Below are 57,671 nucleotides of genomic sequence, written 5' to 3' on the forward strand. Positions count from 1 at the left end.
GAGAGGTCCTGGAGCAGGTCCTCCTCGAAGACCGTGGCGAGGCGCATGGCTTCCAGCCACTTCTCCCGGCCCTCGTCGGTCAGCTCGACGATGACGCGCACCCGGTTCGATTCGTCGCGCTCCCGGGTGACCAGCCCCTCCGTGACCATGCGGTCGATGCGGTGGGTCATGGCCGCCGGGGTGAGGCCGAGGCGCTTGGCGAGCTCGCTCGGGCCGAGGCGGTACGGGGCGCCGGCGAGGACCAGCGCCTTCAGGACCTCCCACTCGGCGTTGCTGATGCCGAGCGCGGCGGTCTGGCGGCCGTAGGCGACGTTCATCCGCCGGTTGAGGCGGGACAGCGCCGAGACGATCTTCTCGACCTGGGGGTCGAGGTCCTGGAACTCGCGCTGGTAGGCGGCGATCTGTTCTTCGAGTGTCGGCTCGCTGACGCCGGGGGTGTCGCCCATGGCCCGAGTATCGCATGGCGTCGCTTGGTGTCGAAGTCCTTCAAGGTGTAGAGTTCAACTTCGAAATTTAGCTTTGAAGTCTTCGAGCTTGCATTCATGCACGGGGAACGTGTCACGGACGCGGGACCCGCACGGGCAGCCGGTACGGCTTCACGACCAAGGCAGGTGAAAGTGACCAGGGCGATGGGCGCAGCGATGCGCCGGATCCACATGGGCAACGCGCTCAGCGCGTTCGGGCTCGGCTTTACCGTCCCCTTCCTCTACGTCTACGTGGCGCAGGTGCGGGGACTCGGCTCCATGACGGCGGGCGTCGTGCTCGCCGTCTTCGCCGTGGCCGCTCTCGTCGTGCTGCCGTTCGCCGGACGGGCGATCGTCCGGCGCGGTCCCCTGCCGGTCCTGCTCGCCGCCCTGGTCACCGCCGCCCTGGGTGCGCTGAGCCTCGGCCTGGCGAACAGCGCGACGACCGTGGTGCTGTCGGCGGCGGCGCTCGGTGCCGGGCAGGCGGTGATGCAGCCGTCGCTCGCGACGATGATCGTGGACTGCTCCTCGGCGGACACCCGCTCGCGGGCCTTCGCGACACAGTTCTTCCTGCAGAACCTGGGACTCGGTGTCGGTGGGCTCATCGGCGGCCACATCGTCGATCCGGACCGGGCGAGCTCGTTCACGCTGCTGTTCGCGATCGAGGCAGCGATGTTCCTGGTGCTGGTCGTGATCATGGCGACCGTCCGGATGCCGCACGCGCCGCGGATCGACGGGAACGCGCCCCGGTCCAGGGGCGGCAGCTGGAAGGAGCTGCTCGGCAACCGGGCCATGGTGCAGCTCTCCGTGCTGGGCTTCGTGCTGTTCTTCGCCTGCTACGGACAGTTCGAGTCGGGGCTGTCCGCGTACGGCGTCGAGGCGGCCGGGATCTCCACGTCCGCGCTCGGTACGGCGATGGCGGCGAACACGGCGATGATCGTGGTCGCGCAGTTCGCGGTGCTGAAGTTCGTCGAGCGCCGCAAGCGGACCCGGGTGATCGCCGCGGTCGGGCTCATCTGGGCCGTCGCCTGGCTGGCGGCCGGGTACGCGGGCCTCGGGCACGGCAGCCGGACCATGGCCACGGCGGCCTTCGTCTCGACGTACGCGCTCTTCGGGCTCGGTGAGGCGATGCTGTCGCCGACGGTCGCCCCGCTGGTCGCCGATCTGGCGCCGACGGGCATGGCGGGTCAGTACAACTCCGCCTTCGCCCTGGTGAAGCAGCTCGCGCTGGCGATCGGTCCGGCGGTGGGCGGCCCGATGGGGGCCTCGCTGCACGGCCCGTACGTCGTGACGTTCCTGCTCTTCTCGCTCGGCATCACCGTCCTGGCCCTGCGGCTCGGACGGCGGCTCACCCCCGTGCAGGACCAGCCGTCGCTCGCGAGGAGCCGGGTGGTCGCGCAGGGCGGGGCCGCGGCCGAGCCGATGCCCGCGAGCGCCTGACCGGCGGGCGCGCGGGAGAGGTGCGGATCACGGCGGCCGCCGTCACGGAGAGACGTGACGGCGGCCGTTTCGTGTGCGCGGTCGCGGGTCTCAGCGGATGCCGGTCAGCAGGTTGGCGGTGAAGGGGAGGGTCGCGGTGCCGTCGGGGGCGGTGTGGTTGGTGAGGCGGGCGTGGACGACCCGCCCGGCGTTCAGGAGTGCCTCCTCACCCCCAGTGTCGACGATCGCCTGTCCCCAGGATGTGGACGAGAGCTGGCCGGGGGCGTAGGCGTCGAGGGGCGGGAGGGCGATGCCGAAGGTGATCTGCCGGACCGCGACCTCGTGGAAGCCGGCACCGCGCAGGGCGGTGGAGAGCCGCTCGGGGGTACCGGAGAAGGCGCCCTCGTAGTTCACCGCGAGCTCCTTGCCGCCGTACTCCTCGACCGCCTCGTACTGGGCGACGAAGTACGGGATGAGTTCCCTGGCGGCCCACGCGGTGGCGGCGAAGCGTCCGCCGGAGCGGATCACGCGGGCCGCCTCCGCGAAGGCCTCCTCCAGGCCGGGGAAGAACTGGACGCCCTGCTGGCACACGACCGCGTCGAAGGCCGCGTCCTCGTAGGGGAGTCTTTCGGCGGAGGCGACGGTGAACTCGATGTCCGGGTACATGCGGGGCGCGTGCTCCGCGGCCGTGGCGATCATGCCCGCGTTGACGTCCGCCCCCGAGACCCGGCCGGAGGGGCCGACCCGGGCCGCCGCCGCGCGGGCCGCGAAGCCGGTGCCGCAGGCCAGGTCGAGCACCTTGGCGCCGGGACACAGGTCGACCGCGTCCAGGATCGCTCCCACGAAGGGCGTCATGAACGGTGCCGCGTACCGCTCGTAGCGCTCTGGGGCACTTCCTTTGAGCTGAAAGCCCGATTCGTCTGCCATGAGGAGCTCTTAGCACCGGGCGGCCCTCCCGGCCAGGGGACGCGCGGAACGCGTCCGGGCCGGCCCGGAGCGCGGCTTCGGTCCCCGGAGCGCGGACTCACCTTCCGGGGCGCGGACTCACTTTCCGGCGCGCGGGAGCGCGAACTCGCACCACACCGCCTTGCCGCCGCCCGGTGTGCGGCGGGAGCCCCATCCGGAGGCGATCGTGGCCACGATCGCGATGCCGCGGCCCGTCTCGTCGCCGGGTTCCGCGCGGCGGCGGCGCGGGAGGTGGTCGTCGCCGTCGGTGACCTCGATGATCAGACGGCGGTCGGTGCGGCGCAGCCGCAGGCGCATCGGCGGGGTGCCGTGCTGGAGCGAGTTGGCGACGAGTTCGCTGGCGGCCAGGACGCCGAGGTCGTGCAGGTCGCCGGGGAAACGCCAGCTGGCCAGCACGCCGGAGGCGAAGGCACGCGCGCGCGGGGCCGCTTCCATGCCGCCGAGCAGTTCCAGGGCCGCGTTGCGGAAGAGCTCGCCGTCGGAGCCCGTGCGGGAGGGGTGCTGGAGGACCAGGACGGCGACGTCGTCGTCGTGGTCGGCGGTGACGCCGGCCGCGCGCACCAGGCGGTCGCAGATCACCTGCGGACCGCCCGTCGCTCCGGCCAGGGCGCGTTCCAGGGAGGCGATGCCCTCGTCGAGGTCCTCGTCGCGGCGCTCGACGAGGCCGTCCGTGTACAGGACGGCGGTGGAGCCGGGGCCCAGCGGCACCGAGCCGGAGGCGTGCAGCCAGCCGCCGGTGCCGAGCGGCGGTCCGGTCGGTTCGTCGGCCCGGTGGATGGTGCCGTTCTCGTCGCGGACCAGGATGGGCAGGTGGCCGGCGGAGGCGTAGACGAGCCGGCCCTCGTTCGGGTCGTGGACGGCGTACACGCAGGTGGCGATCTGGTTGGCGTCGATCTCGGTGGCGAGGCCGTCGAGGAGCTGCAGGACCTCGTGCGGCGGCAGGTCGAGCCGGGCGTACGCGCGCACGGCCGTGCGCAGCTGGCCCATGACGGCGGCCGCGCGGACCCCGCGGCCCATGACGTCGCCGATGACGAGCGCGGTGCGGCCGCCGCCGAGGGTGATGACGTCGTACCAGTCCCCGCCGACCGCCGCTTCCGTGCCGCCGGGCAGGTAGGTGGCGGCGATGCGCAGGTCGTCGGGTTCCTCCAGCTCCTGCGGGAGCAGGGAGCGCTGGAGGGTGACGGCGGTCTCGCGCTGACGGCGTTCGCTGGCGCGCAGCCGCTCGGCGGCCTCGGCGTGGTCGGTGACGTCGGTGGCGAAGACGAGCACTCCGCGGCCGTCGCTCCCCGAGGAGGTGTCGACGGGGGTGCAGGTGAACGTGTACGAGCGGCCCGTCGAGACCTTGCGGGACTTGACGGTACGGGGTCTGGAGCTGCGCAGGACCTGGTCGAGGAGCGGCAGCAGGCCGAGCTCGTCCAGCTCGGGCAGCGCCTCGCGCGCGGGTGCGCCGGCGGGGCGGGCGCCGAAGGCCGCCGTGTAGGCGTCGTTGACGTACGAGACGCGGTGCTCGGGACCGTGCACGAGGGCGACGAGGGCGGGGACGCGGTCGAGGACCGCGTGCACCGGGAGTTCGTCGACGGCGAGCCCGGGCGGGGCGTCGTCGGTCAGCTGCTCGACGCGGGCCGCCGGCACGGAGCCTTCCCCTCGCTTGTCCGGGGCGGCCGTGGGTGCGGCCGTGTGCTCGGTCCGCGCTGCGGCGCGGCGCTGCGTTCCGGGGAGCCGGGCGCTCCAGCGCGTGAAGTTCACAGTGGGAAAAGCCTCGTGTTAGAAGGGCGAGCGGTTCACCCGCCCAAAGTCGTGGACCTGTCTGGCAGTCTGACCGACCGGGTCTGCTTCCGTCAGACGCCGTCCCTGCCGGTGGAGTTCCGCTGTCCGGTCAGGACGACCCCTTCGGGTCGGTCGGAGGCTTTCCCCCGGCCGCCAGTTCGAACTCCGCACGGGGGTGTTCGAGTGAACCGAGGGACACGATCTCCCGCTTGAAGAGACCCGCCAGGGTCCATTCGGCGAGTACACGGGCCTTGCGGTTGAAGGTCGGCACCCTGCTGAGGTGGTAGACGCGGTGCATGAACCAGGCAGGATAGCCCCTCAGCTTGCGCCCGTAGACGTGTGCGACCCCCTTGTGCAGTCCCAGGGAGGCGACCGAGCCGACGTACCTGTGGGAGTAGGTCTCCAGGGGCTCGCCGCGCAGGGTGTGCGCGATGTTGTCGCCGAGGACCTTCGCCTGGCGCACGGCGTGCTGGGCGTTGGGCGCCGTCTCCTTGCCGGGTTCCGCGGTCACGTCGGGGACGGCGGCGGCGTCTCCGGCGGCCCAGGCGTGCGTGACGCCGTCGACGGTGAGCTGGGGGGTGCACTTGAGGCGGCCGCGCTCGTTCAGGGGGAGGTCGGTCGCGGCGAGGAGGGGGTGCGGTTTCACGCCGGCCGTCCACACGACGGTGCGCGTCGGGAAGCGCGCGCCGTCACTGAGGACGGCGACCCGGTCCGCGCAACTGTTGAGGCGGGTCTCCAGGCGCACCTCGATGTTGCGCCGGCGCAGCTGGCTGACCGTGTACCGGCCCATCTCCTCGCCGACCTCGGGGAGGATGCGGTCGGAGGCCTCGACGAGGATCCACTTCATGTCCTCGGGCTTGATGTTGAGGTAGTACCGCGCGGTGTAGCGGGCCATGTCCTCCAGTTCGCCGAGCGCCTCGACGCCGGCGTAACCGCCTCCCACGAAGACGAAGGTGAGGGCCGCGTCCCGGATCGCGGGGTCGCGGGTGGAGGAGGCGATGTCCATCTGCTCGATGACGTGGTTGCGCAGGCCGATGGCCTCTTCGACCGTCTTGAAGCCGATGGCGTACTCGGCAAGCCCGGGGATCGGCAGGGTGCGCGAGACCGAGCCGGGGGCGAGCACGAGTTCGTCGTAGGTGATCTGCTCCGCGCCCGCGCCCTCCTCCTCGGTGGCGAGCGTGGTGAGCGTGGCGGTGCGCTTGGCGTGGTCGACCGACCGGACCTCGCCGATGACGATCCGGCACCGGTCGAGGACCCGGCGCAGCGGAACGACCACGTGACGCGGCGAGATCGAGCCCGCGGCGGCTTCGGGAAGGAACGGCTGGTACGTCATGTACGGGTCGGGCGACACGACCGTGATCTCGACCTCGCCCCGCTTCAGTTCGGGCTTCAACTGCCGCTGGAGGCGCAGGGCGGTGTACATGCCGACGTAGCCGCCGCCGACGATGAGAATGCGCGCACGTTCCTTCACCGTCCCATGACGCACCCCGCTCCGGAGTTTGTCCACAGCCCCGGCAATTTGTGTGACCGGTCGCCGACAACGTGCGGAGTTGGCCGGTTTGTCGGAGTCTAGGGAAAACCCGCTGGTCAAGGTGGGTGAGGGGGGTATTCGGACAGGGCGGAATCGGGACGTACAGGGTCCGTACTCCGATCGGGGGGCGCTCCGTGCGGAACCTGCCCCTTCTGAATTGACCCCCACTCAACTATGTTCGTGTGTCGACGGGGTGTAGGGGGATGCGCTCGGCGAGTCCGTACGGCGGGCCCGCACACCAGCTTGTTCCACACGCTCCGGTCTGTCGATGGCGGGGAGAGTCTCCGGGGGGAGACGTCATTACCGGGGGAACGCTTATGCATATTCAGGACTCTCATTGGTCTTCCGCGTCAGCCGTCGCACCTGGTGGTGCGATCGGCGCGGCGCCGAACGGCAACGGCCGCGGTCCGTCGGACGGATCGCGCACGACGCCGTTGCGCGTGGACGCACAGCGCAATCTGGAACACGTACTGCGCGCGGCGCGCGAGGTCTTCGGCGAGCTGGGGTACGGCGCGCCGATGGAGGACGTCGCCCGGCGGGCGAGGGTCGGTGTCGGCACGGTGTACCGGCGCTTCCCGAGCAAGGACGTCCTGGTGCGCCGGATAGCCGAGGAGGAGACCTCCCGGCTGACCGACCAGGCACGCGCCGCGCTCGGCCAGGAGGACGAGCCGTGGTCGGCGCTCTCGCGCTTCCTGCGGACGTCGGTGGCCTCGGGCGCCGGACGGCTGCTGCCGCCGCAGGTGCTGCGGGTCGGCGTCGCCGAGGACGGTCCCGAACCGGACGAGGCACGGGTGCCGCAGCAGCGGTCCCAGCCCGCGCCCGAGCTGCGGCTCGTCGAGCAGCGGCCCGCCCCCGAGGACGAGCCGGTGATCGCCGAGGTGGACGACGCCGGCGCGGCGGCGCTGCTCGAAGTGGTCGGGCGGCTCGTCGACCGGGCGCGCGCGGCGGGCGAGTTGCGCGCGGACGTCACCGTGGCGGACGTCCTGCTGGTCATCGCGACGGCGGCACCCTCGCTGCCGGACGCGGCCCAGCAGGCGGCGGCCTCGGCCCGGCTCCTCGACATCCTGCTGGAGGGCCTGCGCTCGCGTCCGGCGTGAACCGGACCGGCGGCATCGTCCACGGCGCGGGCGGGTTCCGGCCGCGGAACGGCTCCGGGGCCTGAAGGGGTTCCGGGCACGAAAAAGCTCCCGGTGCGCGGAAGCCGCGCGTACGGGTGCTCGCGGGCACACCGGTGCTCCCGGGCGCGAGTGCGGCACGACTCGCGCCCGGGAGCACCGTTCTCGTACGCCTCCGTCGCCTCAGCCGTCTTCTTCCGCTTCCTTCCGCTTCCTTCTGCTTCTTTCCGCTTCCCTCCGTGCGCACGGCGGCCGTTGAGCGTTCCCTGAACGGGTGACAGTCAGTACTGCAGAGCGGCGAAACCCCTCGGACGAGTGGTTGGTCCGTACGAGGGGGTGCCGCTCGGGCGGCCTGTGACAGTCTGTCCCGGTATTCGGGTCCGAGTGTGCGGGCGGGGGCTTTCCGCGATGAGCGTTGACGGGCGGGACGGGGCACTCGGTGACGACGGCCCCGACGGCGGCACGGGAACCGGCGGCTCGCCGTCGCGGCAGGTGCCGTCGCAGCGTGACCGGTGGGACCGGCGCGAGGGCGGTGTCCTGCCGCCCCCACGGGACCCGGCGCTCCCGGCGGACCCGCCTCCCCCCGACGCCGGTCTGATCGGGCGGATGCGCGCGGGCGACGACACGGCGTACGAGGAGCTGTACCGCCGGCACGCCGAGGCCGTCCGCCGCTACGCACGCACCTGCTGCCGCGACCCGCACACCGCCGACGACCTCACGGCCGAGGTGTTCGCCCGCATGCTCCAGGCCGTACGCGGCGGCAGCGGTCCCGAGCACGCCGTGCGCGCGTACCTGCTCACCACCGTCCGCCGGGTCGCCGCGAACTGGACGAGGACGGCCAGACGGGAACAGCTGGTCGACGACTTCGCGGTGTTCGCCGCTCAGGCCTCCCGCGGTTCCGGGGCCCCCGGCGACGCCCTCGACCTCGGCGCGGACGTACGCGCGATGCACGAGGCCGAGCGGTCCATGGCCATGCGGGCCTTCCGCTCGCTGCCGGAGCGGTGGCAGGCCGTGCTGTGGCACACCGAGGTCGAGGACGAGTCCCCGAGCGAGGTCGCCACGCTCTTCGGCCTCGACGCGAACGGCACCCGTGTGCTCGCCAGCCGCGCCCGCGAGGGGCTGAGGCAGGCCTACCTCCAGGCGCACGTCAGCACCACGCCCGCCCTGGACGAGGAGTGCGCGCGCCACGCCGACCGGCTCGGGGCCTACGCCCGCGGCGGCCTGCGCACCCGTGCCGAACGGGGTCTGCGCAAGCACCTGGAGGAATGCGCCAGGTGCCGCCTGGCCGCGGGCCAGATCGAGGAGGTGGCCGGCGGGATCCCCGCGGTCGTACCGGTCGCGGTCATCGGCTGGTTCGGCGCCGCCGGGTACGCGAAGGCCCTCGCGCTCGTCGCCGGTGGCGCCGGAGCGGGTGCGGCCGGCGCCGCGGCCGTGGCGGGCGGCGGCTCGTCGGGAGCGGGTGCCGGAGGCGGCGCCGCGGTCGCCGAGGGACTCGGCGCTCCGGTCAAGGCCGGTATCGCGGCGGGTGTCGTCACGGTGGCCGCGGCGGCGGTGGCGCTCTCCCTGGTCGGCGACGACAGCCCCGCCCGACGGCCCGGGGCGGCACCGGCCGCCTCACCCGCCGTCGAGGCGCCGGTGCCGTCGCCGGTGCCGACCAGGAGATCCCCCGCGCCCGGGCCACCGGCGGTGCTGCACGGGCCGGCACCCGCCCCGCCCCCCTCGGCGGAGCCGAGGCCCACCCCGAAGCCGGCGCCGAGAGCGACCCCGAGCCCGAGTCCGCACCCCGCGCCGGCCCCGGTCCCGGCCTCGGTCCCGCTGCCGGGACCGACCCCGCCGAAGCCCGAACCGACCCCGACGCCCCTCCCTCCCGCCCCCGTCGTCTACCGGTGGAGCGACCTGGAGTACGACGTCCTCGGCGACCACACCGGGCCGGAGATGCGACTGATCGGGAGCAGCCGGGTGTGGCAGCGCGACGGAATGAACATCGCGGACACCCCGTACGCGCACGGGGTGACCGTGCACAGCCGGTCCTCCGTCACCATCGACCTCAACCGCGACTGCGACGCGTACGACGCGATGGCCGGTGTCGACGATCAGACGCGGGGCCTGGGCGAGCTGCGGTTCTCCGTCTACGCGGACGGGTCCCTGCTGTGGCGGTCACCGCTGGTCGAGGGCGGCGATCCGGCGGTCCCCGTCCATGTGGGCCTCGTCGGCCACCGGACGGTCCGGCTCGTCGTCGAACCCCGGAGCCCGTTCGACCCGGCATCACTGGGCGACTGGGCGGAGTCGAAGTTCCTGTGCCGGTGAACGTCTAGCCGACGGGGTGGGCCTCCAGGGCCTCGGTGAGGTCGCGGAGGGCTTCCTCCTGGGTGTAGCCGGAGCCGCGGGCGCGCTCGGACTCGTAGCGTTCCGGGCCGAGCGCCGCGAGCGCGGCGGCCTCGGTGCGCCGGACGTCGGCGCTCTCCCGCTCGGACCGCAGGTCCCCGCCGCGCCAGCCGGTGCCGGCGGCCGTCAGCCGCGCCGCCACCGGGTGGGCGCCCAGTTCGGTGAACAGACGCGCGGCGCTCTCGGCGAAGGCCGACGCCACCACGTCGGAGCACCGCGCGTCCATCGCGTGCCGCAGTGCGGCGCTCAGCTTCCGCAGAGCCGGCACGGGGCCGGACTCGGCGGCCGTGACCAGGGCGTCGACCCAGTTCAGCCCCGCCGTGAACTGGGGTGGCGGGGTGCCCCTGAGGCCCTCCTCGCGCGACTTCTCGCACAGTTCGCGCGCGAGGGCCACCTCCCCGCCCTCCAGGACCACCTGGGCGCGCAGCAGATGGACGAAGGCCCGGGAGTCCGTCACCCCGTACTGGTCGGCGGCGGTGCTCGCCTCGTCCAGGGTCGCCAGGGCCAGAGAACTCTCGCCGGCGCGGTGGGCGATCTCGGCCAGCCGCGCCATGAGGAACGGCACCTCCGCGTACGCGCCCACCTCGTAGGCGAGCCGCAGCGCCTCCTCGTACTCGCCCTTCGCCTCGTCGTACCTGCTGCGTGCCATGGCCGCCTCACCGGCCGCGCTGCACACCTGGGCCCGCATCCAGCGGTCCCCGACCCGTCGGCTGAGCCCACGCAGTTCCTCCAGGTCCTCGTCCACGCCCGGCATGCCGCCCGGAGCGTCGACGACCATGTGCGTGCGGAACATCAGGGCGACGCCGATCTCCCATTCGCCGCCGTACTCACGGCAGTTGGCGACCACCGCGTGCATCGCGGGCCCCACGTCGTCCGGATCGCCCAGGAAGTGCGCGGCCATCGGCCAGACGATCCCCGGCATGCGCGCCGCGTCCGGACCGCCCCCCTCGAAGGCGCCCCGCACCCGTTCCACGTACTCCCGCAGCCGGTTCTCCCCCCACTCGTCCAGCGGGACGACGTCCACCTTCATGAACAGGTGGAGCATCCGCAGCCGCATCCGCATGGCGTGCAGCGGGTGCCGCTCGTCGTGCTCGGGACGGTCGAGGAAGGCGCCCACCGGATCGACGGCCGCGAGTTCGGAGAGGAGACCGGCGCCGGACGCGGCACCCGCGGCCGCCCCCGCCGTACGGTCGCCCGCCGGTGTGTCGAGCAACGTGCCCAGTCTCAGGACGAGGTCCGTCCATTCGATGCCCTCGTACCGGAAGTTGCGCAGCCACCAGAACCAGCCCATGTCGAGGACGACAGCGCCCGCCTCCTCCTCGTCGTGGGCGGCGAGCGCGCGCCGGAGGGCCGCCCGGACGTTGTCGTGCTCGTTCTCCAGGCGCCGGATCCAGGGGAGTTGGCCGGCCGAGCGCAGCTGCGGCTCGGCCTCCTCGACCAGGGCGCGCACCCACGCGCGGTGGCGCCGCTCGGCGGCGGCGCGCAGCCCCGGGACCTCGGCGGCCCGCTCGGTGGCGTACTCGTGGATGGTCTCCAGCATGCGGTAGCGCATCCCGCCGCCCGTGCCGTCCGGAGTGGCGACGAGGAGGGACTTGTCGACGAGAGCGCCGACGAGGTCGGCCGCAGGGCCGGTGCACACGGCCTCCGCGGCGGCCAGGTCCCAGCCGCCCGCGAACACGGACGCCTCGCGCAGCACGGTCCGCTCCCGTTCGTCGAGCAGGTCCCAGGACCAGTCGACGACGGCGCGCAGGGTCTGCTGGCGGGGCAGCACCGTACGGCTTCCGGAGGTGAGCAGCCGGAAGCGGTCGTCGAGCCGGTCGGCGATCTGCCGCGGGGTGAGCAGCCGCAGCCGGGCCGCGGCCAGTTCGATGGCCAGGGGCAGTCCGTCGAGCCGTCGGCAGATCTCGTCCACGGCGGCGGGGTCGTGGAGCGCGGCGGCGTCGAGGCGTGCCACGGAGGCCCGCTCCATGAAGAGCCGGTGCGCGGAATCGGGCGGGAGCGGCTCGACCGGGCGCACCAACTCGCCCGGTACGCCCAGGGGTTCGCGGCTGGTGGCGAGGATCGTGAGTCCGGGGCAGCGGGTCAGCAGCGTCTCGGCGAGTTCGGCCGCCGCGTCGATCACGTGCTCGCAGTTGTCGAGGATCAGGAGCTGGCCGCGCGGGGCGCAGTACTCGACGAGCAGGGTGACCGGGTCGTCCTGCGCGACCGTCATCTCGTTGGCGATCAGTACGGTCTCGCGCAGACCGAGGGCGCTGACCACCGCGCCCGGGACCGCCTCGGGCCGGTCGAGCGGGGCCAGCTCGGCCAGCCACGCCTGCGGAAGCCCGGCGGCGGCCTCCTCGGCGAGGCGGGTCTTCCCCGAACCTCCCGGTCCGGTCAGCGTGACCAGCCGCGCCCTCCGCACATCCGAACGGATGGCCCCGACCTCGTGTTCCCGGCCGACGAAGGAGTCCAGACGGGGACGGATGTTCCCGGTCCGCCGGGCACGGGAGGGGTCCCCGTCCCGGGGCCCGCCGACCGGCGCCGCGACCGTCCCGGATCCGGACTCCCGCGGGTCCAGCAGCGCGGCGTGCAGGTCCCGCAACTCCGGCCCGGGGTCCGCGCCGAGACCGTCCGACAGCGCGCGGCGGACGTCCTCGTACGCGGCCAGCGCGTCGGCACCGCGACCGGTGTCGCGCAGGGCGCGGATGAGCAGGACGTGCAACGCCTCGTCGTACGGGTGGGCCGCCGTCAGCTCCTTCAGCTCCGGTACGACGTCGAAGGCCCGGCAAAGCCGCAGGTCCGCCTCGATCCGGCTGCGCGTCGCCTCCAGGCGCAGGGCTTCCGGGCGGGTCGCGGCGGTGCGGTCGGGGAGGTCCGCGAGGGCGAGGCCGCGCCACAGGGCGAGGGCTTCGCCGAGCCGGGCGGCGGCGGTACGGGCGTCGCCGCCGTCGAGCGCGGTCCTGCCCTCCGTGACGAGCCGCTCGAAGACGAACAGGTCCACGTCGTCCCTGGTGGCCCGGAGCCGGTAGCCGCCGGGCTCCGAGGTGACGGCGTCCTTCCCGACGGCGCGGCGGAGGCGGCCGACCAGTGCCTGCAGCGCCGCCGGGGCGTCCTGGGGCGGGTCGTCCGCCCACACCTCGTCGATGAGGGTGTCCTGCGAGAGCGTGCGGGCGGGGTGGCGGGCCAGGGCCGTGAGCAGCGCGCGTACCCGGGGGCCGCCCAACGTGACCAGGGCCCCCCGGTCGTCCTCCGCCTGGGCAACCCCCAGAATCCCGTACCGCACGCCCCCATTCTCACCGCCCGCCCGCCGTGGGTCACCGCCTTACCCCGCCCCCGGCACGCCCCAAGCCTTCTTTCGCCCCCTCCGCCCCTACCCTTCCCACCCCTGGGGCTCCGCCCCAGACTCCGCTCCTCAAACACCGGAGGGGCTGAATCTTTCCCCGGCCGGGACCGGAACTTTCGCCGACCGGGGCTGTGACCGGCTGGACCTCGCACCCGCAGTCGGCAGCGCGCGGGAGGGGCCGTGCCGGTACATCGAATGCCCGCAGGCCGGACGGATCAGAACCCACCCGCACTTCGAAACCCCGGGGGGGGGGATCCGTCCGGATGCGGGCGGATGTACCGGCACGGCCCCGACCCACACCCCACCGACGCCGCACCGCACCGCACCGCACCAGCCCGGAACCACGAACGGTTCAGGCCCGCCGGGCCCCCGCCCCCAACGCCCTCCCCTGCGGAACGATCCCCGCGGGAACGGCCCGCTGGCGCGCCGGCGTCCCCGTCCAGCAGGTCCCGCGCCGGGCCAGCAACCGCCGCAGCCACAGCTCGAGCGAGACGAGATCGGCCAGCCCGTCGAGGGGCAGCGGCGCCCCCTCCGCTGCCGAGCGCAGCGCCTTGCGGACGACGCGCGCCTCGACCAGCCCCGCCTGCGCGAGCAACGGCGTGTCGAACAGGGAGACCAGGGAATCGGCCGCCACCCGCACCCCGGTCCGGGCCGCCGCCGTGGAGGACGCGTGGGACGGAGCCCCCCACCCGGAGGGCAGATCGGCCACCCCGGCCCCCTCCAGCACCGTCCGCAGGATCGCCGCCCGCGCCCCCGGCTGCACCCGCAGCGCCTCCGGGAGCTCACGGCACGCCCGGACGACCTGGTTGTCCAGGAACGGCGCGTGCAGCCGCTGGAAGCGGATCTCGGCGGCCTGCTCCAGGACGCGGACGTCGGCCGCGTGGCGGGCCAGCGCGGCACGTGCGCGGAAGTCCCCCGGCCGCTGTCCGGGCCCGACGTTCGGCCGCCCGCCGCCCCCTTGCAGCCGAACCGATACTTCAGCCAGCGCCTCCCCCGTCAGCCAGCGCGCGGCCGGCCCGGGTCTCGCCCAGCTGAGCGCGGCGAGCGACGCTCCCACCGCGCCCCCGGGGTCCTCGAACCTCCGGTGCAGCAACTGCTCGGCGAGGACGTCGACTCCGGTGCGGTACGGCGTACGGGCGAGCTTGCGCGCCGCGCCGTACACGCGCGCGGGGACCATCACCGAGCCGTCGGCCTTCGTCAACGCGGCGACGGGACGCACCAGATGGCGCCGCTTGCGGTCCATGAGCAGGTCGGCGAGCCGGGCCGGGTGGGCGTCCAGCACCTGGCGCGCGCCGTAGCCCATGAAGTGGTCCGCGCTGCCGGAGGCGAGCCGCGCGCGGTGGCGTGCCGCCGTCACCAGGGACGGCCCCGGCTCGTCGGTCAGCGGCCCCTCCAGGTCGGCGTACGGAAGCACCTCTTCGCCCCCGGCGACGACCACGTGGTGCAGCCGGGGGTTCGCGGCCAGCGTCCCGGCCCGCTCCACCTCGGCCTCGTGCCCCCGGACCGCGAGGTCGTTGAAGGTCACCGCGAGGAGCCGTTCCCCGGCGCCGGTTCCGTGCCCGAGGACCGTGCCGGGCGCTCCGGGCAGACCTGCGGCGAGCAGCGCGAGGGTCCCCGAGGCGGGCCCTCCGGAGAGGTCGGCCCCGATGCCCGGCACCGGCGTCCCGCGGGCGGCGCGCCGCTCGGCGGGGCCCATGCCGGGCACGGGCCCCGGGTCCACATCGGTGCCCGGCACGTGGCGGGGGGCGGAGAGGCGGGTGCGGACGGCCTCCACGAGGGCGTCCCGTACGGCGTCCACGGCGATCGCGGGATCGGTGGGGGGCGCGGCGACGGCCAGGGAGGCGACGGGCTCGTACCCGGCGATCTCACGCGCTCCGGCCCGCAGGACGAGCGTGTGTCCGGGCGGGATGCGGCGTACGCCCTCGTAGGGGGTGGAGTCGTGCACGGCGGCCGGTACGTCGGGGGCGGCGAGCACCGCGGCCAGGTGGCCGAAGTCGAGGTTGGCCTCGATGAGGTCGGCGAGCGGGAGCGCGGCGGTGGCGTAGGCGGTGCCGCCCGCCCAGGGGGTGTAGAACACGGGCCGGGCGCCGGCGAGGTCGCCGCAGACGGTCACCCGGCGGCCGACCTGGACGACCGCGGTGTAGCTGCCGGACCAGTTGGTGAGGTGGCGGAGCGCTCCGCCGCGCGCGGCGAACAGCCCGACCCGCAGTTCCTCGTCGGAGGCGCCGCAGGTGCCGAGGACGGCGATGCGGTTCTCCGCGTCGGCCTTCACCACGCGCACCTCGTCGGGACGCCAGTCGCCGACGGCCCACAGCGGATCCGGGTCACCCCACAGGAGTTGGGAACCGACGGGGTGCACGGTCTCGCCGTCGTCACCCGTGGCGCCCGCCGAGCCGATCGCGGACGCTCTGGCGACGGTGCTGCTCCACCCCACCAACCATCGCATCGCCGCCTCCACAGGCTGTGGACAACCAGTGCACCGTACGAACTCGGCACCATGCTGCCACGAAGGAGGCGTACGAGAGGGCCCCTGCGGCGGCTTGCACTCCCCCGAGTGCGCCCCCACGCGAACGCCCGCACTGTCGCGCGGGAACGCTCCACCGGCAAATACCTTCCACGCAAAGCCCGTTGGGACCACCGAAGGCCGTCACCCCACGCCGGAGGGAAATCCACTCCGGACCGCCACCCGACCACCGCCGGACGGCCACCGGACCACCGCCGGACGGCCACCCGACCACCGCCGGACGGCCACCGGAGCGCCACCGGACAACCCCCCGGTCCACGGGGCGTTCCTTCCGCACCACCCGCCCCCCGGCAGGTCGACGCGAATGCGCCCCCGATACGCTCCCCCAGGACGCCCTTCGCGCCCTCAACTCGTATGGTGGGAGCCCTGATTGCCCTCACGACGGGCCGTCGATTTTCAGCCAAATCGGTGATGGACGGACAGCTCCGGACACGCTCCGTACAGGCCTTGCGCACCGCTTCGGCAACGCACAGTCCGGGAGGCGGAGTTCGCCCCCCGGACCGGTCCGCCGCCCGCGGGGATGTAGGCGGCGGTGTCCCCCAGCCCACTGGATCCAGTACAGCGGGCCGACCCACGCAGGTTCCATGGAAGCGCTCCCCCCGGTGGCCGGAGAAGAGCGCACGGACGGGCGCACGGCCACACAACGGGAGCACATCGCAACAGTCCGTACAGTCGTACGGACCACAATCCCGCCAACCGGACGTACGCCCCTTAACGCTGGGGATCGGGCGAACTACGCTGGGTTTACGAATGCCGCGTGGTTATGCCAGTGCGGCAGCCGTCTGTGTCGAGGGGTGGCGCATGTCCAGGGAGCAACGCGGGCCGAACGAGAAACTCGGCGCCGTTCTCGCCCTCGCGGGAATCAGCAACGCAGGACTCGCGCGCCGCGTCAACGACCTCGGCGCCCAGCGCGGGTTGACACTTCGCTACGACAAGACGTCGGTGGCGCGCTGGGTGTCGAAGGGCATGGTGCCGCAGGGCGCCGCGCCGCACCTCATCGCGGCCGCCATCGGCCAGAAGCTCGGCCGCCCCGTGCCGCTCCACGAGATCGGCCTGGCGGACGCGGATCCCGCGCCGGAAGTCGGACTCGCCTTCCCCCGTGACGTCGGGCAGGCGGTGCGGTCGGCGACGGACCTGTACCGCCTCGACCTCGCCGGGCGCAGAACGGGCGGCGGCATCTGGCAGTCCCTGGCCGGCTCCTTCGCCGTGAGCGCCTACGCGACGCCCGCCTCGCGCTGGCTGATAACCCCGGCCGACAGTTCGGTGGCGCGCGAGGTGAGTCCGAACGACGGCTCCGGAGCGCCCCTGAAAGTCGGCCACAGCGACGTGCTGAAACTCCGCGAGGCGGCCGAGGACGCCCGGCGCTGGGACTCCAAGTACGGGGGCGGGGACTGGCGTTCGTCCATGGTGCCCGAGTGCCTGCGGGTCGAGGCGGCGCCCCTGCTGCTCGGCTCCTACTCCGACGAGGTCGGCAGGGCCCTGTTCGGCGCGTCGGCGGAACTCACCCGCCTCGCGGGCTGGATGGCCTTCGACACGGGCCAGCAGGAAGCCGCGCAGCGCTACTACATCCAGGCCCTGCGGCTGGCCCGCGCGGCCGCCGACGTGCCCCTCGGGGGCTATGTCCTGGCCTCCATGTCCCTCCAGGCGACCTACCGGGGCTTCGGCGACGAGGGCGTCGACCTCGCCCAGGCCGCCCTCGAGCGCAACCGCGGTCTCGCCACCGCCCGCACCATGAGCTTCTTCCGGCTCGTCGAGGCACGCGCCCACGCACGCGCGAACGACGCCCAGGCGGCCGGCGCGGCGCTGAAGGCGGCCGAGGGCTGGCTGGAGCGGGCCCGCGACGGCGACAACGACCCCTCCTGGCTCGGCTTCTACGGGTACGACCGCTTCGCGGCGGACGCCGCCGAGTGCTACCGCGACCTGAAGGCGCCGCGCCAGGTACGCCGCTTCACCGAGCAGGCGCTGTCCAAGCCGACGGAGGAGTTCGTGCGGTCGCACGGGCTGCGCCTGGTGGTGTCGGCGGTCGCCGAGCTGGAGTCCGGCAATCTGGACGCGGCGTGCGAGCAGGGCGTGCGCGCGGTGGAGGTCGCGGGGCGCATCTCCTCCGCGCGCACCACCGAGTACGTGAAGGACCTGCTGCACCGGCTGGAGCCGTACGGTGACGAGCCGCGCGTGGTGGAGCTGCGGGAGCGGGCCCGTCCGCTGCTGATGGCTCCGGCGTAGCCGGGACGAGGCGCCCGGCGGTCCGGGCGCGGGCAGGACGCCGCGGCCGGACCGCCGGGCGTGAGCAGGGCGCCGCGGCCCCGCGGCGCGAAAAAACGCGGGGCGCCGTCCCCGGGTTTGAGGGCACTGTCAGTGGCGCAGTGCACTATCGAGGCCGGGAGGTGGTGCGGGTGCGGAGCGCCTACGACTGCGATGTGCTGGTGATCGGCGGGGGGATCGTCGGCCTGTCGACGGCGTACGCCATCACGCGGGCGGCGCCGGGCACGCGGGTGACGGTGCTGGAGAAGGAGCAGGGACCCGCCCGGCACCAGACCGGGCGCAACAGCGGGGTGATCCACAGCGGGATCTACTACCGCCCCGGCTCCCTGAAGGCGCGGTACGCGGTCCAGGGTGCCGCGGAGATGGTCAAGTTCTGCGCGGAGTACGGCATCGCCCACGCCGTCACCGGCAAGCTGATCGTCGCGACGGAGAAGTCGGAGCTGCCCCGGCTGCACGGGCTGGTGCAGCGCGGCCGGGAGAACGGCATTCCGGTCACGGAGCTCGGCCCGGCCCAGCTCACCGAGCACGAACCGGAGGTCCGGGGCCTCGCCGCCATCCACGTCGGCACCACGGGCATCTGCGACTACGTGGCGGTGGCCCGCAAGCTCGCGGAGGCCTCCGGGGCGGAAATACGGTACGGGGCGGACGTCGTGCGCGCCGACCGCCGCCCCGGTCTCGGCGTCGCCGTGCGCACGGCCGACGGGAGCGTCGTCCGCGGCCGGGTGCTCGTCAACTGCTCGGGGCTGCACTGCGACGAAACGGCCCGGCTCACGGGGGACGACCCCGGGATGCGGATCGTCCCCTTCCGTGGCGAGTACTACACGCTGGCGCGGCCGGAGCTGGTGCGGGGCCTGGTGTACCCGGTTCCGGACCCCGCGTTCCCGTTCCTCGGCGTCCATCTCACCCGGGGCATCGACGGCGGCGTCCACATCGGCCCCAACGCGGTGCCCGCGCTCGCCCGGGAGGGATACGGATGGGGAGTCGTCCGGCCCCGTGAACTGGGCCGGACGCTGTCCTGGCCGGGTTCCTGGCACATAGCGCGGCGGCACTGGCGCTACGGGGCCGGGGAGCTGCGCCGGTCGGTGTCGAAGGCGGCGTTCACGGAGGCGGTGCGGCGGCTGCTGCCCGCGGTGACCCCGGAGGACCTGGTCCCCGCCGCCGCCGGGGTCCGCGCCCAGGCGGTCCTGCGCGACGGCACCCTGGTCGACGACTTCCTGATCAAGGAGGGCCCGAGGACCGTGCATGTACTGAACGCGCCGTCCCCGGCCGCCACCGCCTCCCTCCCGATCGGCCGGGAGGTCGCCCGCCGGGCACTGGCGTCCTTGGCGGCGACCTGAGCGGCCCACCCGCCCGGCCACCGTCCCCCCGCCGCCACGGCGGCCCGCACCCCGGCCGTGGTGGTCCGTCCGGCGGCCACGGCGGCCCGCCCTCTCGGCCTGGCGGCGGCCTGAGCGCTCCACCCTCCGGATGACGCCGTCCACGACGGTCCCCACCCCGACCGCACTGGTCCACCCGCCAGCCGTGGCAGCCCACCCGCTGACCCCAGCGCCCCGTCGGCCGGGCTCGGGCCCACCCGCCGACCGCCACGGCCCACCCGTCGGCCGTGGCGGCTCGCCAGGCGGCCCCGGCAACAATCCTGTTGTCGGCCCTGGCGGCACTCCCACCCGTCACGGCGCCCCGCCCGCCGTCCTCGGCGGTCCGCCCGGCTCCGGGGGCCGCCCGGCTTCGAGGGGGATGCCCCGGCTCCGGGCCAGGTCCGCTCCGGGCTTGCTGCAGCGCCCGTAAAATCGACCCCACTGTGTCTGATTTCCTCGACTCCACCGAAGAGACCCGGCCCGCCTCCGCCGAGGACGGCTCGCCGCGTCACCACCGCGCCAAGGGCGAGCCCCGCTTCCCCGACGGTCCGCAGGCGGATCCCGCCGGCTCGCACTTCGAGCGGCGGATCCGGAGTTTCCAGCCGCGCCGGAGCCGGGTGACGACCGGACAGGCGGACGCGTTGCAGCGGCTGTGGCCCAAGTGGGGTCTGGACATCGACGGACGGCGGACGCTCGACCTGGCCGAGCTGTTCGGGGCGGACGTCCCCGTCGTGCTGGAGATCGGCTTCGGCATGGGGGAGGCCACCGCGCAGATGGCGGCCGACGACCAGGGGACCGGCATCCTCGCCGTCGACGTGCACACCCCCGGCCAGGGCAACCTGCTCAACCTCGCCGAGCGGAACAGCCTGACCAACATCCGTGTCGCCAACGGCGACGCGATCATCCTGCTCCGCGAGATGCTCCCACCCGACTCCCTGAACGGTCTGCGCGTCTTCTTCCCCGATCCCTGGCCCAAGAAGCGGCACCACAAGCGGCGGCTGATCCAGCCGGAGTTCCTGGACCTCGCCGCGACCCGCCTCGCGCCGGGCGCGCTCGTGCACTGCGCGACGGACTGGGAGCCGTACGCCGAGCAGATGCTCGAAGTGCTGAGCGCGCACCCCGCCTTCGAGAACACCCGGCCGGACGGCGGTTTCGCGCCCCGTCCGGAGTTCCGGCCGCTGACCCGTTTCGAGGGCCAGGGACTGGACAAGGGTCATGTGGTGAACGACCTCCTCTTCCGCCGCGTACAGCATCGAGACCAGCACGCCCCGGGCGACTGACCCGCACACACCCGTCGGCGTCCGCCGGGAATTCCCGGGGACTCCCCTTGCCGTCGCGGGCCACGCCCTCCCTCGTTAGGGTCAATGCCGTGGCCATCCATCCCCCGTATCCGACCCGGCCCGCCGGACCCGCCGGACCCGCGCCGAGACATCCGCACTGGTGGCAGCGCGGATGGGTGCGCTACGGAGCGCTGATCACGCTGCTCGCGATGTCGGGGCTGGTGATCCTCGCCCTCGTCCGCGAACAGACCGGCACCGAGGGCTTCCTGGTCGGCCTCGGGCTGGCCGTGTTCCCCGTGCCGCTGCTCGTGGCCGCCTTCCGGTGGCTGGACCGGGTCGAGCCGGGCCCCTGGCGCAACCTGCTCTTCTCCTTCGCCTGGGGCGCCTGCGCGGCCGCGCTCATAGCGATCGTCGCCAACAGTTTCGCGACCCGCTGGATAGCCATGACGACCGCGGACCCGTCCGGCGCGGACACGCTCGGCGCGACCGTCATAGCGCCCGTCGTCGAGGAATCGGCGAAGGCGGCGGCCGTCCTGCTGGTCTTCCTCTTCCGCAGACGGGACTTCACCGGGATCGTCGACGGTGTCGTCATCGCCGGGGTCACCGCCACCGGCTTCGCCTTCACCGAGAACATCCTCTATCTCGGCAACGCCTTCGGCACCGACCGGCTCAGCGGGGAGAGCGGCCTCGCCTCCGTCACCGCGGCGACCTTCTTCGTCCGCGTGGTGATGTCGCCCTTCGCGCATCCGCTGTTCACCGTGCTGACCGGCATCGGCTTCGGCGTCGCGGCGCTGTCCCCCGAACGCCGGCGCGCCCGCCGGGTGCTGCTCCCCCTCACCGGACTGCTGCTCGCGATGGGCATGCACGCGCTCTGGAACGGCTCGTCCGGCTTCGGCCGGTTCGGGTTCTTCGGTGTGTACGCCGCGTTCATGGTGCCCGCGTTCGGGCTGCTGACCTGGCTCGTCGTCTGGACCCGGCAGCGCGAACTGCGCACCGTCCGTACCGAGCTGCCCGTGTACACCGCCGCCGGATGGCTGGGCGCGGCCGAACCGTGGGTCCTCGGCTCGATGCGGGCGCGGCGGCTCGCCCGCGAGTACGCCGGCCATCACCTCGGCAAAAGCGCGGCGCGCTCGGTGGCGGAGTACGAGGCGTACGCGACCTCGCTGGCGTTCCTGCGCCACCGGGGGCGCAGGGGCCGTGCGGGCGCCGACTTCGTCGTACGGGAGCGCGAGTTGCTGGAGGAGCTGTGGCGCCGCCGGGAGATCGCCCGTCCGGCTCTCGCCTACGCGGCCGGTGCGACGGCACCGCTGCCCGCGCCGCCGCACTGGCCGGTCCACGGGTACGGGTACGTCGTCCCGCCCGCTCGGCCGTACGGCCCGCCGACGCGGGCGTCCGCTCCGGCACCGTATCCGGCGTACAACCCGTACCGCTCCTAGCGGGAAACGGCCCCGGCGCGTGGCGTGCCGGGGGCATCACCGGTGCCGTGTGCCAGGGCCCCGTCTGTCCGACCGTCCGGCCGCTACGCCGACGCCTTCGACAGCCGTGCCCGTTCCTCGTCCGTCAGCACCAGGTCCGCGACCCCCAGCAGGGCCGGGAGCTGCTCCACCGTACGGGCGGAGGCGATCGGCGCGGCGACCGTCGGCTGTGCGGCCAGCCAGGCGAGGGCCACCGTCGGGACGGCGACGCCGCGGTCCCCGGCGACCTCGTCGAGGGCGGCGAGGACCCGCTGCCCGCGTTCCGTGCCGAGGTGCTTGGCCGCGCCCGCCGCCCGGGGCGAGTCGACCGTCGTGCCGGGGCGGTACTTGCCGGTGAGGAAACCGGAGGCGAGCGCGTAGTACGGGACGGCCGCCAGACCGGCCCGGGAGGCGACCTCCAGCAGGGCGCCCTCGTAGGTGTCGCGCGAGACGAGGTTGTAGTGCGGCTGGAGCGCGACGTACCGGGCGAGGCCCTCGCGGTCGGAGAACTCCAGGGACTCCCGCAGCCGCTCCGGGGAGATGTTGGAGGCGGCGATGTGCCGCACCTTGCCGGCCCTCACCAGTTCGTCGAGGGCTCCGACGATCTCCTCGACCGGCACGTCCGGCTTGTCGAAGTGCGTGTAGTAGAGGTCGATGTGATCGGTGCCCAGGCGGCGCAGCGACGCGTCCGCCGCGGCCTTGATGTTGGCGGCTGACAGCCCCGGGTACGCGGGGTGCTGGCTGACCTTGGTGGCGACCACGATGTCCTCGCGGTTGCCACGGGTCTTGAGCCACTTGCCGATGACGGTCTCGGACTCGCCGCCCTCGTTGCCCTCGACCCACGCCGAGTAGGAGTCGGCCGTGTCGAGGAAGTTGCCGCCGGCGGCGGCGTAGGCGTCGAGCACGGCGAAGGACCGGGTCTCGTCCGCGGTCCAGCCGAAGACGTTGCCGCCGAGGGAGAGCGGGAAGACCTCGAGGTCGGACGAACCGAGCTTGCGAAGAGAAGTCATGTACGACCCCAACGCCCGTGCCGGACGGATGCATTCCGCACTCGTCCCGGACGGGCCGGTGCGTGGGGCCTCTCGTGCGCGCCCGACCGGTGGTCCTGACGTCGGAGGGGGGTGACGTCAGGACCGCCGGAGACCGGGGAGGACACGGGCACGGGACACGTCAGGAGCCGTGGGCGTCCTCGTCGGAACGGTACGGGTCGACGAACCGCACGGGTCGAGGAGCCGCACGGATCAGGGGTTGATGCCCTTGCTCTGGAGCCACGCCATCGGGTCGATGCCGGTGGCGGCGCCGCCGGGGTGCACTTCGAGGTGCAGGTGCGGCCCGGTGACGTTGCCCGTCGCGCCCACGCGTCCGATGACATCACCCGTGGCGACCTTCTGGCCGACGGTGACGCTGATGGACGACTGGTGGCAGTACCAGAGCTCCGTACCGTCGTCGAGGGTGAGGACCGTGCGGTAGCCGTACGCGCCGGCCCAGCCGGCCTCGGTGACGGTGCCGCTGTGGATCGCCTTGAGGAGCGTGCCGGTGGGCGCCGCGAAGTCGAGTCCGGTGTGGTAGCCGGAGGACCACATGGAGCCGGCCTCGCCGAAGGTCGAGGTCAGGGTGTACGAGGAGGTCGGCAGCGAGTAGCTCTTGGCGAGCTCGGCGAGGCGCTCCTCCTCGGCCTTCTCCTTGGCCGCCTCCTCCGCCTTCTCCTTCGCGGCGGCGGCCTTGGCCTCGGCCTCGTCCTGCTGCTTGGCGGCGAGCTCGACGGCCTTCTTCGCGGCGGCGGTCTGGGCCGCCCGCTGCGTGGCGGTGTCGGCCTGGTTCTGCTGCGACTGGGCCTGCTGCATGATGCGGTCGCGCAGCGCCTCACCGGCGTCGGCGGTGCCGTGGGCCGCGTCGGAGCCGGTCAGACCGGCGGTGGTGAGCGGAGTCGTGGAACCCTTGGGAGCGGTGCTGGTGGATCCGCTGTCCGATATCAGGGCCTTGGCCGACGCGGCGACCGACGACAGGTCGGGCAGCGAGATCGAGACGGGCGCCTTGCCCGGAGCGGCGCTGGCGATGCCGCCCCCTCCGACGGCGGCTATGACGCCGACGCCGAGAACCGTGGAGCTGCGGGCGAGTCCTCCGCCGCGCTGCTTGCCCGTGCGGTGCCGGCCGCGGACGGGAGCGACGGAATCCGCGGTGGGGTTCCACTCCTCCCAGGGGCCCTCGTCCTTGCCGTAGCCGAAGGTCTGCGGTTCGTCCGGCGTGAACGAGGCTGGCTGAGCGGGCCGGTTGGACGCCACCTGGGCGCACTCCTTTCCTTCCTTGCCGCCTACCGGGTTAGCTGACGGGTTCGGAGCAGGAAGGTCTCCTACGGGCGTACTGCCACCGTGTCCCCACGGCGGATTACGCTCGATTCACCCCACGAGATGGGTCCCCGGTTCCCTTGCGGGATTCGGCACGTGCGCACGGAGCCGCCTCTTGTGACGGTTGTGACGACCGCGCTGCGTTACCGAACGTTAATAGACCCGGGTACCGAATTCCAAGCTGTTCGGACTGATCATTAACGGCTTTCGGCCAGGACTTTGGGGTCATGAGCGATGAAAAACGGGCGAGTTGGCCTTTCACATGGACGGGATTTTGCCTGACGGCAAGTCAGCATCCGTACGGAGGGGCGTCATCCGACCACCACTCGTGACCGGGACCGGAAAGGCCAGGTCACGAAGCTCCCGCACGGATCGCGGGCCGGGGGAACACCGCCTGCCCGCCGGAGGAAATCACGGGCGGACCGAAGAACCCCAACCGGAACAAGCCGGAACAAGCAGCGATGAGCCGGAACAAGCCGGGAGAAGCGCGGGAGAACCGACGGGGACAAACACCTGGGGCCGGAACTCGTGAATCCGAGTTCCGGCCCCAGGCCTTCAGTAGCGGGGACAGGATTTGAACCTGCGACCTCTGGGTTATGAGCCCAGCGAGCTACCGAGCTGCTCCACCCCGCGTCGTTGACACCAGTGTACGCCATCCGCGGGACCCGGAGCACACCCGTTTAAACGCGCCCCTCGGGCGGGCGCGCGGACACCCGGTCCTACCGGGCCGGAAGGTGCAGGTTGGGGGCCTCGGCGCGGTCCGCGTACTCGGGGAGGACGACGACCTCGGCGCCCGCGGCGGCGAGGAGCCCGCTCCCGTCGGCGTCCGTGACGAAGGTGTCGGGCTCGCGCCAGGCGGTGACGACCCGCCGCACACCGGCGTCAAGGATGAGCCGGGCGCACGGCGCGGGCCGGGAGGCGCGGCGGGCGCACGGTTCCAGGCTGCTGTAGACGGTGGCGGCGGCCAGCCGCGGATCGGCCGGGTCGATCTTGGCGAGGGCGGCCTCCTCGGCGTGCACGACCGGGTCGCCGCCCTCGCGGGAGTGCCCCCGGGCCAGCTCGGTGCCGTCGGCCGCGACCACCACCGCGCCCACGCTGAACGCGGTCTTCGAGGGCGGGCACAGCTCCGCCAGCTCGCAGGCGAGCTCCAGCCACCGCCGGTCCGCGGCGGAGGCGAGCGGGCCGGTGCCGGGCGCGGTGGGGACGTACCGGATGAGCACGACGTCGCCGACGGGCCGGGTCTCCACCAGCCGCATCCGCCCCGGAGGGTAGTTCCCGGTCCCGAACAGCCGCGGCGCGTCCGACTGTCCGACGAAGAGGGGGGCGACGGCGAGCTGCAGTTCGTCGGCGAGCTGCTCGCGCACGAGCTGGGTGTGGACCTTGCCGCCCCCCTCGACCATGAGGCGGCGCACGCCCCGTACGTCGTGAAGGTGTTCCAGCAGCACGCGCCAGTCGAGTCCGGGTCCCGTCGGCACGACGTCGACGCCGGCGATGCCGCCCAGCAGGGCGGACGCCCGCCGCGCGCCCTCGTCCGTCGTGTAGAGGACCTTCTCGCCGCCCGTGTGCCAGAACTGCGCCTTCGGATCGAGCTCGCCGGAGCCGCTGACCGCGACCTTCAGGGGGTACTCGGGGCGGCCGTCGGCGACACGGGCCGCACGCCGCTCGGCGGAGTTGACCAGGAGCCGCGGGTTGTCCGTGCGCAGGGTGCCGGCGCCCACCAGGATCGCGTCGCTGGACGCCCGCACCTCGTCGACCCGGTCGAAGTCGGCCGGGCCCGAGAGCAGCAGCCGCTCGGGGCCGGTGTCGTCCAGGAAGCCGTCGAGGGAGACGGCGGCGGACAGCAGGACGTAGGGACGGGGCATCGGAACGCATCCTCCGGTCGCACGCGCACAGGAATCCGGGCGCAGTGGTTCAAGTTTTAAACAATACCTAGACTGGTCTCATGACGACCCGCTGGCTCTCCGCCGACGAACAGCGCGCCTGGCGCTCGTACATCTCCGCGAGCTCCCTTCTTGCGGACGCCATCGACCGCCGACTGCAGGCGGAGGCGGGGATGCCCCACCTTTACTACTCCATCCTGTCCCGGTTGTCCGAGGCTCCGGACCGGCGACTGCGGATGACCGACCTCGCCGAGGCGCTGAAGATCACCCGCAGCCGGCTGACGTACGCGGTGGCGCGGCTGGAGAAGGACGGCACGGTGCGCCGCGAGGGCTGCCCCACCGACAGGCGCGGGCACATGGCCGTCCTCACCGACGAGGGCATGACCCTCCTGGAGCGGGTGGCGCCCGCGCACGTCGAGACGGTACGGACGGCGGTCTTCGACCATCTGACCCCGGAGCAGGTGGGGCAGCTCGAGGAGATCTGCGGGACCATCACCCGGGCCATCCAGAACGGAGACCCCGGGACTCCCGGGGAGGATCTGCCCTGGCGGCGGCGCTCCTGCTCCTCGTGAGGCGCCGGAAGAGGGTGTGAACCCCGTTGCTTGAAGTTTTAAGCAGATGTAGGGTCTCGTTCCGAGGCTGTGCTTCAAATCTGAAGCACAGCCCGTACGAACCCGCCGGACGGAGAGACACCATGCGCGACCACCCCACCGCCACCGTGCGCACCCGCGTCCGCGTACCCCTGCGCTTCGGCGACGGCTACTCCGTCGACGCCGAGCTCGTGACCTTCCGCGGACTCGACGACGGCGAGGAGCACCTGGCCGTCGTCCTCGGCGAGATCGGCGCGAACCCGCTGGTGCGCCTGCACTCCGAGTGCCTGACCGGCGACGTGTTCGGCTCGGCCCGCTGCGACTGCGGACCCCAGCTGCGCGAGGCGGTGGAACGGATCGCGGACCACGGCGGCGTCCTGCTGTACCTGCGCCAGGAGGGCCGGGGCATCGGCCTCTACAACAAGCTCGACGCGTACGCCCTCCAGGACCAGGGCCTGGACACCTACGCGGCCAACGCGGCCCTCGGCCTGCCCGAGGACGACCGCGACTACACGGCGGCCGCCCAGATGCTCCGGGCCCTCGGCATCGACTCCCTGGACCTGCTCTCCAACAACCCGGACAAGGCCGAGCAGCTCCGCGAACTCGGCCTCACGGTCTCCCGCCGCGTGCCGACGGGCGTCTTCACCACCGACCACAACGTCCGCTACCTGCGCGCCAAGGTCCTCCAGACCCAGCACACCCTGCCGCTGCCGGAACTCACGGAGCGGGCGGGGCTCTCCGCGGGCTGACACCCCCAGGAACGAAGCGAGCCCCCGGTTCGGATCACTCCGAACCGGGGGCTCTTCCGTAGACCCTGTGGGACTCGAACCCACAACCAATGGATTAAAAGTCCACTGCTCTGCCAATTGAGCTAAGGGTCCCCGAACCGGAAAACACCGGCACGGCACACCGGAGCGCGCCGATGCATCCCCGAGCATAGCGGGACGCGGCCGGGACTCCGATCGGGTATCGGTGACCCGGCCGCGCCGAAGGCCCGCAAGGTCAGGGATCGACCGGTTCGGGTGCACCCTTGCGGGCGGCTTCCCGGGCGATCGTGCGCTGGTGCTCCGGGTTGAGGAACCAGTGCCGGGCCGAGGCCAGCCACCAGGCCGCGGCGAAACCGAGGACGACGAGGACGGCGACCGGGGCGTAGTTGAACGTCTCCCAGGTGACGGGGGAGACCTGGGGCAGCATGAACAGGACCGTGATGACGGCCACCCAGACGACCGCGACCACTCCCACGGGGCGGGACCAGCGGCCCAGGTGCCAGGGCCCGCGCTCGAAGTCGTCGCCCTTGCGCACCCGCAGCAGGGTCGGGATGACGTAGGCGACGTAGAGGCCGATCACCGCGATCGACGTCACGGCCGCGTAGGCCGCGTAGTTGATCAGGTACGGCAGGCCGAGCACGAGGGCGCCCAGCGCGGCCAGCCACACGGCCGCCACGGGGGTCCGCGTGCGCGGGTGCACCGTGTGCCACACCGAGGAGAACGGCAGCGCGCCGTCGCGTGAAAAGGCGTAGATCATGCGGCTGTTGGCGGTCACGGACGCCATGCCGCAGAACAGCTGGGCGCCGATCACCACGAGCAGCAGGAGCTTCCCGGCCGTCGCGCCGAGCGCGTCCAGCAGGATCTGCGCCGGGGGCGCGCCCGTCGCCGAGCCCAGCTCCCCGTCGTAGGACTGGATGGCGAAGGTGAAGCCGAGGAGCAGGACGAAGCCGGCGATCCACGAGGTCCAGATGGAGCGCACGATGCCCTTCGGCCCGGCCGTGGAGGCGTCGTGGGTCTCCTCCGTCATGTGGGCGGAGGCGTCGTACCCGGTGAACGTGTACTGGGCCATGAGGAGTCCGACGAGGACGACGTAGACCCCGCTGCCCCAGCCGGTGTTGTTGACGAACTCCGTGAACACGAAGTCCGCCGACTGGTGGTGGTCCGGCGCGAAGGTCAGCGCGCCGACGATGACGGCGACGCCGACGACGTGCCACCACACGCTGATGCTGTTGAGGAGGGCGACGATCCGCACCCCGAAGGTGTTGAGGAGTCCGTGCAGGATCAGGATCGCGCCGAACAGGAGGATCGTGCGGCCCGGCGTCACCCCGAAGTCGAACTGGAGGTTCAGGTAGGCGCCGAGGAACAGCGCCGCGCCGAAGTCGATGCCGGCGGTCACCGCGACCTGGCCGAGGACGTTGAACCAGCCCGTGAACCACGCCCAGGCCGCCGCGCTGCGTTCCGGGGCGAGCCGGTGCGCCCAGAAGTACAGCCCGGCGGACGTCGGATAGGCCGAACAGATCTCGGCCATCGCGAGCCCGACGAACAGCGTCATCAGCCCGACCGCGACCCAGCCCCAGGTGATGACGGCGGGACCGCCCGTGTTCATGCCGAACTGATAGAGCGTCAGGCAGCCCGACAGGACCGAGATGATCGTGAAGGAGACCGCGTAGTTGGAGAACGCCGACATGCGGCGGGCGAGAACCTGCGTGTAGCCGAGCTGGGCGAGCCGCTCTTCGTCCGACAGCCCAGTCACTCTGGCGTCATCTGTCATGCCCCCAGCGATTCCCTCGCCGGGGGCATGACATGCGCTGGAAAGGGCCCGCACTGGCCGGAAAAAGCCCATGCGTCCCCGCCGCCCGCTCCCGGTCTACGGCCGCTCCGGGCGCCGGGCACCGCGTACGGCCCCTTTCCGTGGCCCTGTCGGCAGGTCAGCGGGCCGATCCCGGCGCCGCGGAGGGGCCGGGCGACACGAAGGGCCCGTACGACCGAAGTCGTACGGGCCCTCGACGTTTCACGTCAGACCGTGTCAGCCGTTGCGCTTCCAGCGCGGCTTCTCGTCGCGGCGGAACGAACCGGCGCCCGTGGCGCGGTGGTCGTCGCGGCGGCCGGTCGGGCGGTCGTGGCCGGAGCGGAAGCCGCCGCCGGCGGGACGGTCGCCCTGACGGTCACGGTTGAAGGGACGGTCGCTGCCCCGGTGGCCGCCACGCTCGTCACGGCGCTCGAAGGAACGGCCACCGCGGTCGTCGCGGTTGAAGCCGCCACGGTTGTCGTCACGGCGCTCGAAGGAACGGCCGCCACGGTCGTCGCGGTTGAAGCCGCCACGGTTGTCGTCACGACGGAAGCCACCACGGTTGTCGTCACGACGCTCGAAGGAACGGCCGCCACGGTCGTCGCGGTTGAAGCCGCCACGGTTGTCGTCACGACGGAAGCCACCACGGTTGTCGTCACGACGCTCGAAGGAACGGCCGCCACGGTCGTCGCGGTTGAAGCCGCCACGGTTGTCGTCACGACGGAAGCCACCACGGTCGTTGTCACGACGCTCGAACGAACGGCCGCCACGGTCGTCGCGGTTGAAACCACCACGGTCACCGTCACGACGGAAACCACCACGGTCGTTGTCACGACGCTCGTAGTTGCCCCGCTCGTCGCGGCGCTGACGCGGCTCGTACGCGGGACGCTCGTCCGCCTCGACGACGGCCGGGGCGGCCGGGGCCTCGACGACGGCCTGCTCGGCGGCGGCCTCGGCGGCGGCCGCGACGGCCACCTCCGGGTCCTCGCCCCGCTCACGCGCGGCACGGGCGACCAGGCGGTCGGCCTCACCGCGCAGCTCGACGGCGCGGCGCTGCGCGCGCTCCAGCTCCTTGGTGAGCTGCGTGACCTCACGCTCGGCCTGCTGGGCGGCGTCGCCCGCGGACTGCGCCTGGACCTCGGTCATCGACCGGGCGCCGGTGATCTCGGCGACCTCGGGCTCGAAGGCCGTGCCCGAGTTGATGATGTGACGCGCGGCGTCGACGCCCGCGTCCTCCATCAGCCGGAAGATCTGGCGGCGCTGGTGCGGGAGCGACAGCGACACGACGGTTCCGGAGCGGCCCGCACGGGCGGTACGGCCGGAGCGGTGCAGGTAGTCCTTGTGGTCGCCGGCCGGGTCCACGTTCAGGACCAGGTCGATGCCGTCGACGTGGATGCCGCGGGCGGCGACGTCGGTGGCGACGAGCGCGTTGACGTAGCCGTCCTTGAAGTCGGCCAGCGTCCGGGTCCGCGCGCCCTGGGTCATGCCGCCGTGCAGCGCGTCGGCCTTCACACCGGCCTCGCGCAGCTGCTCGGCGATGCGGTCGGCGCCCAGCTGGGTGCGGACGAAGATGATCGTGCGGCCCTTGCGGGAGGCGATCGCGGCGGTGACCGGCGCCTTGTCCTTGGGCTTCACGATGAGGATGTGGTGCGACATGGTCGTGACGTTGCCCTGGGCGCTGTCGACCTCGTGCGTGACGGGGTTGCTCAGGTAGCGCTTGACCAGCGTGGAGATCTCGTTCTCCATCGTGGCGGAGAACAGCATGCGCTGGCCGCCGGCCGGGATCTGGTCGAGCAGCTCGGTGACCTCGGGCAGGAAGCCCAGGTCCGACATCTGGTCGGCCTCGTCGAGGACCGCGATCTCGGTGTTCTCCAGCGAGCAGGCGCCGCGGTTGATGATGTCGCGCAGACGGCCCGGGGTGGCGACGAGGATGTCGACGCCGCGCTCCAGGGCGTAGATCTGGTTGCCCATCGACGTACCGCCGCAGACGACCTTCATCTTCAGGCCGAGGACGTCGCCGTAGGGCTGCAGCGCGTCGGCGACCTGCATGGCCAGCTCACGGGTCGGCGTGAGGATGACGGCGCGCGGCTTCTTCTTCTCGGTGTGACCGCCGGCGAGCTGCGCCAGGGTCGGCAGACCGAAGGAGAGGGTCTTGCCGGAGCCGGTGCGGCCACGGCCGAGGATGTCCTTGCCGGCCAGGGCGTCCGGGATGGTCGCGGCCTGGATCGGGAAGGGGGTGGTCACGCCGTTCTGCGCGAGCTTGCGGACGACGCCCTCGGGGAGACCGAGGTCGGCGAAGGTGACCTCGGGGGTGGACTCGACGGTCTCGACAGCCTCGACCGCGTCGACGTTCTCGTCGTTCTCGGGCACGACGACGTGATCAGTACTGGAAACAGACATGCGAAATGCGAACCTTCCGGAGTTTCTTCGGCACGCGCCCAAACTCCGTGAAGTCGCAAACGACCGCCTCTATGCGGTCCGGCCACGGCAAGGGAGAGTACGCGCCACGCGGCGCTCTCTGCGGCGGCGCCGGGCAAATGGGATCAAACGATCTACTACCATACGCACCCTTCCCCCATGAAGGCAAACTGAGCCTCATACGACCAGGTGAGGGTGCGTTCTTGGCCACCTGCTCGCGTCCTCAAAGCTACCTCGCCCGCGCCGGTCGCGCTGTTGGACGGGCCACATCCACGGCCCCCGGGCCCGTGAACCCCGCCACATCCGCCTGATCCGCCGGGTCGGGGCCCGGCGGGCCTCACGACCGCCCCGCGCCCTCCACGACGGCCGGTTCCGCCCCCGCCCCCCGGCCATGGCGTCCGGCACCGGACGCCCGAGGCCCGTCCTCCGCCCCCGTCCCTCTCCCCGGCGCCCCCTACACGGGCGAGCCCGCCTCGGGGGCCGGCTCCCGCTGGATCAGCTGCGTCACCGGCTGCTCGTGCGCCGACGACGACGGCTCCGCCGTCCCGGGCTCGGGCGGCGCCGACGAGGGCGAGGCCGGCGGGGGCTCGGGGGTCGGCTCCGCCGACGTACCCGCGGGGCTCGGCTCGTCGCCCGGCGGCGCGGAGCCCTCGGACGGGTCCCCGCCCTTCTCCGCCACGTCCACGGACGGCCCCGCGCCCGGGGACGCGGACGCCGACGCGTCGCCGGACGAGGACTCCCCCGGCTTCACCGGGCGCTTGCCGCCCTTCCCGTGCTTGCCGCCCTTCCCGCCGTACGACCCGATTCCGGCGCCGCCCACCACGGTCCCGCCGTCGGGCGCCCCGTCGGCCCGTCTCTCCGCCGAGTGCGAGGGCACCGGCCGCCCCGCGTCGTCACCGACGCTCATGCAGCCGGCGGTGGCGGCCACGGCCACGACCGCCGCGACCAGACGGACGGGTACGTACAAGGCGCGCACGGGCGGCCACCTCCGAACGGGGTGTCCCCCGACCGGAAGGAGCCGGGAGCGTGGGGAGAAACGGGAGTTCCCCCTCTCCAACTCCCGCCGCCCGCGGGAGGACACGCGCCCCCGGGGCCCGGAGGGGCCGCGGGGGCGTCGGTGGAGCCCGCCCTCCCGCGCGGCGGGGCGCGGTCCGGGAGGGTGCCGCGGGTCAGACGATCGCCAGCGGAGCCCCCGGGGCCAGCGCGGCCGCGATGCGCTGGGCGACCACCTCGGCCATGTTGCCGTCGGGCGTGTCCTTGGTCTTGGTGGCGTTCACCGCGATGGCGAGACGGTCGGACGGGAGGTACGCCTGGATCGCCGCGTAGCCCGAGAACGACGGGTTCTGCAGGACCCATCCGTTGATCACGATGACGCCGAGCCCGAAGTGCTTGGCCTCGGTCTGCTCCAGGCAGACGGTGGCGGGGCAGGTGGCGGTCGGGTGACCGAGACCGACCGTCCCCGGGTCGAGCAGCGTGCGGTAGGAGCTGCGCGAGATGAGCTCGCCGCTGCCGATGCCGGCCGCCGAACGGGCCAGGTCGCAGACGTGCGTGGTGATCACGGCACCGGGCGCCGTGGTCCACGACGGGTTCCAGAAGGTGGACTCCTCGTACAGGCCGCGCTCGGACGTGAAGGCGTGCAGGACCGGACGCGGGATGTCGGGGGTGAAGTTGTTCCGGGTGTTGTCGAGACCCAGCGGACCCGTGACGCGCTCCCGCAGGAGCTTGTCGATCCGGGTGCCGGTGATCTTCTCCAGCGCCTGGATGAGCAGCAGGTAATTGGCGTGCGAATAGCTCCAGTTGGTGCCCGGCTCGTACCAGAACGGGTGGCTGTAGGGGTACGCGAGCAGCTGCTGCGGGGTCCAGTGGCGGAACGGGTGGGCCTCCAGTTCGGCCAGGAAGGCCGGGTCGGTGACGTAGTCGTGCAGCCCGGTGGTGTTGCTGGCCAGCATCCGCAGGGTGATCCGGTTCGCCATGGGCAGGGTCGGCAGCCAGCGCTCCACGGTGTCGTCCAGGCCGACCCTGCCCTCCTGGACCAGCTGCAGCAGGGTCGTGCCGACGTAGGAGAAGGCCACGGAACCGGCACGGAAGTGCATGTCCGGCTCGGCCGGGACACCGGTCATGGACTCCCCGAGCGCGTCGGTGAGGATCTCCCTCCCGCCGCGGGTGACCTTCAGCTCCACCGAGTTCAGGTGGAGGTCGGCCTTGGCCTTCCTGGTGATGGCGAGGACCTCGCGGGCCTCGTCGCCGAGCGGCCTCGCGGTCCGCACACAGTCGCTTCCGTACCGGTGCCCTGCCCCTTGGGCGGACGCCGGCGCAACGGCGGCCTGGACCGCGAGAGCGAGGAGCGCGGCGCAGAGGAAGACCTTGCGGGCGCGGGCGCGCGCACCGGAACGGGCCGGGGAGGGGATGCGTGTCATGCCCGCACTATCACCGGACGGCCGAGGCCCATTCGACAGAACACTCCGAAAATGGTACGAGATGCCCCATGTGGGGCAGGGGTTCGGTCCCCCCGCCGGATTCCGGCCCCTCCGGACCTCCGTCGCACCCCGCCACCCGCGGATCGTCACCGACAATGGCGTGGTGCTGGAGATGACGCGCGAAACCTTCGAAGAACTCGTGAGCCGGGCGCTGGACCGGATCCCGCCCGAGCTGACCCGGGTCATGGACAACGTCGCCGTGTTCGTCGAGGACGAGCCCCCGGCGGACGACCCCGACCTGCTGGGCCTCTACGAGGGCACCCCGCTCACCGACCGCGGCGAGTGGTACGCCGGGGTGCTCCCCGACCGCATCTCGATCTACATGGGCCCCACCCTGCGCAGGTTCGAGACCACGGACGAGGTGGTCCACGAGGTCGCCGTGACCGTGATCCACGAGATCGCCCACCACTTCGGCATCGACGACGACCGGCTGCACGAACTGGGCTGGGGCTGACCGGTCCGGCGGCGGATCCGCCGCCGGACGCGGCCCCCTCTCCCCCCGCCTCCCCGGCCCGGCACGACGGGGGACCTGCCGGGCGTCCCTCCCGCAAGGGTGACGGAACCCCGCATATCCGTCCCATTCCATGGGCAGACGGCACGAATGGCCCGCGTCCCCGCTGCCGCAACCGCCACCGTCCGCCGTACGGCCGACCGCACCCGGCGGGCGCTGCGCGCGCTCACCCGCCGCCGCCCCGGCCGCGACCGCGGCAAGAGCCCGGTGCCCGAACTCGCCGCCCGGCAGAACCCCTGGGTCCGCGCCCTCGGGCTGCTGTGCGTGGTGCTGCTCGGAGCCTGGCTGGGACTGCTGGTCGTGGGGAACGTCCGCGTCCCGGTCGGCCCCATGAACACCACCATGACCCTGCGCCCCTCCCTCACCGGCGGCACGAAGATCAACATCTCCCCCCTCGGCGCGCTGGAACTGCGCAGCCACGAGGCCCCGCTGCGGCTGGACGTGGACGTGGACCGGCTCGACCCGGAGCGCTCCCAGGCCCTCGTCGAGCACCCGGAACGCCTCGCCGGGCTCCAGGACGAGATCGTGCGGGACGTCGAGCACGGCACCCTCGACCTGGCCGTCCGCTCCTGCATAGCCGTGGTCGCCGGCGCCACCGCCCTCGGCCTCGCGGTCTACCGCCGCCCGCGCCGCGCCCTCGCCTCGGGCGGCCTCGCCCTCTGCCTGCTGGCCGGCTCGGGCGCGACCGCCTTCGCCACCTGGAACCCCGAGTCGGTCCTGGAGCCGAAGTACTCCGGGCTCCTCGCCTCCGCGCCCTCCCTGGTGGGGAACGCCCGCAGCATCGTCAGCGAGTTCGACGTCTACCAGAAGGAGCTGGCGCGCCTGGTGACGAACGTGACGAAGCTGTACGACGCCACGTCCACCCTCCCCGCCTACGAGCCCGACCCGACCACGATCCGGGTGCTGCACGTCTCCGACATCCATCTGAACCCGGCGAGCTGGAAGATCGTCGCCTCGCTCGTGAAGCAGTACGCGGTCGACGTGATCGTCGATTCCGGGGACACGATGGACCACGGCTCGGCGGCCGAGAACGGCTTCCTGGACCCGATCCCGGATCTGGGCGCCCCTTACGTCTGGGTGCGCGGGAACCACGACTCCGGGGAGACGCAGCGCTACCTGGAGCGGCTGAGGAACGTGCACGTCCTCGACGACGGCCGGGCGGTCACGGTCGCGGGCCTGCGCTTCGCCGGCATCGGCGACCCGCAGTTCACCCCGGACCGCTCGGCCGTACCGGGCGGCGACGCGGCGGAGGACCTCGCGGGCGCCCGGCTGGCCTCGGCCCTGCGCGACCAGCGCGCGGCGGGCACCCCGGTCGACATCGCCGTCGCCCACGAGCCGCTCGCCGCCCGCGGGACGGACGGCGCGGTGCCCCTGGTGCTCGCCGGCCATCTGCACCACGAGGGGATGGAGATCATGAAGTACGGCACCCGGCTGCGCACCGAGGGTTCGACGGGCGGGAGCGGGCTGCGGGCCGTCGAGCGCCAGTACCCCGCCCCGATCGAGGCCTCGGTCCTCTACCTGGACCGCAGCACCCGTCGGCTCCAGGCCTGGGACGAGATCCGGCTGGGCGGTCTGGGCCTCACGACGGCCGAGGTCAGCCGCCATCTGGCGGAGGAGAACCAGCCCGGCGCGACCCCTTCGCCGGCCCCGTCCCCGAGCCCCTCGGGGACCCCCTCCAGGACCTCCCCGTAAACCGTTTTGGCGATACCTCTCGCCATCCCATATGCTTCTCACGTCCCCGACGCGCTGGAAAGCGCGCAGGCGGGCCGATAGCCCTCATCGTCTAGCGGCCTAGGACGCCGCCCTTTCAAGGCGGTAGCACGGGTTCGAATCCCGTTGGGGGCACGCAACACCGTGTGCGACACTTGCTTCGCTGGTTCGCACACAACAGCTTGGTCCTGTGGAGCAGTTTGGAGTGCTCGCCACCCTGTCAAGGTGGAGGCCGCGGGTTCAAATCCCGTCAGGACCGCTGAGGTTTCTCCGGAAGCCTCGTGGCTGGGTAGCTCAGTTGGTACGAGCGATCGCCTGAAAAGCGATAGGTCGCCGGTTCGACCCCGGCCCCAGCCACAAGAACGAGAACCCCCTCCGGGTCAACTGGAGGGGGTTCTCGTCGTTCATGGGACCTTAGGGGGGTTACTTGAGGCACATCGCCAGAGGACTGGTGACAACCGGCGCCGTCCTCGTCGGCACCTTCGCGATACCCGGCACGGCCCACGCCGCGGGGCCGAACGTCACGGACGCCCACAGCGACCAGGCCGACTGGTCGGTGCTCGACGTCCGGCTGAACTACAGCGGCTCGATCGACCGGATCACGGCCAGGCTCCGCCCGGCCGGCAGCGACGCGTCCACCGCGCCCGTGGCCACGATCACCGACTTCACGTACAAGTACTTCACCAGCTCGTGGGACGGCACCTGGGCGTCGGGGCCCATCCACCTGGACACCCTGGGCGACTACACGGTCGACATCGAGGCCACGGACTCCTCGGGCGGGACCACCGTCCGGCAGGACGCGGGCACGCTGCACTACGAGAAGCAGCCCGTGTTCACCGGTTACTCCGTCACCCCGACGCAGCCCGACATCGAGCACAGGACCGTCACGGCCACCGGCGACATGGTCGTCCGCGACACCAGCACCCGCGAGACGGTGCCGCTGCCCGGCGCCACCGTGGACCTCACGTTCGACGGGAACGACAAGGCGACCGCCGTGACGGACGGCGCCGGCCACTTCTCCGTCTCCCACGAGACGACGGACGGCGGCTGGACCTTCGCCGAGTACCGGGGCGACCTGGGCTACGCCGGCAGTTCCTGGATCACGGTGAGCCCGAAGGCCGCACCGACCCGGTTCGTCCTCGACAAGAGCAGCTTCCACGTCACCGCGAACGACAGGTTCACCGTCACCGGCACGCTCCAGTACCGGAGCGGCGACGGGTGGAAGCCGCTGTCCGGCATCCCGCTGCAGATGGACTACAAGAACTGCACCACCTGCAATCCCTCCGACTCGACCACCGACGCCGACGGCCGCTTCTCCTTCTCCGAGTACGCGTACGGCAGCAAGGAGGTCTACGAGGTCGGCTTCCCGCCCTACCCGTACAACGCCTTCATCCAGCGCACCGCGACCGCCGACGTCACCGTCGCGGCCACCGCGACGCCGAAGTTCCGCGAGTTCACGGCGCGCCAGGACGAGTACGCGCGGATGGACGTGACCGGCATCGTCGACCTGGTCGGCCGGGAGGGCGACGACCGGATCGCCGTCGACATCCAGTACTCGCCGAACGGCAGGACCGGCTGGAGCACCAGGAAGACGGTGCAGACCAGCAACGGCTCGCAGTTCATCGTCGAGAACCTGCCGGGCTACGCGGACGGCTACTGGCGGCTGCACTACGCCGGCTCCACCACGAAGGACATCAAGGGCGGCGTCAGCACGAGCCTGCGCAGGTACCGCGCCCTGACCCGGATCAAGGACGCCAACGCGTCCCCCGAGCCCGTCACCAAGGGCCGGACGATCACCGTGAAGGGCGTGCTCCAGGAGCGCGCGGCCGGCAGCGCCACCTGGAAGGCGTACGGCGCCAGGAAGGTGCAGATCCTCTTCCGGCCCAAGGGCAAGAAGACCTGGTACCTGATGTCCACCGTCACCACGAAGTCGAACGGATCCTTCAGCAAGGGATTCAGGGCCCAGCAGGACGGCACCTGGGTGCCCGTCTTCCTGTACCCCGACAGCAAGCACTTCGTGGGTGAGGGCGCGGAGGACTACGTCGACGTGCGGTGACACCCGCGCGGACGGCCAGGAGAGGTCCTGGAGGAGGGGCGGCCCCGGACGGGTCCGCCCCTCCTTCGCGCACCGGGACGGGTGTGGCCGGTAAGGGACGGTCCGCTTGGCACCGCGTCCGGTCGGCGCTAGCTTCTCCGGCTGATCGATCGGGTTCCTTCGGGGGGATGAACATGAGCCGGGACGAGACCGGAGCCGTGCGTGACACCGAGCTGGAGAAGGACCGCGCGCGGTACGGACTGATCGCGGTCGTCATGAGCAATCTCGCCATCGCCGGCGTCGCGATCTTCGGTGTCTGGCGGCTCGACGGCGACAAGGCCGTGATCGTCGGTGTGCTCACCGCCGCGTTCACCGCGGTGAGCAGCATGACCACCGCCTATCTGGGCATCAAGGCCATCTCCAACACCGCCCGGTCCATCGCCCTGGGATCGGCGCCCCGGCACGAGCCCGGACACACCGCCGCCGGAACCCCCGCGCCCGACGCCGGAACCCCCGCGCCCGCCGGCCCCGCGGCCGAGGCGCCCGCGCCGCCCGCGCAGCGCGCTCCCTGACCGCGCCCGCGGCGGCGGCAGCGGAGCGGCGGCGGCGGCAAAAGGGTTCGCCACGGATTTCCCCGGGATGAGATCCTGGATCGCGTATGTCTACGCACCCCGCCCCCGCCCTCGGCGATCTCGCCGCCCGCCTGGCCGAGCTGTCCCTGCGCGACGCGCACCGGCTCGGGCGCAGGCTCGAAGGCGCGCGCAAGATCCGCAAGCCCGAGGCCCGCTCCGCCGTGTTCGCCGAGATCGAGGCGGAGGTGGCCAAGGGCGAGGCCCGGACGGCCGAGCGCCGCGCCCGTGTGCCCGCGATCACGTATCCCGAGCAGCTTCCGGTCAGCCAGAAGAAGGACGTGATCGCGGAGGCCATCCGCGATCACCAGGTCGTGATCGTCGCCGGTGAGACCGGCTCCGGCAAGACCACCCAGATCCCGAAGATCTGCATGGAACTGGGCCGCGGCGTACGCGGCATGATCGGGCACACCCAGCCCCGCCGCATCGCCGCCCGCACGGTCGCGGAGCGGGTCGCGGAGGAGCTGGACACCCCGCTCGGCGAGGCCGTCGGCTGGAAGGTCCGCTTCACCGACCAGGTGAACCCGGACGCCACCTTCGTCAAGCTCATGACGGACGGCATCCTGCTCGCCGAGATCCAGACGGACCGCGAGCTGCGCGCGTACGACACGATCATCATCGACGAGGCCCACGAGCGGTCCCTCAACATCGACTTCCTGCTCGGCTACCTCGCCCAGCTGCTGCCCAAGCGTCCCGACCTCAAGGTCGTGATCACCTCCGCGACCATCGACCCGGAGCGTTTCTCCCGGCACTTCGGCGACGCCCCGATCGTCGAGGTCAGCGGGCGGACGTATCCGGTGGAGGTGCGCTACCGCCCGCTCCTGGAGGAGGACTCCGAGGACGCGGACCGCGACCAGATCACCGCGATCTGCGACGCCGTCGAGGAGCTCCAGGCCGAGGGCAAGGGCGACATCCTCGTCTTCCTCTCCGGCGAGCGCGAGATCCGCGACACGGCCGACGCGCTGAACAAGAAGAACTACCGCTCCACCGAGGTCCTGCCGCTGTACGCCCGGCTCTCGCACGCCGAGCAGCACCGCGTCTTCCAGCCGCACACCGGCCGCAGGATCGTGCTGGCGACCAACGTCGCCGAGACCTCCCTGACCGTTCCGGGCATCAAGTACGTGATCGACCCGGGCACCGCGCGCATCTCCCGCTACAGCCACCGCACGAAGGTGCAGCGGCTGCCCATCGAGCCCGTCTCCCAGGCCAGCGCCAACCAGCGCAAGGGCCGCTGCGGCCGTACATCCGACGGCATCTGCGTCCGGCTGTACTCCGAGGACGACTTCCTCGCCCGGCCGGAGTTCACCGACGCCGAGATCCTGCGCACGAACCTGGCCTCCGTCATCCTGCAGATGACCGCGGCCGGCCTCGGCGACATCGAGAAGTTCCCGTTCATCGACCCGCCGGACCACCGCAACATCCGCGACGGCGTCCAGCTCCTCCAGGAGCTGAACGCGCTGGACCCGACGGAGAAGGACGTCCGCAAGCGGCTCACGCCGACCGGCCGCAAGCTCGCCCAGCTGCCCGTGGACCCCCGGCTCGCCCGGATGGTCCTGGAGGCCGACAAGAACGGCTGCGCGCGCGAGGTCATGGTGATCGCGGCCGCGCTCTCCATCCAGGACCCGCGTGAGCGGCCGTCCGAGAAGCAGGCGCAGGCGGACCAGCAGCACGCCCGCTTCAAGGACGAGACCTCCGACTTCCTCGCCTTCCTCAACCTGTGGCGCTACATCCGCGAGCAGCAGAAGGAGCGGGGCTCGTCCGCGTTCCGCCGCATGTGCAAGCAGGAGTACCTGAACTTCCTGCGCATCCGCGAGTGGCAGGACATCTACAGCCAGCTGCGCACCGTCGCCCGGCAGATGGACATCCATCTGAACGAGGAGGACGCGCCCGAGCAGAGCGTGCACGTGTCCCTGCTCGCCGGTCTGCTCTCGCACATCGGCATGAAGGACGTGAAGGAGACCGGCTCGGAGAGCGGGCGGAGCACGGGGAAGAACGAGTACCTGGGCGCGCGCAACGCCAAGTTCGCGATCTTCCCGGGCTCGGCGCTCTTCAAGAAGCCCCCGCGTTTCGTGATGTCCGCCGAGCTCGTCGAGACCTCGCGGCTGTGGGCGCGCGTCAACGCCCGCGTCGAGCCGGAGTGGGTGGAACCGCTGGCCGGCCACCTCCTCAAGCGGACGTACAGCGAACCGCACTGGGAGAAGGACCAGGCCGCCGTGATGGCGTACGAGAAGGTCACGCTGTACGGCGTGCCGATCGTCGCGCAGCGGAAGGTGAACTACGGGCGGATCGACCCCGAGGTCAGCCGCGAGCTGTTCATCCGCAACGCGCTCGTCGAGGGCGACTGGCGGACCCACCACAAGTTCTTCGCCGACAACCGCAAGCTGCTCACCGAGGTCGAGGAGCTGGAGCACCGGGCCCGGCGCCGGGACATCCTGGTCGACGACGAGACCCTGTACGACTTCTACGACCAGCGGGTGCCCGAACACGTCGTGTCCGGGGCGCACTTCGACTCCTGGTGGAAGCGCAAGCGGCACGAGGAGCCCGAACTCCTCGACTTCGAGCGCTCGATGCTCATCAACGAGCGGGCCGGGGCGGTCACCAAGGACGACTATCCCGACTCCTGGCTCCAGGGGCGGCTGAAGTTCCGGGTGACCTACCAGTTCGAGCCGGGCGCGGACGCGGACGGCGTGACCGTCCACATCCCGCTCCAGGTGCTGAACCAGGTCACGGACGACGGCTTCGACTGGCAGATCCCGGGGCTGCGGGAGGAGGTGGTGACGGAGCTGATCCGTTCGCTGCCGAAGCCGATCCGGCGCAACTACGTCCCCGCCCCGAACTTCGCCCAGAAGTTCCTGGAGCGGGCCGTACCGCTGCAGGAGCCGCTGACGCTGACCATGGCGCGCGAGCTCAAGCGCATGGTCGGCGTGCCGCTGACGGCCGACGACTTCGACTGGTCACGGCTCCCGGACCACCTGAAGGTCACCTTCCGGATCGTCGACGAGCGGCGCCGCAAGCTCGCCGAGGACAAGGACCTGGAGTCCCTCAAGCTCCGGCTGAAGCCGAAGGCGCGCCGGGCGATCTCGCAGGCCGCCGCGGCGACGGCGGAGCGCGAGGGCGGCGAGTCCCTGGAACGCTCCGGGCTGACGGACTGGACGGTCGGCTCGCTCAAGCGGGTCTTCGAGACGCGCCGGGCCGGCCAGCCGGTGAAGGCGTACCCGGCGCTGGTCGACGACGGGCCGGCGGCGAACACCGTCTCCGTGCGGCTCTTCGACACCGAGGCCGAGCAGGCCGAGGCCATGTGGAAGGGCACCCGCCGGCTGATCCTGCGGAACATCCCGGTGAACCCGGGCAAGTTCGCCTCGGACAAGCTCACCAACGCCCAGAAGCTCGCGCTGTCGGCGAACCCGCACGGCTCGGTGCAGGCGCTCTTCGACGACTGCGCGATGGCCGCGGCGGACAAGCTCATCGCGGACTTCGGCGGCCCGGCGTGGGACGAGGAGTCCTACCGGAAGCTGTACGACAAGGTGCGCGCCGAGATCGTCGACACGACCGTGCGCACGGTCGGGCAGGTGCAGCAGGTGCTCGCCGCCTGGCAGGCCTGTGAGCGCCGCCTGAAGGACCTCAGGAGCCCGACGCTGCTCGCGAACCTGGCGGACGTACGGAAGCAGCTGGACGCCCTCGTGAAGCCCGGTTTCGTGACGGCGACGGGACTGCGGCGGCTGCCGGACCTGATGCGCTATCTGGTCGCCGCGGACCGCCGTCTCCAGCAGATGCCGACCGGTGCCCAGCGGGACACCAGCCGCATGGAGAAGGTCCACGAGATGCAGGACGAGTACGCCTGGCTCCTGGAGCAGCTGCCGCAGGGCCGGCCGGTGCCCTCAGCGGTCCTGGACATCCGCTGGATGATCGAGGAGCTGCGGGTCAGCTATTTCGCCCACGCGCTCGGCACGGCGTACCCGGTCTCCGACAAGCGGATCGTGAAGGCGATCGACGCCGCGGTCCCGTAACGGCGTCCGCACGGGTGGTGAGTTCGACCCGGGGGTCCGACCTCATGTACAGTCTGTTTCGCAGCACGGCGCAAGAACAAGTCGCTGCGAAACCTGGTCCTGTGGAGCAGTTTGGAGTGCTCGCCACCCTGTCAAGGTGGAGGCCGCGGGTTCAAATCCCGTCAGGACCGCACGAAGGAAGGCCCGGAGCGAAAGCTCCGGGCCTTTTCGTATGCCTGCCCCGGCCCGCTCCCTGGACCACTCCCCGGCCCGTCCTCCGTGAGTACGCCCGCCCCGGGCCCGCGGTCACCCGTTCGCGCGCGCAGCGGGTCCGCCGTACGGCCGCGGGGTCTCCGGGGCGCCCATGCGACGCGTTCCCGTCCCTTGACGGCGTCACATTCCGCCGGTACCCCGGAATCCAGGGCCCTCGCCCTGCCGGCGCTCTGGAGGTGCGTATGGCGGTGTCCGCCCGGCACGAGACCCGTGCTCTGCTCCGAGCCCATCTGGCGGCCGCCTCCGGGTACCGCCACCTGACGCGGCACTGCCCCGTCTGCCACCAGCTCGCGCGGCTGGCCATGGAAGCCGCCCCGAACGACGAGCAGGACTCCGAGGGCACCTCGGAGGACGAAACGCCCCCGACGACGTGACCGGGACCGCTCCCACGCGGACGTCACCTCGTGCGCGCGCCGGCTCGGAACACGCTCTCACGCCCCAACTCCTTTAGCGCAGAAGGATCTCGAGCGACAAGGACTGTGGCATGTGACGGGAGTCACCGCATATGTTTTCAGAAACGTGGAACTTACCCCCCTCATACAACCAGTCAATTTAATATGTGCAATTGCACTCCCCTCCGGCGGCACCCGCGGCCGATCCGACACCCACCCCCAGACTCCGACAAGGCCGCTCAGGGACCCGCCGTCGGAGCCCGCGGAACGCACAAAAAAAATCGCGCTGGACCCGGCGGAGTCCAGCGCGATCTACGACGCACCCTGTTCATGTGGCAAAAACGCTTGGGCGTGAGCTCTGTTGGGGCAGAACCCGCGTCGCTTGGAGCTGTGGTGTGGACGCCTCGACGGGTTGGGGGATCCGTCGGCTTGTCCGGTTATGCGATGGTTCAGGCTTCGCTGCGCTGCTGCGGGATGCCCGCGAGCAGTGCGCGGACCTCAGCCTCGCGGTAACGGCGGTGCCCTCCGAGCGTGCGGATGGACGTGAGCTTGCCGGCCTTCGCCCACCGCGTGACCGTCTTGGGGTCTACGCGGAACATCGTGGCGACCTCAGCCGGGGTCAGCAGCGGCTCGGCATCAGGGGTGCGAGCGGTCATGAGCGGCCTCCTCGGGAGAACCGAACCTTCTCGGTTCTTTCCTCTAAATTCTGCACCTTGACCCGCGTTGCCCGAAATGGCGGACGCGAGTCGAGTCGGTTATAGGACGAACGGCTTGTCCTCGGCACTACAACTACACCATCCGTCCAGCCGCGTCGGCCAAACCGATGGAATTGCCCTCCCAGGTGTTCATCAGCGACGGAAGCCGATGGACCATGCCATAGCGGACAGTCACGCCACTGTGACGATCAGTCACAGGACGATCAGGAGTCACCAGACGCCCTAAAAGCGTGCAATGCCGAGATTCCCCCCTAAAAGCGGGCGGAGGGAGCCCTCCCCCGGGCTCCTTGTCCTATTTTGACACGAGGAGGGGGAAGCGATGCAAGAGCCGGGTAAGTGCCGTCCATCACGCTTGGCACCCGTTGACGTATAAGCCCGTATCAGGGCCTACGTCCTGGACGTGAGGGTTCTTCAGCGTCCGAGGACCATACGCGAGTTCGACCCGAACCTGTGAGAAGCAGATCACACCAGGCCGGGCGGCCCGGACCGCCTTCCCGCCCTCGTACGGCTCCCGCGCGCGGACCGTTCAGGCACCGCCCGTCCGGGACCGTCCGCGCCGCGCCTCAGTTCGACGAACGCCGGTCCCTGACGGACCGCCAGCGCTCCACCAGCCGGCCGTACGCCTCACCCGCCGCCGCCCCGTCCCCGGTGCGCAGCGCCTCGATGCCCTCGGCGACGTCCGCGGCGGAGTGGTCGCCCTCCAGGTCACCGGTCGGCAGCGTGTGCACGAGCCCGCCGTAGTCCAGCTCGACCAGCGAGCGCGGATGGAACTCCTCCAGCCAGCGCCCCACGTCCACCAGGCCCTCGATGAGCGGCCCTTCCTCCAGTGCGTCCCTGAGCGCGCGCAGGGCCCGTGCCGTGCGCCGCCGCGCCTGCACCATCGGCGTCCGGTAGCGCAGCAGCGGCGGCGCCCCGGCCGGGCCCGTCCCCTTCTCGTACTCCCGCTCCTCGTCACCGACGAGCACGAACCAGCTCAGCGGGACCTGCCAGGTCGAGGTGCGGATCCAGGGGCGGGCGTCGGGGTTGCGCACCAGCCAGCGCTCGTAGTCGAGCGCGGCCTGACGGCGCACCAACGGCGGCAGCACCGCGTCCAGGACGGACGCGGGGAGCTCCTCGCCCAGTTCGCCCAGGGCCTGCCAGCCGCGCAGCCGGGTGCGCCAGGGACAGACGCACACCACCCCGTCGACCTCGGCGACGAACGCGTCGCCGCTCTCGTGCACCGGCACGGGGACCGGCGGGGTGGGCAGCAGATCGGCCAGCGAGCGGCGCAGTTCGTCCTGGTACGAGGGGCGCTCGGCGCGCCGGGCGTAGCGCGTCCAGTGGTCGCGCTCGGACTCGGGGAACGCGGCCAGTGGCTCGTACACCCGCAAGTACGACGTGTACGGGACGATCACCGCGGACACCTTGGGCACGCCTGCTCCCTCCCCCGTCGACCACCGGGAAAACCAGCGAGAACCGATCAGGACACGAACAGAAATCTATGCAAATCGAACCACGGTCATACCCCGCTCGTAGGTGATCCTGAACACTGCGCCGGGGGCGGGTCGGCTCAGGCTCTAATCTCATTCCCACGGAGTCCGCCATCCGCACGGGCCCCGGACCCAACCGCCGCTTTTTACCTGGGAGTCACCACAGTGACCGAAGTAACCGGCGCGCCTGCTGATGTACTGCACACCCTGTTCCACTCGGATCAGGGGGGTCATGAGCAAGTCGTGCTCTGCCAGGACCGCGCCAGCGGCCTGAAGGCCGTCATCGCGCTCCACTCCACCGCTCTGGGCCCCGCCCTCGGCGGCACGCGCTTCTACCCGTACGCGAGCGAGCAGGAGGCCGTCGCCGACGCCCTCAACCTCGCGCGCGGGATGTCGTACAAGAACGCCCTGGCCGGGCTCGACCACGGCGGCGGCAAGGCCGTCATCATCGGCGACCCCGAGCAGATCAAGTCCGAGGAGCTGCTCCTCGCCTACGGCCGGTTCGTCGCCTCGCTCGGCGGCCGGTACGTGACCGCGTGCGACGTCGGCACCTACGTCGCCGACATGGACGTCGTGGCGCGCGAGTGCCGGTGGACGACCGGACGCTCCCCGGAGAACGGCGGCGCGGGCGACTCCTCCGTCCTGACCGCCTTCGGCGTCTTCCAGGGCATGCGGGCCTCTGCCCAGCACCTGTGGGGCGACCCGACGCTGCGCGGCCGCAAGGTCGGCGTCTCCGGTGTCGGCAAGGTGGGCCACCACCTGGTCGACCACCTGCGCGAGGACGGCGCCGAGGTCGTGATCACGGACGTGCGGGCCGAGTCCGTGCAGCGGATCCTGGACCGGCACCCGGAGGGCGTCACGGCCGTCGCGGACACCGAGGCGCTCATCCGCACCGAGGGCCTCGACATCTACGCGCCCTGCGCGCTGGGCGGCGCGCTCAACGACGAGACGGTGCCGGTGCTCACGGCCCGGATCGTGTGCGGCGCGGCCAACAACCAGCTGGCGCACCCGGGCGTGGAGAAGGACCTCGCGGACCGCGGGATCCTCTACGCCCCCGACTACGTCGTGAACGCGGGCGGGGTCATCCAGGTCGCCGACGAGCTCCACGGCTTCGACTTCGACCGGTGCAAGGCGAAGGCCACGAAGATCTTCGACACCACACTGGCCATATTCGCACGTGCGAAGCAGGACGGGATCCCGCCGGCCGCGGCGGCCGACCGGATCGCCGAGCAGCGGATGGCGGAGGCGCGGGGCCGCTGACCCCTCCGGGGGGCGTAGGCCCTTGTCAGGGACCCGTCGGCGGGCGACTGGGAGAGAACTCTCACGTCCGTCGGCGGGTCGTAGCCCCAGAAGAGGTTAAAATCGCGGTTGACCAGCGAGGACAGGGCACCTCGCGGGGGCTGGGCGAAGGCGCGTGCTGCGGGCGACGTACCGTATGGGCGCGGGCTCAGGTACCGTGGAAGCCCTACGGACCGGTCTCTCCACGGAGAGTCCGTTCCAGATCATGAACGCGTGTCAAGACTCTGGGGCCGTCGAGCCCCGTATCCGAGGGGGTCGAGCCATGGGGCGCGGCCGGGCAAAGGCCAAGCAGACGAAGGTCGCCCGCCAGCTGAAGTACAGCAGCGGCGGGACTGACCTCTCGCGTCTGGCCAATGAGCTGGGCGCTTCGACTTCGAGTCAGCCGCCGAATGGCGAGCCGTTCGAGGACGACGACGAGGAAGACGACCCGTACGCACAGTACGCGGATCTCTACAACGACGACGACGAGGACGAGGACGACCAGTCCGGTCCCCAGTCGCAACGTCGCGGCGCTTGACGCAACAGCGTCCCTCGCAGTTTCCGCGATCTCTTCTCGTAGCGGATCTCTTGGCGTGGGTATCTGGTAGATCCCGCCTGGCGGATTTCTCGTAGCGACTGCACCTCACCCGGTCCGGGGCCTCAACGCCGGACCGGGTTTCGTGCTGCTCCGGGGCTTCGGCCGACGTGACCGCCGGCCTCGGCCCCCGTTCCTCGTCTCAGCTCGCGTAGTCGCCGACGAGCGCGGCGCCCGTCGTGTGGTCTCCGCGCTCGGTGATCTCACCGGCGATCCAGGCGTCCACTCCCCGGTCCGCGAGGACGGCGAGGGCGACCTCCGCGGACTCCTCGGGCACGATCGCCATCATGCCGACGCCCATGTTCAGCGTCTTCTCCAGCTCCAGGCGCTCGACACCGCCGGTCCTGCCGACCAGGTCGAAGACCGGGGCCGGGGTCCAGGTCCCGCGGTCGACCACGGCGTGCAGACCGTCCGGGATGACACGGGCCAGGTTGGCCGCGAGGCCGCCGCCGGTGATGTGGCTGAAGGCGTGCACCTCGGTGCTCTTCGTCAGCGTCAGGCAGTCCAGCGAGTAGATCTTGGTGGGCTCCAGGAGCTCCTCGCCGAGCGTGCGGCCGAACTCCTCGACGTGCTGGTCCAGGCGCAGGTTCGCCCGGTCGAAGAGGACGTGCCGGACGAGCGAGTACCCGTTCGAGTGAAGGCCCGAGGCCGCCATGGCGATCACCGCGTCACCCGTACGGATGCGATCCGGGCCGAGCAGCTGGTCGGCCTCGACCGCGCCCGTACCGGCGCCCGCCACGTCGAAGTCGTCCGGGCCGAGCAGACCGGGGTGTTCCGCCGTCTCGCCGCCCACCAGGGCGCAGCCCGCGAGGACACAGCCCTCGGCGATGCCCTTCACGATGGCCGCGACCCGCTCCGGGTGGACCTTGCCCACGCAGATGTAGTCGGTCATGAAGAGCGGCTCCGCGCCGCACACCACGATGTCGTCCATGACCATCGCGACGAGGTCGTGCCCGATGGTGTCGTACACGCCCAGCTGGCGGGCGATGTCGACCTTGGTGCCCACACCGTCGGTGGCGGAGGCGAGCAGCGGACGCTCGAAGCGCTTGAGGGCGGAGGCGTCGAAGAGGCCGGCGAAACCGCCGAGGCCGCCGAGGACCTCGGGGCGCTGCGTCTTCTTCACCCACTCCTTCATCAGCTCCACCGCGCGGTCGCCCGCCTCGATGTCGACTCCGGCAGCCGCGTAGGAGGCGCCGGGAGCAGTGCCCGTCGCCGAAGTCGACTGATCAGATACAGCAGACATTGCCTGGGATCTTTCGGTTGGTGAAACGGGGCTCTGCGGAGCTACGGGCGACGGATGGCGTCAGCCGCGGCCGTGGCTGCGGGACCCGCGGCCAGCTCGGTCTCCAGGAGCTGCTTGCCGAGCAGTTCGGGATCCGGAAGCTCCATCGGGTACTCGCCGTCGAAGCAGGCGCGGCACAGGTTCGGCTTGTCGATCGTCGTGGCCTCGATCATCCCGTCCAGGGAGATGTACGAGAGCGAGTCGGCGCCGAGCGAGGTGCCGATCTCCTCGATCGTCATGCCGTTCGCGATCAGCTCGGCGCGGGTCGCGAAGTCGATGCCGAAGAAGCAGGGCCACTTCACGGGCGGGGAGGAGATCCGGATGTGGACCTCGGCCGCGCCCGCCTCGCGGAGCATCCGGACCAGGGCGCGCTGGGTGTTGCCGCGCACGATCGAGTCGTCGACGACGACCAGGCGCTTGCCCTTGATGACTTCCTTGAGCGGGTTCAGCTTCAGGCGGATGCCGAGCTGGCGGATCGTCTGCGACGGCTGGATGAAGGTCCGGCCGACGTACGCGTTCTTGACCAGGCCGGCGCCGAACGGAATGCCGGAGGCCTCCGCGTAACCGATCGCGGCGGGCGTGCCGGACTCCGGGGTCGCTATCACCAGGTCGGCCTCGACCGGGGCTTCCTTGGCGAGCCTGCGGCCCATCTCGACGCGCGAGAGGTACACGTTCCGGCCGGCGATGTCCGTGTCGGGACGGGCCAGGTAGACGTACTCGAAGACACAGCCCTTGGGCTTCGCTTCCGCGAACCGCGAGGTCCGCAGACCGTTCTCGTCGATGGCGACGAACTCGCCCGGCTCGATCTCGCGCACGAAGCTCGCGCCGCAGATGTCGAGGGCCGCGGACTCGGAGGCCACCACCCAGCCACGCTCCAGGCGGCCGAGGACCAGCGGGCGGATGCCCTGCGGGTCGCGGGCCGCGTAGAGGGTGTGCTCGTTCATGAAGACGAGCGAGAAGGCGCCCTTGACCTGGGGGAGGACCTCGTACGCGGCCTCCTCTATGGTCAGCGGCTTGCCGTCCTCGTCGACCTGGGCCGCGAGGAGCGCGGTGAGCAGGTCGGTGTCGTTGGTGGCCGCCACGCGCGTGGTGCGGCCTTCCTGCTTGGGCAGGTCGGCGACCATCTCGGCGAGCTGCGCCGTGTTGACGAGGTTGCCGTTGTGGCCGAGCGCGATGGAGCCGTGCGCGGTGGCACGGAACGTCGGCTGGGCGTTCTCCCACACGGAGGCGCCGGTGGTCGAATAGCGGGCGTGACCGACCGCGATATGACCCTGGAGCGAACCGAGCGAGGTCTCGTCGAAGACCTGGGACACGAGGCCCATGTCCTTGAAGACGAGGATCTGGGAGCCGTTGCTGACCGCGATTCCCGCGGATTCCTGGCCCCGATGCTGGAGGGCGTAGAGCCCGAAGTAAGTGAGTTTGGCGACCTCTTCGCCGGGAGCCCAGACACCGAAGACGCCGCAAGCGTCCTGGGGGCCTTTCTCACCGGGGAGCAGATCATGACTGAGTCGACCGTCACCACGTGGCACGGCACCGAGTGTAGGCGAGATCGACCACTGGTCCGAATTGGGGATACGGGCGCCAAGTGGATCACTCGTCGGCCACCGCGCCGACGACAGTCCCGTTCTCGCTGGTCAGCGCGATCCCACGATGATCCAGTCGGTAGGCGACCTTGCTGTCGAAGAGGCCCAGCAGCGTCTTCTCGGTCCTCATGAGTGAGTCTTGGCACATCATGCGGGTGGTCCTGGCTCGGCCGAGGGTGATGTGTCCGTCGCTCACGGTGGCCCGGCCGGACGCGTGGTTGCAGCCGAGCCGGCTCTCGAAGGTGCCGTCCTCGCGCAGGACGAAGTACGCGTCCGTCCCCTTCGGGAGCGGCTGGGAGACGTTTTCGTCGCCCAGCGCCGTGACCGTCCATTTCGTCCCCAGCAGGGGCGCGTCCTTCTCCCGGGTGAGGCTGATCCGGTCGCCGTCCGCGGCGGTGAGCGTCAGCCCGGAGCCGTCGGTCCTCGCCGTGAAGGCGCCCTTGTCCGCGAGGGCGCGGCCCAGACTCCGCTCGAAGCCCATCGGGCCCTTCTCGCAGGCCATGTCCGTCGTCCGGATCTCGCCGAACTCGACGCGGTCACCCGTGAGGGCGGCCTTCGAGCCGAACCCGTTGCAGCCGAGGTTGCCGCTGACGCGTCCGTCGGCGCCGATCCGCAGATAGGCCCCCGAGGGCGCCCGCGCGGTCCTCCCGTCCGCGGTGAGGCTGTCGACCGTCCAGTGCACGCCGGTCAGCGGCGCCGTCTCCGTCCGGGCGGGACCGTTCCCCGCCGTCTGGGTGCCGCACGCAGCGGCGAGGGGCAGCAGGGTCAGGACACCGAGGGTCGTTCGCTGCTTGTCCATGCCGATGGGACGGGAGGGACGGGCGACGGGTTCCCCTCCGGGACGGCTACCCCATCAGGGGGAGCAGGCCGCCGAGGTCGGCGCGCTCGCCGCTCGCGCTGACCTTCGCCTCGTCCAGCGCCGCCTTCCACGCGACACGTCCCGTCGCGAGCCGGATCCAGGTCAGCGGGTCCGTCTCGACGACGTTCGGCGGGGTGCCGCGGGTGTGCCGGGGCCCTTCCACGCACTGCACGACGGCGTACGGCGGGATCCGGACCTCGGTCGAGGCGCCGGGCGCCTTCACGGCGAGCGCGTCGGCGAGCAGCCGGGTGCAGGCGGCGAGGGCCTGGCGGTCGAAGGGGATGCCGGTCCCGGCGGCGCGGTTCAGGTCGTCGGTGTGGACGACGAGTTCGACGGTCCGGGTGACGAGGAAGTCGGCGAGGGTCATCGCCCCGGCGGGCACGCCGAGCAGCCGGTCGTCGGGGGCGGTGGCCAGGTGCCCGGCGATCCGGGCGGCGGAGTCGGTGTAGAGCGCGTCGAGGTCGGGGTGTTCCTCGGCGAGCGCGCGCGTGCCGTCGGCGATGGTCCCGGCGCGGGAGGCCGTCCCGGACGGCCAGTCCAGCAGCGCGAGTTCCTTCGCGGCGGGCGCGGGCAGGTCGAGATGACGGCTCACGGAGCCGACGGCCATCGTGATGTGCGCGGCCAGCTCCCGCACGCTCCAGTCCCCCAGGCCCGAGGGCCGCGCCAGCTGCTCCTCGGTCAGGGTGCGCACGCCGTCCCGTACGTTCTCGAACTGCGCGATCACCGCCGCCCTGGTCCTGGCGGAGTCGTAGGAGCGCGCGCGTTTCCGGGCCGGGGTCATGGGGCGAGCCTAGTCAGGTCTGCGGCCGTAGTCCGCCAGTCCGTTCTCCACCAGGGCGAAGGCCCGTTCGGCGAGCCGGGGCGCGTCGGCCGCGACGGCGTCCAGGCTCTCCCCGGCGGCGGCCCGGCGGTGGTGCTCCTCGATGAGGGTGTTGCGGGCGGCGCTCAGCATGGCGGCGGCGATCGTGGCGAGCATCGGGTCGCCGGTCTCCTCCGCGAGGGCGGCGGCCAGGTCCCGGGTGCCCTTCTGCGCGGCCAGGGCTCCGCCCCGCGCCACCAGCTCGGCGTGGCCACCACGGCCGTCCGGTTCTTCCAGACCCTCGGCAACGCGCTGGGCACCGCCGTCTTCGGCAGCGTCCTGGCCCGCCTGTACGCCGCCCACGGCCCCGGCGGCGACATCACCGCCCTCGCCCGGCTGACCGGGGCGTCCCGTGCCGAGGGCGTCCGGGCCTTCGTCGACGCGACCCAGGCCGTGTTCTGGGGAGGTGCGGCGCTGATGGCCCTCGCCGCGCTGCTCGCGCTGCGGCTGCCGGGGCCCGGCGGGGCGAAGGACCCCTCGGCCCCGCCCCGGGAGAACGAGCCGGTCCCGGCGTGACGGCACCGCGCACACGGCGAAGGCCCCGCCCGTCGGAACGGGCGGGGCCTTCGCGGAGCCGGTCGGGGCGGGCGGGTTACGCCAGCAGCGCCGGGATCGTCCCCTCGTGGGCCGTGCGCAGCTCGTCCAGCGGGAGCGCGAACTCGCCCTGGACCTCCACCGCGTCACCGTCGACGACACCGATGCGGGTGACGGGCAGCCCCCGGGCACCGCACATGTCGTTGAAGCGCAGCTCCTCCGAACGCGGGACGGCGACGACCGCGCGGCCCGCCGACTCCGAGAACAGGAAGGTGAACGCGTCGAGCCCGTCGGGCACGACCAGCCGCGCGCCCTTGCCGCCGAGCAGCGCCGACTCGACCACGGCCTGGACCAGACCGCCGTCGGACAGGTCGTGCGCGGAGTCGATCATGCCGTCGCGGGACGCCGAGATGAGGATCTCGGCGAGCAGCCGCTCGCGCTCCAGGTCGACCTTCGGCGGCAGGCCGCCCAGGTGGTCGTGGACGACTTGGGACCAGGCCGAACCGCCGAACTCCTCGCCGGTGTCACCGAGCAGGTAGAGGAGCTGGCCCTCTTCCTGGAAGGCGACCGGGGTGCGGCGGGCGACGTCGTCGATGACGCCCAGCACGGCCACGACCGGGGTCGGGTGGATGGCCACCTCGCCGGTCTGGTTGTAGAGCGAGACGTTGCCGCCGGTCACCGGGGTGCCGAGCTGCTGGCAGGCGTCGGCCAGACCGCGGATCGCCTCGGCGAACTGCCACATGACGGCCGGGTCCTCGGGCGAGCCGAAGTTCAGGCAGTCGGACACGGCGAGCGGCTTGGCACCGGTCGTCGCGACGTTGCGGTAGGCCTCGGCGAGGGCGAGCTGCGCGCCCGTGTACGGGTCGAGCTTGGCGTAGCGGCCGTTGCCGTCGGTCGCGATGGCGACACCGAGCCCGCTCTCCTCGTCGATGCGGATCATGCCCGAGTCCTCGGGCTGCGCCAGCACCGTGTTGCCCTGCACGAAGTGGTCGTACTGGGAGGTGATCCAGGACTTGGAGGCCTGGTTCGGGGAGGAGACCAGCTTCAGGACCTGGTCCTTCAGCTCGTCGCCGGTCTCCGGGCGGGGCAGCTTGCCGGCGTCGTCGGCCTGGAGCGCGTCCTGCCACTCGGGGCGGGCGTAGGGGCGCTCGTAGACCGGGCCGTCGTGCGCGACCGTGCGCGGGTCGACGTCGACGATCTTGCCGCCGTGCCAGAAGATCTCCAGCCGGTCGCCGTCGGTGACCTCACCGATGACGGTGGCGATGACGTCCCACTTGTCGCAGATCTCCAGGAACCGGTCGACCTTCTCCGGCTCCACGACCGCGCACATGCGTTCCTGCGACTCGCTCATGAGGATCTCCTCGGGCGAGAGCGTGGAGTCGCGCAGCGGTACGTCGTCCAGGGTGACCCGCATGCCGCCGGAGCCGTTGGAGGCGAGCTCCGAGGTGGCGCAGGACAGACCGGCCGCGCCGAGGTCCTGGATGCCGACGACCAGCTTCTCGGCGAAGGCCTCCAGGGTGCACTCGATGAGGAGCTTCTCCTGGAAGGGGTCGCCGACCTGGACGGCCGGGCGCTTCGACGGCTTGGCGTCGTCGAAGGTCTCGGAGGCGAGGATGGAGGCGCCGCCGATGCCGTCGCCGCCCGTGCGGGCCCCGTACAGGATGACCTTGTTGCCCGTGCCCGAGGCCTTCGCCAGGTGGATGTCCTCGTGCCGCATGACGCCGATGGCACCGGCGTTGACCAGCGGGTTGCCCTGGTAGCAGGCGTCGAAGACGACCTCGCCGCCGATGTTCGGCAGGCCCAGGCAGTTGCCGTAGCCGCCGATGCCCGCGACGACGCCCGGCAGGACGCGCTTGGTGTCGGGGTGGTCGGCCGCGCCGAAGCGCAGCGGGTCGACGACCGCGACCGGGCGGGCGCCCATCGCGATGATGTCGCGCACGATGCCGCCGACGCCGGTGGCCGCGCCCTGGTAGGGCTCGACGTACGACGGGTGGTTGTGCGACTCGACCTTGAAGGTGACCGCGTAGCCCTGGCCGACGTCGACGACACCGGCGTTCTCGCCGATGCCGACGAGCATCGCGTCGGACTGCGGGGCCTTCTCGCCGAACTGGCGGAGGTGGACCTTCGAGGACTTGTAGGAGCAGTGCTCGGACCACATGACGGAGTACATGGCGAGCTCGGCACCGGTGGGCCGGCGGCCGAGGATCTCGACGACCCGCTCGTACTCGTCCTTCTTCAGGCCCAGTTCGGCCCAGGGCAGCTCGACGTCGGGGGTCGCGGCCGCGTGCTCGACCGTGTCCAGAGGCGTGCGGCTCATGCGTTGACCAGCTTCTTGAGGATCGAGGTGAAGAAGGGGAGGCCGTCGGTGCGGCCGGTACCGATCAGCGGCTCGACGGCGTGCTCGGGGTGCGGCATGAGGCCCACGACGTTGCCGGCCTCGTTGGTGATGCCGGCGATGTCGCGCAGCGAACCGTTGGGGTTGAAGTCGACGTAACGGAACGCGACCCGGCCCTCGGCCTCCAGCATGTCGAGCGTGCGCTCGTCGGCGACGTACCGCCCGTCCATGTTCTTCAGCGGGATGTGGATCTCCTGGCCGGCCGTGTAGTCGGCGGTCCAGGCGGTGTCCGCGTTCTCCACCCGCAGCTTCTGGTCGCGGCAGATGAAGTGGAGGTGGTCGTTGCCGAGCATCCCGCCCGGGAGCAGGTGCGCCTCGGTGAGGACCTGGAAGCCGTTGCAGATGCCGAGGACCGGCATTCCGGACTTCGCCTGCTCGATGACGGTCTCCATCACCGGCGAGAAGCGCGAGATGGCACCGGCGCGCAGATAGTCGCCATAGGAGAAACCGCCGGGCAGGACGACCGCGTCGACCTGGTGGAGGTTCTTGTCCTTGTGCCAGAGGGCGACGGGTTCGGCGCCCGCCAGCCTGATCGCGCGCTGCGTGTCGCGGTCGTCGAGGCTGCCCGGAAAGGTGACGACTCCAATACGAGCGGTCACTTTCCGGCCTCCGCGACTTCCTCGACCTTGACGGTGAAGTCCTCGATCACGGTGTTGGCGAGGAAGGATTCCGCCAGTTCGTGGATGCGGGCGAGCGCGGCGTCGTCCACCGGTCCGTCCACTTCCAGTTCGAATCGCTTTCCCTGACGGACGTCGGAGACACCTTCGAAACCGAGGCGCGGCAGTGCACGCTGCACCGCCTGGCCCTGGGGGTCGAGGATCTCCGGCTTGAGCATGACGTCGACTACGACGCGTGCCACTGGCACTCCCGGTGTGTGGTGCTGAGCAGGTCCCTTCAGACTACCCGCACGAAATTTCTACTCGCGTAGATTCGTAGAATCGTACGTGACCCCGATCACGATTCCGCATCGGCACGGGGGCATGCACGGAAAATCCTGGGAAAAACCGCAGAAGAACGGCAGGGCCCCATTGCCGTCGGACACGCGGAAGGATTTAGTCGGGCTTCACAATGCAATGCCGGGCCCTGTACAAATGAATTGGCAATAGCCGATACTTTGCTCGATAACAGCCGGACAGTCGACATCTCCCCGACAACTCCCTGACGTCAGCGCACGTCATGACCGTTGATCGCGAAGGTGTCGCACGAAGGGACCGATATTCGTGGCGCAGCGTGTCGTGGTCACTCTCTTTGACGACATCGACGGCTCGGAAGCGGCGGAGACGATCGCCTTCGGACTCGACGGCAAGTCGTACGAGATCGACCTCAATCCAGCCAATGCCGAGGAACTGCGTAAGGCCCTGGAGCCGTACGTCGAGGCCGGTCGCAAGCGGTCGAAGTCCGGGAAGGCGTACACGCACACCGCGCTGACGCCCGACCCGGCCGCGGTCCGCGCCTGGGCCCGCTCCAACAAGATGGACGTGCCGCCGCGCGGCCGGATCCCCAAGAAGGTCTACGAGGCGTTCGCCGAGGCGCACTGAGCCGGCGCCCGGTCCGGACCGAGCCGGGCGCCCCGCCGGGGCGCCCGCCGGAGTCCTCCGCCGGCCCCCGAGGAACCGACTTGCGCTGACCCCCGCCCGATCAGCTAGAGTCTGGAACACGCCGAGGGGCCAGGCCGAAAAAGCCGGAACCCGAAGGTCGTGCGGGTGTAGTTCAGTAGCAGAACATCCCCCTTCCAGGGGGAAGGCGCAGTGTGCAATTCCTGTCACCCGCTCTGCACTTCTTACCGACCACTCTTGTGGATCAGGTAGGGTGGTGCTCGCGCCGATCGGTGAAGGCCGGTCGGAGGCAATGCGGACGTAGCTCAGTTGGTAGAGCGCAACCTTGCCAAGGTTGAGGTCGCGAGTTCGAGCCTCGTCGTCCGCTCAGTGGAGAAAGGCCCCGGTCAGCAGACCGGGGCCTTTCTCATGTCTCCGTGTCCCATGTACCCGTGCACCCCGCTGTTCTCGTGTCGGGAAGCCGAGGCCGTCTGACATTTGTCATGCCGAGTGATGACACCGCGCACTGCTGCCGGAACCCGTCCGCGCCGACGCTGGTCCCATGAACACGAACGAGCACGACGACGTGATCGAGGTCACCGGTCTGCGCCGTGTGTACGGGGGCGACGGAAGAGATTTCGAGGCGGTGCGCGGAGTCACCTTCTCCGTGGGCCGCGGTGAGGTCTTCGCTCTCCTCGGCACCAACGGCGCGGGCAAGACGTCCACCGTCGAACTGATCGAGGGTCTGGCTCCCCCGGCCGGCGGGCGCGTGCGGGTCCTCGGGCACGATCCGTACGCGGACCGGGCCGCCGTACGGCCGCGCGTCGGCGTGATGCTCCAGGAGGGCGGCTTCCCGTCCGAGCTGACCGTCGCGGAGACCGCGCGGATGTGGGCGGGGTGCACCAGCGGGTCCCGGC

General features: G+C 71.8%; 43 protein-coding genes, 8 tRNA genes and 1 riboswitch (2 of these 52 cut by a window edge). Of the genes, 26 read left to right on the forward strand and 25 right to left on the reverse strand.

Annotated elements, in window-relative coordinates:
- Positions 1-446 carry the 5' portion of a MarR family winged helix-turn-helix transcriptional regulator gene (locus ACICHK_RS19275; RefSeq protein WP_151474083.1) on the reverse strand. 103 nt of this gene lie to the left of the window's left edge, so the window shows 446 of its 549 coding nt (coding positions 1-446); it begins with the start codon at positions 444-446; the stop codon falls past the left edge of the window.
- 183 nt (positions 447-629) lie between these two features.
- Here ACICHK_RS19275 and ACICHK_RS19280 point away from each other — a divergent pair, with 183 nt between their 5' ends.
- On the forward strand, positions 630-1,904 hold the full coding sequence (locus tag ACICHK_RS19280; protein ID WP_406841262.1) for an MFS transporter: 1,275 nt from the start codon (positions 630-632) through the stop codon (positions 1,902-1,904).
- Between the two features lie 90 nt (positions 1,905-1,994).
- Here ACICHK_RS19280 and ACICHK_RS19285 read toward each other — a convergent pair whose 3' ends face one another.
- The 3 genes from ACICHK_RS19285 to ACICHK_RS19295 form a co-directional block, all read right to left on the reverse strand.
- Positions 1,995-2,810 (reverse strand): class I SAM-dependent methyltransferase, encoded by an 816-nt coding sequence (locus ACICHK_RS19285; RefSeq protein WP_406837890.1) that lies wholly within the window; start codon positions 2,808-2,810, stop codon positions 1,995-1,997.
- Positions 2,811-2,927: 117 nt separating this feature from the next.
- Positions 2,928-4,595, reverse strand: a complete 1,668-nt coding sequence (locus ACICHK_RS19290) for a SpoIIE family protein phosphatase (protein WP_151474086.1) — start codon at positions 4,593-4,595, stop codon at positions 2,928-2,930.
- Between the two features lie 130 nt (positions 4,596-4,725).
- Positions 4,726-6,087 (reverse strand): NAD(P)/FAD-dependent oxidoreductase, encoded by a 1,362-nt coding sequence (locus ACICHK_RS19295; protein WP_406837891.1) that lies wholly within the window; start codon positions 6,085-6,087, stop codon positions 4,726-4,728.
- A 377-nt stretch (positions 6,088-6,464) separates the two neighbouring features.
- Between ACICHK_RS19295 and ACICHK_RS19300 the strand changes: the two genes are divergently transcribed.
- On the forward strand, positions 6,465-7,244 hold the full coding sequence (locus ACICHK_RS19300; protein WP_151474088.1) for a TetR/AcrR family transcriptional regulator: 780 nt from the start codon (positions 6,465-6,467) through the stop codon (positions 7,242-7,244).
- Between the two features lie 426 nt (positions 7,245-7,670).
- The gene (locus tag ACICHK_RS19305; protein WP_406837892.1) at positions 7,671-9,569 is read left to right on the forward strand and encodes a sigma-70 family RNA polymerase sigma factor; all 1,899 of its coding nucleotides are present in this window, start codon (positions 7,671-7,673) and stop codon (positions 9,567-9,569) included.
- A gap of 4 nt (positions 9,570-9,573) precedes the next feature.
- Here the strand turns inward: ACICHK_RS19305 and ACICHK_RS19310 are convergent, their stop codons facing one another.
- A complete protein-coding gene (locus tag ACICHK_RS19310) occupies positions 9,574-12,912 on the reverse strand; it encodes a BTAD domain-containing putative transcriptional regulator (RefSeq protein ID WP_406837893.1) in 3,339 nt (1,112 codons plus the stop codon).
- Between the two features lie 412 nt (positions 12,913-13,324).
- Positions 13,325-15,418 carry an asparagine synthase-related protein gene (locus ACICHK_RS19315; RefSeq protein WP_406837894.1) on the reverse strand — a complete coding sequence of 698 codons (2,094 nt, stop codon included), beginning with the start codon at positions 15,416-15,418 and terminating at the stop codon, positions 13,325-13,327.
- Between the two features lie 879 nt (positions 15,419-16,297).
- On the opposite strand from ACICHK_RS19315, the gene ACICHK_RS19320 reads away from it, so the two are divergent.
- From ACICHK_RS19320 to ACICHK_RS19335, 4 genes are all read left to right on the forward strand, one after another.
- On the forward strand, positions 16,298-17,719 hold the full coding sequence (locus ACICHK_RS19320) for an MFS transporter (protein ID WP_151474092.1): 1,422 nt from the start codon (positions 16,298-16,300) through the stop codon (positions 17,717-17,719).
- Between the two features lie 140 nt (positions 17,720-17,859).
- Entirely contained in the window at positions 17,860-19,095 is a 1,236-nt protein-coding gene (gene lhgO / locus ACICHK_RS19325; protein WP_406837895.1) for an L-2-hydroxyglutarate oxidase, read from the forward strand.
- A gap of 461 nt (positions 19,096-19,556) precedes the next feature.
- Positions 19,557-20,393, forward strand: a complete 837-nt coding sequence (gene trmB, locus ACICHK_RS19330) for a tRNA (guanosine(46)-N7)-methyltransferase TrmB (protein WP_406837896.1) — start codon at positions 19,557-19,559, stop codon at positions 20,391-20,393.
- Between the two features lie 89 nt (positions 20,394-20,482).
- A complete protein-coding gene (locus ACICHK_RS19335) occupies positions 20,483-21,829 on the forward strand; it encodes a PrsW family intramembrane metalloprotease (RefSeq protein WP_406837897.1) in 1,347 nt (448 codons plus the stop codon).
- A gap of 83 nt (positions 21,830-21,912) precedes the next feature.
- Here ACICHK_RS19335 and ACICHK_RS19340 read toward each other — a convergent pair whose 3' ends face one another.
- From ACICHK_RS19340 to ACICHK_RS19355, 4 genes are all read right to left on the reverse strand, one after another.
- Positions 21,913-22,857: an aldo/keto reductase gene (locus ACICHK_RS19340; RefSeq protein WP_406837898.1), complete on the reverse strand. Its 945-nt coding sequence runs from the start codon at positions 22,855-22,857 to the stop codon at positions 21,913-21,915.
- A 231-nt stretch (positions 22,858-23,088) separates the two neighbouring features.
- On the reverse strand, positions 23,089-24,129 hold the full coding sequence (locus tag ACICHK_RS19345) for a M23 family metallopeptidase (RefSeq protein WP_406837899.1): 1,041 nt from the start codon (positions 24,127-24,129) through the stop codon (positions 23,089-23,091).
- Between the two features lie 11 nt (positions 24,130-24,140).
- A riboswitch (cyclic di-AMP (ydaO/yuaA leader) is annotated at positions 24,141-24,297 on the reverse strand.
- Between the two features lie 454 nt (positions 24,298-24,751).
- A tRNA-Met gene (locus tag ACICHK_RS19350) sits at positions 24,752-24,825 on the reverse strand.
- An 86-nt stretch (positions 24,826-24,911) separates the two neighbouring features.
- The gene (locus ACICHK_RS19355) at positions 24,912-26,054 is read right to left on the reverse strand and encodes a dihydrofolate reductase family protein (RefSeq protein WP_151474098.1); all 1,143 of its coding nucleotides are present in this window, start codon (positions 26,052-26,054) and stop codon (positions 24,912-24,914) included.
- 80 nt (positions 26,055-26,134) lie between these two features.
- On the opposite strand from ACICHK_RS19355, the gene ACICHK_RS19360 reads away from it, so the two are divergent.
- Complete coding sequence (locus tag ACICHK_RS19360; RefSeq protein ID WP_406837900.1) at positions 26,135-26,644, forward strand: MarR family winged helix-turn-helix transcriptional regulator; 510 nt, start codon at positions 26,135-26,137, stop codon at positions 26,642-26,644.
- Between the two features lie 122 nt (positions 26,645-26,766).
- Positions 26,767-27,411, forward strand: coding sequence for a GTP cyclohydrolase II (gene ribA / locus ACICHK_RS19365; protein WP_406837901.1), 645 nt, complete (start codon positions 26,767-26,769; stop codon positions 27,409-27,411).
- A gap of 59 nt (positions 27,412-27,470) precedes the next feature.
- Here the strand turns inward: ribA and ACICHK_RS19370 are convergent.
- The 5 genes from ACICHK_RS19370 to ACICHK_RS19390 form a co-directional block, all read right to left on the reverse strand.
- Positions 27,471-27,543, reverse strand: a tRNA-Lys gene (locus tag ACICHK_RS19370).
- 121 nt (positions 27,544-27,664) lie between these two features.
- Positions 27,665-29,200, reverse strand: coding sequence for an amino acid permease (locus ACICHK_RS19375; protein ID WP_406837902.1), 1,536 nt, complete (start codon positions 29,198-29,200; stop codon positions 27,665-27,667).
- A 255-nt stretch (positions 29,201-29,455) separates the two neighbouring features.
- Positions 29,456-31,618 carry a DEAD/DEAH box helicase gene (locus tag ACICHK_RS19380; RefSeq protein ID WP_406837903.1) on the reverse strand — a complete coding sequence of 721 codons (2,163 nt, stop codon included), beginning with the start codon at positions 31,616-31,618 and terminating at the stop codon, positions 29,456-29,458.
- Between the two features lie 472 nt (positions 31,619-32,090).
- Positions 32,091-32,612, reverse strand: a complete 522-nt coding sequence (locus tag ACICHK_RS19385) for a hypothetical protein (protein ID WP_406837904.1) — start codon at positions 32,610-32,612, stop codon at positions 32,091-32,093.
- Between the two features lie 193 nt (positions 32,613-32,805).
- Entirely contained in the window at positions 32,806-34,053 is a 1,248-nt protein-coding gene (locus ACICHK_RS19390; RefSeq protein ID WP_406837905.1) for a serine hydrolase domain-containing protein, read from the reverse strand.
- 163 nt (positions 34,054-34,216) lie between these two features.
- On the opposite strand from ACICHK_RS19390, the gene ACICHK_RS19395 reads away from it, so the two are divergent.
- The 10 genes from ACICHK_RS19395 (at position 34,217) to ACICHK_RS19440 (ending at position 43,631) form a co-directional block, all read left to right on the forward strand.
- Positions 34,217-34,567 carry a metallopeptidase family protein gene (locus ACICHK_RS19395; RefSeq protein ID WP_406837906.1) on the forward strand — a complete coding sequence of 117 codons (351 nt, stop codon included), beginning with the start codon at positions 34,217-34,219 and terminating at the stop codon, positions 34,565-34,567.
- A 147-nt stretch (positions 34,568-34,714) separates the two neighbouring features.
- Entirely contained in the window at positions 34,715-36,316 is a 1,602-nt protein-coding gene (locus ACICHK_RS19400) for a metallophosphoesterase (RefSeq protein WP_406837907.1), read from the forward strand.
- Positions 36,317-36,396: 80 nt separating this feature from the next.
- Positions 36,397-36,469, forward strand: a tRNA-Glu gene (locus ACICHK_RS19405).
- A gap of 49 nt (positions 36,470-36,518) precedes the next feature.
- Positions 36,519-36,593, forward strand: a tRNA-Asp gene (locus tag ACICHK_RS19410).
- A gap of 24 nt (positions 36,594-36,617) precedes the next feature.
- A tRNA-Phe gene (locus ACICHK_RS19415) sits at positions 36,618-36,691 on the forward strand.
- Positions 36,692-36,785: 94 nt separating this feature from the next.
- A complete protein-coding gene (locus ACICHK_RS19420) occupies positions 36,786-38,390 on the forward strand; it encodes a hypothetical protein (protein WP_406837908.1) in 1,605 nt (534 codons plus the stop codon).
- Between the two features lie 173 nt (positions 38,391-38,563).
- On the forward strand, positions 38,564-38,941 hold the full coding sequence (locus ACICHK_RS19425) for a hypothetical protein (protein ID WP_406837909.1): 378 nt from the start codon (positions 38,564-38,566) through the stop codon (positions 38,939-38,941).
- An 86-nt stretch (positions 38,942-39,027) separates the two neighbouring features.
- A complete protein-coding gene (hrpA, locus tag ACICHK_RS19430) occupies positions 39,028-43,005 on the forward strand; it encodes an ATP-dependent RNA helicase HrpA (RefSeq protein ID WP_406837910.1) in 3,978 nt (1,325 codons plus the stop codon).
- A 95-nt stretch (positions 43,006-43,100) separates the two neighbouring features.
- Positions 43,101-43,175: transfer RNA gene (locus ACICHK_RS19435), tRNA-Asp, on the forward strand.
- Positions 43,176-43,439: 264 nt separating this feature from the next.
- Positions 43,440-43,631: a DUF6274 family protein gene (locus ACICHK_RS19440; RefSeq protein ID WP_406837911.1), complete on the forward strand. Its 192-nt coding sequence runs from the start codon at positions 43,440-43,442 to the stop codon at positions 43,629-43,631.
- A 467-nt stretch (positions 43,632-44,098) separates the two neighbouring features.
- Here the strand turns inward: ACICHK_RS19440 and bldC are convergent, their stop codons facing one another.
- On the reverse strand, positions 44,099-44,305 hold the full coding sequence (gene bldC / locus ACICHK_RS19445) for a developmental transcriptional regulator BldC (protein WP_003949541.1): 207 nt from the start codon (positions 44,303-44,305) through the stop codon (positions 44,099-44,101).
- Positions 44,306-44,928: 623 nt separating this feature from the next.
- Positions 44,929-45,777, reverse strand: a complete 849-nt coding sequence (locus ACICHK_RS19450) for a hypothetical protein (RefSeq protein ID WP_406837912.1) — start codon at positions 45,775-45,777, stop codon at positions 44,929-44,931.
- Between the two features lie 222 nt (positions 45,778-45,999).
- Here ACICHK_RS19450 and ACICHK_RS19455 point away from each other — a divergent pair, with 222 nt between their 5' ends.
- Together ACICHK_RS19455 and ACICHK_RS19460 are read left to right on the forward strand one after the other, a co-directional pair.
- Positions 46,000-47,094 carry a Leu/Phe/Val dehydrogenase gene (locus ACICHK_RS19455; protein WP_406837913.1) on the forward strand — a complete coding sequence of 365 codons (1,095 nt, stop codon included), beginning with the start codon at positions 46,000-46,002 and terminating at the stop codon, positions 47,092-47,094.
- Positions 47,095-47,395: 301 nt separating this feature from the next.
- Positions 47,396-47,650 (forward strand): DUF3073 domain-containing protein, encoded by a 255-nt coding sequence (locus ACICHK_RS19460; protein ID WP_037615441.1) that lies wholly within the window; start codon positions 47,396-47,398, stop codon positions 47,648-47,650.
- A 199-nt stretch (positions 47,651-47,849) separates the two neighbouring features.
- Here the strand turns inward: ACICHK_RS19460 and purM are convergent, their stop codons facing one another.
- The 5 genes from purM to ACICHK_RS19485 form a co-directional block, all read right to left on the reverse strand.
- Complete coding sequence (purM, locus tag ACICHK_RS19465) at positions 47,850-48,950, reverse strand: phosphoribosylformylglycinamidine cyclo-ligase (protein ID WP_406837914.1); 1,101 nt, start codon at positions 48,948-48,950, stop codon at positions 47,850-47,852.
- Positions 48,951-48,991: 41 nt separating this feature from the next.
- Positions 48,992-50,518 carry an amidophosphoribosyltransferase gene (gene purF / locus ACICHK_RS19470; RefSeq protein WP_151474110.1) on the reverse strand — a complete coding sequence of 509 codons (1,527 nt, stop codon included), beginning with the start codon at positions 50,516-50,518 and terminating at the stop codon, positions 48,992-48,994.
- A gap of 61 nt (positions 50,519-50,579) precedes the next feature.
- Positions 50,580-51,371 carry an META domain-containing protein gene (locus ACICHK_RS19475; RefSeq protein ID WP_406837915.1) on the reverse strand — a complete coding sequence of 264 codons (792 nt, stop codon included), beginning with the start codon at positions 51,369-51,371 and terminating at the stop codon, positions 50,580-50,582.
- 46 nt (positions 51,372-51,417) lie between these two features.
- Positions 51,418-52,212: a maleylpyruvate isomerase family mycothiol-dependent enzyme gene (locus ACICHK_RS19480; RefSeq protein ID WP_151474112.1), complete on the reverse strand. Its 795-nt coding sequence runs from the start codon at positions 52,210-52,212 to the stop codon at positions 51,418-51,420.
- Positions 52,213-52,221: 9 nt separating this feature from the next.
- A complete protein-coding gene (locus tag ACICHK_RS19485; protein ID WP_406837916.1) occupies positions 52,222-52,488 on the reverse strand; it encodes a hypothetical protein in 267 nt (88 codons plus the stop codon).
- Between the two features lie 9 nt (positions 52,489-52,497).
- Between ACICHK_RS19485 and ACICHK_RS19490 the strand changes: the two genes are divergently transcribed.
- Complete coding sequence (locus ACICHK_RS19490) at positions 52,498-52,806, forward strand: hypothetical protein (protein ID WP_406837917.1); 309 nt, start codon at positions 52,498-52,500, stop codon at positions 52,804-52,806.
- Between the two features lie 76 nt (positions 52,807-52,882).
- Here ACICHK_RS19490 and purL read toward each other — a convergent pair whose 3' ends face one another.
- Genes purL through purS form a run of 3 tightly spaced genes read right to left on the reverse strand, consistent with a single transcriptional unit; the run spans position 52,883 to position 56,078 of the window.
- Positions 52,883-55,141 carry a phosphoribosylformylglycinamidine synthase subunit PurL gene (purL, locus tag ACICHK_RS19495; RefSeq protein WP_151474115.1) on the reverse strand — a complete coding sequence of 753 codons (2,259 nt, stop codon included), beginning with the start codon at positions 55,139-55,141 and terminating at the stop codon, positions 52,883-52,885.
- Positions 55,138-55,818: a phosphoribosylformylglycinamidine synthase subunit PurQ gene (gene purQ / locus ACICHK_RS19500; RefSeq protein ID WP_406837918.1), complete on the reverse strand. Its 681-nt coding sequence runs from the start codon at positions 55,816-55,818 to the stop codon at positions 55,138-55,140. The genes purL and purQ overlap by 4 nt, the downstream gene beginning before the upstream one ends.
- A complete protein-coding gene (gene purS, locus ACICHK_RS19505) occupies positions 55,815-56,078 on the reverse strand; it encodes a phosphoribosylformylglycinamidine synthase subunit PurS (protein ID WP_005482678.1) in 264 nt (87 codons plus the stop codon). Before purS ends, purQ begins: the two co-directional genes overlap by 4 nt.
- Positions 56,079-56,439: 361 nt before the next feature.
- On the opposite strand from purS, the gene ACICHK_RS19510 reads away from it, so the two are divergent.
- The 4 genes from ACICHK_RS19510 to ACICHK_RS19525 form a co-directional block, all read left to right on the forward strand.
- The gene (locus tag ACICHK_RS19510) at positions 56,440-56,757 is read left to right on the forward strand and encodes an Lsr2 family protein (RefSeq protein WP_151474116.1); all 318 of its coding nucleotides are present in this window, start codon (positions 56,440-56,442) and stop codon (positions 56,755-56,757) included.
- A 161-nt stretch (positions 56,758-56,918) separates the two neighbouring features.
- Positions 56,919-56,990: transfer RNA gene (locus tag ACICHK_RS19515), tRNA-Gly, on the forward strand.
- Positions 56,991-57,069: 79 nt separating this feature from the next.
- Positions 57,070-57,142 (forward strand) — tRNA-Gly (locus tag ACICHK_RS19520).
- A gap of 174 nt (positions 57,143-57,316) precedes the next feature.
- Positions 57,317-57,671, forward strand: partial view of an ABC transporter ATP-binding protein gene (locus ACICHK_RS19525; protein WP_406837919.1) — the 5' portion only. The gene runs 662 nt beyond the window's last position; 355 of the gene's 1,017 nt are visible here — the first part of the coding sequence; its start codon is at positions 57,317-57,319; its stop codon lies beyond the right edge, outside the window.

This window comes from Streptomyces sp. AHU1 (genome assembly GCF_045343905.1).
Taxonomy (GTDB): Bacteria; Actinomycetota; Actinomycetes; order Streptomycetales; family Streptomycetaceae; genus Streptomyces; species Streptomyces triticiradicis.

Coding starts and splice junctions, on each gene's coding strand:
- ACICHK_RS19305 (WP_406837892.1), top strand. CDS start 7,671: ATGAGCGTTGACGGGCGGGACGGGGCACTCGGTGACGACGGCCCCGAC.
- ACICHK_RS19280 (WP_406841262.1), top strand. CDS start 630: ATGGGCGCAGCGATGCGCCGGATCCACATGGGCAACGCGCTCAGCGCG.
- ACICHK_RS19355 (WP_151474098.1), bottom strand. CDS start 26,054: ATGCCCCGTCCCTACGTCCTGCTGTCCGCCGCCGTCTCCCTCGACGGC.
- ACICHK_RS19425 (WP_406837909.1), top strand. CDS start 38,564: ATGAGCCGGGACGAGACCGGAGCCGTGCGTGACACCGAGCTGGAGAAG.
- ACICHK_RS19480 (WP_151474112.1), bottom strand. CDS start 52,212: ATGACCCCGGCCCGGAAACGCGCGCGCTCCTACGACTCCGCCAGGACC.
- ACICHK_RS19285 (WP_406837890.1), bottom strand. CDS start 2,810: ATGGCAGACGAATCGGGCTTTCAGCTCAAAGGAAGTGCCCCAGAGCGC.
- purL (WP_151474115.1), bottom strand. CDS start 55,141: ATGAGCCGCACGCCTCTGGACACGGTCGAGCACGCGGCCGCGACCCCC.
- ACICHK_RS19320 (WP_151474092.1), top strand. CDS start 16,298: ATGTCCAGGGAGCAACGCGGGCCGAACGAGAAACTCGGCGCCGTTCTC.
- hrpA (WP_406837910.1), top strand. CDS start 39,028: ATGTCTACGCACCCCGCCCCCGCCCTCGGCGATCTCGCCGCCCGCCTG.
- ACICHK_RS19360 (WP_406837900.1), top strand. CDS start 26,135: ATGACGACCCGCTGGCTCTCCGCCGACGAACAGCGCGCCTGGCGCTCG.
- ACICHK_RS19440 (WP_406837911.1), top strand. CDS start 43,440: ATGGCGGTGTCCGCCCGGCACGAGACCCGTGCTCTGCTCCGAGCCCAT.
- ribA (WP_406837901.1), top strand. CDS start 26,767: ATGCGCGACCACCCCACCGCCACCGTGCGCACCCGCGTCCGCGTACCC.
- ACICHK_RS19390 (WP_406837905.1), bottom strand. CDS start 34,053: ATGACACGCATCCCCTCCCCGGCCCGTTCCGGTGCGCGCGCCCGCGCC.
- ACICHK_RS19340 (WP_406837898.1), bottom strand. CDS start 22,857: ATGACTTCTCTTCGCAAGCTCGGTTCGTCCGACCTCGAGGTCTTCCCG.
- ACICHK_RS19400 (WP_406837907.1), top strand. CDS start 34,715: ATGGCCCGCGTCCCCGCTGCCGCAACCGCCACCGTCCGCCGTACGGCC.
- ACICHK_RS19375 (WP_406837902.1), bottom strand. CDS start 29,200: ATGACAGATGACGCCAGAGTGACTGGGCTGTCGGACGAAGAGCGGCTC.
- ACICHK_RS19300 (WP_151474088.1), top strand. CDS start 6,465: ATGCATATTCAGGACTCTCATTGGTCTTCCGCGTCAGCCGTCGCACCT.
- purM (WP_406837914.1), bottom strand. CDS start 48,950: ATGTCTGCTGTATCTGATCAGTCGACTTCGGCGACGGGCACTGCTCCC.
- ACICHK_RS19475 (WP_406837915.1), bottom strand. CDS start 51,371: ATGGACAAGCAGCGAACGACCCTCGGTGTCCTGACCCTGCTGCCCCTC.
- ACICHK_RS19460 (WP_037615441.1), top strand. CDS start 47,396: ATGGGGCGCGGCCGGGCAAAGGCCAAGCAGACGAAGGTCGCCCGCCAG.
- bldC (WP_003949541.1), bottom strand. CDS start 44,305: ATGACCGCTCGCACCCCTGATGCCGAGCCGCTGCTGACCCCGGCTGAG.
- ACICHK_RS19380 (WP_406837903.1), bottom strand. CDS start 31,618: ATGTCTGTTTCCAGTACTGATCACGTCGTCGTGCCCGAGAACGACGAG.
- ACICHK_RS19315 (WP_406837894.1), bottom strand. CDS start 15,418: ATGCGATGGTTGGTGGGGTGGAGCAGCACCGTCGCCAGAGCGTCCGCG.